We start from the raw sequence: 55,977 nt of genomic DNA on the forward strand, positions 1-55,977 counted from the left end.
GGCATCGGCCTCGACATCACCACGACGGCGACCTACGCGCAGGCGCAGGAAACCAAGCTGGTCGACGACTTCATGACCTGGAGCCTTTCCGACTACGAGAAGGAAACAGGCAAGACTGTTCCCGAATTCAAGCAATCGCCCCAGTTCGACGCTGATGTCGCCAGCGGCGCCCTGCCCCCTGTGGCGGACCGCCTGCCGGCGCGCGAGGACGTCATGGTCGAGCGCCCGCGTGAAGGCATCGGCACCTATGGCGGCACGATCCGCTACAACGCCACCAATCCTCAATCCTTCGGCAATGTCGGCTATACCGCCTGGGACGCTCACCTGGCCGGCGTCACTACGAACTGGGAAATCGTCTATCCCGATATCGCCAAGAGCATCGTCCTAGCCGACGACAATATGTCGGCCACCGTCACTCTGCGCCGCGGCATGAAGTGGAGCGACGGGGAGCCGGTAACGGCGGACGACATCCTCTTCTTCTTCAACGATATCGGCGGCCAGGGCGACCTGCCTCCGCTTCCGGGCAACTTTGTCGTGGGTGGCAAGCCGGTCACGGTCGAAAAGGTCGATGACGAAAACGTCGTCTTCCATTTCGCCGCCCCCAATCCGGCTTTCATCCTGACGGTGGCGCGAGCGGAGGCAGGTTTCCCGCTTGCCCCCAAGCATTACCTGCAGAAGTGGCACAAGGACTACAATCCCGATGCCGACGCCGTCGCCAAACAGGAAGGTTTCGCTTCCTGGGTGGACGCCTTCGTCTCGCACCAGAACGGGCAGACCGGCGACTTCCAGGTCGATCCCAACCTGCCGGTGCTCAAGCCCTGGCGCCTGACCCAGGTCGATCAGTTCGGCAACCAGTACTACAAGCGCAATCCCTTCTACTGGAAGGTCGACACCGAGGGTAACCAGCTCCCCTATATCGATGAGCAGGTGCGCATGCTCATTTCCGACCCGGAAGTGGTCAAGCTCAACGTGCAGTCGGGCCAGCTCGACTATGCCGACAAGTTCGCGCAGGCCGACCTGCCGGTGCTCAAGGCCGGCGAGCAGGCGGGCAACTACACCACCATGCTCTTCAGCGCCGACCAGGGCGCGATTGTCAAATACCAGTTCAACCTGACAGTCGACGATCCGGTACTGCGTCAGGTCTTCAACGACGTGCGCTTCCGCGAGGCCATGTCCCTGGCGCTCAACCGCCCCGAAATCAACGACACCATCTTCTTCGGCCTGGGCGTGCCGCGCCAGTGGGGCGTCTCCTCCAAGTCCCCGCTCTACGAGGACTGGATGGGCCCCTACTTCGCCGACTACGACGTGGATAAGGCCAACGCCCTGCTCGACGAGATGGGCCTGACCAAGGGACCCGATGGCGTGCGCCAGCGCCCGGACGGCCAGCCGCTGCGCATCATCCTTTCTGACGCCATCAACCGCGTGCAGCTTTCCGAACTCGTCGCCGAGTACTGGACGGCGCTGGGCGTACCGACCCAGGTCAACACCGTGACCCGCGAGACCTTTGCGCAGGCGGTGGCGGCCGGTCAGGTGCAGGCTTCGGTCTGGTTCGCGGACGTGGTGTCGGAAAAAGACATGTATACCCGTCCCATCTGGTTCCGCCCGCCCTATGGCCTGGACACCAACCCCGTGGGCGGCGGCCTCGCCTGGCGGCAATGGGACCTGACCGGCGGCAAGGAAGGCGAAGAGCCCCCGCCCGAGTTCAAGGCCCAGCAGGAACTGGTCAATCGCTGGCAGGCAACCAAGCTCGGCTCGGACGAATACTACGCCCTGGGCAAGGAAGTGGTCGGCAACACCGTCAAGCAGATGCTGCACATCGGCACGGTCGGCGAGGTTCCCTACATCTACACCCGCTCCAACAAGCTCAAGAACTTCCCAGGCGACCAGATGCTCTACATCGACCACCTGCGCGGCGGTCATGCCGAGCAGTGGTACCTCGCCCAGTAAACCAGCCACGGGGACCGGGCGGATGATCCGTCCGGTCCAAGCGCCCCATCAAGCTTTCCGGACCCGAAATGATCCCCCTTAGCCAAGTCAAGTATCAGCCCGAGCTCTCGCGCACGTACCTGGGGAGCCCCAGCGTCGTGCGGCTGCCCGACAATGCGCTCGTCGTCAGCCACGACTATTACGGCGTCGGCTGCCCCCGGAACCACGAATCCGAGGAAAGCCTCACCTCCATCTACCGCTCGGAGGATAACGGAGCGACGTGGGTCAACATCACCCACATCATGAACTGCTACTGGAGCACCCTGTTCTACCACAACGGTGCCCTCTACATCTTCGGCACCAGCCAGCAGTATGGCTCCATTGTCATCCGCCGGAGCGACGACGGCGGCTACACCTGGACACATCCGACCGCGCCCGAAAACGGCTGGCTCTTCGCCGGCGGCTACTACCACGATGGTCCGAACTATCATTGCGCGCCGGTAGCCGTGACCATCCATAATGGTCGTATCTACAAAGCCTTCGAAGATTGCACGCCCTGTGTCTGGGGCACTGGCTTCCAGGCTTGCGTGGTCTCGGCACCAGTCGACGCGGACCTGCTCAATGCCGCCAACTGGACGATGAGCAACAAGCTCCCCTTCGATCCGGCATGGATACCCAAGGAATGGGGCCGCACGCTCAAGCCGGGCTGGCGCGAAGGCAATGTCGTGGCCGATCCCGATGGCCAGCTCTGGGACATCATGACTTTCGAGGCCGGACCGCTCGAGGCCGAAAAATCCGCCCGCATCAAGATCGAGGACGACGGCAAGCGCATCACCTTCGATCCAACAACCGGCTATTTCGACCTGCCCGGCTGTAAGGCCAAGCTCACTATCCGCCGCGATCCGGTAAGCGGGGAATACCTCACCATCGGCAATGCGCTCGACGACCATGCGATCCTGCGCCAGTGGGCCCGCGAAGAAGACGACAGCTTCACCCGCTTCCACAAAGACCACTCGATGCGCCAGCGCAACAAGGTCTACGTGCTGGCCTCCAAGGACCTCTGGAACTGGCGCCGGGTAAAGCTCCTCATCAAGGACGAAACCGGCCTCAAGCCCGAGGATTCCATCCGCCTGAGCGGCTTCCAGTACACCGATTGGCAGTTCGACGGCCCCGACGACATCATCTTCGCGGTGCGGTCGGCCTATCGCGGTGCCGCCAATTTCCACGACGCCAATCGCATCTACTACGGAACCGTCCCGAACTTCCGCCAGCTGCTCTAGCAACTGGCCTCGCCACCCTCGCCTGCCGCCAAGGAGGTTCATCGATGCTAGCCTATATCGTGCGCCGCCTTGGCTACATGGTTGTCGTGCTGTTCCTGATTTCGGTCGTCTGCTTCCATATCATCAACCTGCCGCCCGGCAGCTTCATCGAGACGTTCGCGACCCAGCTCGAGGCGGCCGGCGCCCCGGCCAGCCAGGCGCAGCTCGACTACCTGACCCATCGCTATGGGCTCGATCAGCCCCTCTACATCCAGTACTGGAACTGGATTGTGCCGCTCGTGACCAGCGGCGACTTCGGCTATTCGTTCGAGTGGCAGCAGCCGGTCTGGAACCTTCTTTCCGACCGCCTCTGGCTGACGATCATCGTGTCGCTGGTTTCGATGGTCTTCGTCTACGCCGTTTCCATTCCGGTTGCGCTCTATTCGGCGACCCACCAGTATTCGGTCGGCGACTACGCCGTGAATTTCCTGGGCGTCATCGGCCTGGCAGTACCCAACTTCCTCCTGGCGCTACTGCTGCTCGTCGCCTCGGCAAATCTCTTCGGCGTGACGCCGACCGGCCTCTTTTCACCCGATTACATCAACGCACCCTGGAGTTGGGCAAAGGTCATGGACCTTCTGATCCACCTCCCCGTGCCTGTGATCGTAGTGGGTCTGGCAGGCACGGCCGCGACCATCCGCATCCTGCGCTCGCAATTGCTCGACGAATTCCAGAAACAATATGTCACCACCGCCCGCGCCAAAGGCGTTCCGGAACGGCGGCTGTTGCTCAAATACCCGTTCCGCGTCGCGCTCAATCCGATCATCTCGACGGCCGGACACCTGTTGCCGGAAATCGTCTCGGGCTCGACCATTGTCGCCATCGTCCTCGGCCTCCCCACCATCGGCCCGCTCCTGCTGCGCGCTATCATCGCCCAGGACACTTTTGTGGCGGCGAGTTCGCTGATGCTCCTTGGCACGCTCACGCTTGTCGGCGTCGTGATGTCAGACATCCTCCTCACCATCCTCGACCCGCGCGTCCGCATGACGCGGACCAACTAGGGGTACGGGCCAATGACACTCGCCATCGACACCGAAGCTCCATCCGGCCCGCAGGGCGGCCTCATCCTCAGCCGCCGCCAGATCTTCTGGGCCAAGTTCACGCGCCATAGGGTCGCGACGGTCTCGCTGTTCTTCATCGTGCTGCTTTATGCGGTGGTGCTCGTCGCCGAGTTCGTGTCGCCCTACGATCCGTTCGAGCGGCATACCGGCTATCTCCTCGCGCCCCCGACAGCGATCCAGTTCGTCGACACAGAGAGCAATTTCCACCTGCGCCCCTTCGTCTACGGCCTCAAGAACGAGCTCAACCGCCAGACCTTCCAGCGTGAATACGTGGTCGACACCAGCGTGCGCCACGATATCCATCTCTTCGTCCAGGGCGAACCCTACAAGCTCTTCGGCTTCATCCCCATGAGCGTGCGGCTCTTCGGGGTTGAGGGCGACGGCAAGATCTTTCTCGCCGGCACCGATACGCTAGGGCGCGATCTCTTTTCCCGCATGTTGTTCGGCGCCCGCACCTCGCTCTTCGTCGGCCTTCTCGGCCTCAGCATCGGGTTCGGGCTCGGCCTCTTCTTCGGCGGCATTTCGGGCTATTTCGGCGGCGGCATCGACAATTTCGTGCAGCGCCTGACCGAGTTCCTGCAATCCCTGCCGACGCTCCCGTTGTGGATGGCGCTAGCTGCGCTCGTGCCCGCCGACTGGTCGCCGACGCAGGTCTATTTCGGCATATCGACCGTGCTGGCCGTCGTCGGGTGGACGACACTTGCCCGCGTCGTGCGCGGCAAGCTTTTGAGCCTGCGTGAAGAAGACTACGTCATGGCCGCCAAGGTCTCGGGGGTGAGCGAAGCGCGCATCATCACCAGCCACCTGCTGCCCGGTTTCATGAGCTACCTTATCGTCCACCTGACCCTGGCGGTGCCGCAGATGATCCTGGGTGAGGTGGCGCTCAGCTTCCTCGGCCTGGGCCTGCGTCCCCCGGCCGTCAGCCTCGGCACGCTTCTCATCGATTCCCAGAACATCCAGACCGTCACCCTCAGCCCCTGGCTGCTGGTGCCCGGCGGGCTCGTGATCCTAATCGTCGTCGCCTTCAGCTTCCTCGGCGACGGCCTGCGCGATGCTCTCGACCCCTATAGGAGCTAGCCAGATGTCCACGACGGCTCAAACCCAAACCAAGATGCTCCCTGCCGGCGAACCGCTGCTCGAGGTCAAGGACCTGCGCGTCGTGCTGCCGCTCATGGAGGGCAACCTTGTCGCCGCCGATGGCGTAAATTTCACCATCCAGCAGGGCCGCACGCTTGGTCTCGTGGGGGAATCCGGGTGCGGCAAGACCATGACCGCTCAGTCGATTCTCAAGATCAGTCCGAAGATCGCCCGCACCACCGGCGAAATCCTGCTGCACTACCCCGACAAGCCCTCCACCGACATCGTCGGCCTGGGCAAGGAAGATCGCGAACTCCTGAGCATCCGCGGTGGGGAGTGCGCCATGATCTTCCAGGAACCGATGACTTCGTTCTCTCCAGTGCACACCATCGGCAATCAACTGATCGAGGCGGTGCTCCTGCATCGCACGCGCGACAAGCACCAGGCGCGCGAGATCGCCATCGGCATGCTGGCGAAGGTCGGCATCCCTGCGCCCGCCGAGACGCTCAGGAAATACCCGCACCACCTCTCGGGCGGCATGCGCCAGCGCGCCATGATCGCCATGGCGCTGGCCTCCCAGCCGCGCCTGCTGATAGCGGACGAACCCACTACTGCCCTCGACGTCACCGTCCAGGCGCAGGTCCTGCGCCTGATGCGCGACCTCCAGCGCGACCTCGGCATGGCCATTCTCTATATCTCGCACGATCTCGGCGTCATCGCCCGCATGGCCGACGACGTGGCCGTCATGTACATGGGCTCAATCGTCGAGCAGGCGCCCGTCCGCGACCTCTTCCGGGCGCCGAAACACCCTTATACGCGTGGCCTTATGGCCTCGGTGCCCCGCATCGGCAAGCGCTCGGGCGAGCCGCTGCAATCGATCGGCGGCAACGTGCCGATCCCCATCAACAAACCCAGGGCCTGCGGGTTCTTCCCGCGTTGCCCCGTCGCCATCAGTGGCATCTGCGATCGCGCCGTACCGCCGCTGGTCGATGTCGCTACCGGCCACAAGTCCGCCTGCTTCAAGTATCCGGAAGTCCTCGCGGCCGCCGGCCTTGCCCAGGAGGCGGCGCATGTCCACTAAACCGCTGCTCAAGGTCCAGAACCTCAAGAAATATTACCCGATCGAAAGCGGGCTCATGCGCAAGGTCACTGGCCATGTCAAAGCCGTGGACGATGTAAGCTTCGAACTCGCCCAGGGTGAGGTGCTCGGGCTCGTTGGAGAATCCGGGTGCGGCAAGACCACCCTGGGCCGCTGCATCATCCGCGCCATCGACCCCACCGCCGGCTCGGCCCAGTTCACGCCGGGCGACGATGTTTCCATCGATCTCGCCAGCGCCGACAAGAAGACGCTCCAGTCCGTGCGCCCGCACATGAACATGGTCTTCCAGGACCCGTTCTCCTCGCTATCCCCGCGCATGACCGTGCGCGAGATCATCGGCGAGCCGCTGCGAGCGCAGAGGGTACCGGAACGCGAGATCACCCAGCGCGTCGAGCGGATCGCCGAGATGTGCGGGCTCAACCCAGCGCACCTCTCTCGCTATCCCAATGCCTTTTCGGGCGGCCAGCGCCAGCGCGTCTGCATTGCCCGCGCGCTTGTCACCAACCCGGTTTTGCTGGTGGCCGACGAGCCGGTTTCAGCGCTCGACGTCTCCATCCAAGCGCAAATCCTCAACCTGCTGCAGCGCCTGCAGCGCGAGTTGAATCTAAGCTTTATCTTCGTGGCCCATGACTTGAGCGTAGTTGAACACATCGCCGACCGCGTCGCGGTCATGTATGTCGGCAAAATCATTGAATTGGCGTCAAATGAGGACTTGTATTCGCGTCCCCGGCACCCCTATACCGAGGCGCTTCTGTCGGCAGTACCGAAGCCGGATCCGGATCTCGCCGACGAAACCATAATATTGGGGGGCGAGGTCGCCAGCGCGGCAAACCCTCCTTCTGGCTGTTATTTTCATCCCCGCTGCCGCTATGCGGGCGATGTCTGCAAGAACGCCGCGCCGCCGCTCCGCGAGATCGAGCCAGGCCACTGGTCGGCATGCCACTTCGCCGAGAGCCTGGACCTCGCGGGCGTCGTGCCCGAGCAGGACGAGGGAGAGATCGTGACGTGACGACCACGGAACGCAAAACATCCACCAACAAGAGCCTCGCCAAGGCGGTTCGCATGCTCAAGCTGTTCAGCGCCCAGGAGCCTCGCCTGGCGCTGGCCGAAATCAGCGCGCGGCTGGAAATGCCCAAGAGCACCACCCACGCGATCCTGCGCTCGCTCGTCGCCGAAGGCCTTATCGAGAAGATCGGCGGCGAGGCCTATGCCCTCGGCACCGGCATCCTGGCGCTGTCGCAGTCGGTGCGGGTGAACGTGGAAATCCGCGACCGCGCTGCCCCGCACGTCCGCGCGCTGGCGGACAAGGCAGGCGAGTCGGTCTACCTCACGTTCCTTGAAGGCGATCACATCCTTTACATCTATGCCGTCGAATCCTCCCGCCGCCTGATCGCGCGCACCGCGGTCGGCGATCGAATGCCGATGCACTGCACGGGCGTCGGCAAGGCCATTCTCGCCCACCTGCCCGAAGACGAAGCCCGCGGCATCCTCGGGCGGGTCGGGATGCCCAGGATCACCCCCAACACCATCACCGATCTCGACGCACTGATGGCCGATCTTGCCGCCATCCGCGAGCGCGGTTTCTCCTTCGACAACGGCGAGAATGAAACCGGCAACTATTGCGTCGGGGCGCCGGTCTACGGCGCGCGCGGCCGGGTGATCGGCGGCTGCTCGATTTCAGGCACCGACCCCGAGATCATCGGCAGCCGTGCACCGGAAATCGCCCGACTGCTGATTTCTGCCTGCCTCGATATGTCACGCAACCTCGGTTACGTGCCGCCATCCTTTTCTCAACTGCACTCAACGGTTCGCTGACCGGGGACTATCATGAACGAGCACAACACTTCCTATTCGGCACTCGGCGGCATTATCACCGCCATCCTCACCCCGATCCGCGCTGACCTTTCTATCGACACCGACCGACTGGTCGATCACGCACGCGATCTTCTCGCCCGCGGCGGAAGCCGGATTTCGACCTTCGGCAGCACGGGCGAAGGCGTCGCGTTCTCGTCGCCCGAGAAGCGCGAGGCCGTCGCTGCGCTGCTGGCAGCGGGCATTCGGCCTGACCAGCTGCTTCCCGCGATCATGACCTCTTCGGTCGGGACCGCCGCCCAGGAACTCTCGGACCTGGCAGCCCTCGGCTGCCGGGACATCCTCGTCCTGCCACCCTACTATTACGGCAATCCGCAGCTTGATGGCCTGGTCTCCTTCTACGAGGCCGTCTACGAGCGCGCCGGTCGCCCGGACGTTCGGCTGGTGCTCTACAACATCCCTGCCCTGAGCGGTGTCACCGTGACCCACGAACTGGTTCGGGCATTGCAGGCCGGCAAGGGCGCTCCCATCGCCGGCGTTAAGGATTCGACCGGGAATATTCAGAGCGGGTTGGCCTATGTCCGGGCCTTCCCCGAGCTGGCCATCTTCACCGGCGACGACCGAGTGTTGCCGCACCTGCTCGTGGCAGGCGGGGCCGGAATGATCGGCGGCCTGCCCAACCTTTATGTCCAGGACATCGTCTCTCTCTACCGCGACCCGACCGGACCGGACGCCGCCGCGCTCGCGGCACTGGCAGCAGAGCGTATCGCCCAGATTGACGCAACCGGCGGAATCCTGGCCCTCAAGGCGGGGCTGGCCGAACAGCGCCGGGACGATTCCTGGCGCCGCTGCATGCCTCCCCTCGACGGTGCCTTCCGCGCGGGAGCCCGGTGATGACTGACATGAACGCAACGGCCGATCTGCTCGAAGATCTCTGGCGGCAGGGCAAGACGCTGCCTCGGTTGCCGGACGAACTGACGCCACGCGATGTCGAGGGCGCCTTGGGCGCCCAGGCGGCTTACCTCAAACGGCACCGTAGTTGCGGCTGGAAGATCGGTCCCGGTCCGGGCGGCGAAGGCCGGATGGCGGCGCCCCTGCGCGGCGACATACTGCATGCGCCGCAGCAACTTCCCGCCGCCGCTACCCCGGCCATTGAGGTCGAGGTCGGGCTCGTGCTCGGCTCGGACCTCCCGGCAGGCAGCACCGCCGAACAGGCCGCTGCGGCGATAGGTGGATGGCACCTTGCGCTCGAGCCGCTCCGCTCGCGCTATGACGATCCCAAGGCGCAACCTCTGCCTGCCCTGCTGGCGGACAACCTGAGCAATGCAGGACTGATCCTTGGCAGCGGTATGCCTGGACTATCGGGTTACGTCGTCGACATCGTCATGGAACTCCACAACGGCGCAGAGAAGGTCGGAGAGTACCGCGGCCAGATATCGGTTCCAGAAATCGCCCAATCACTGGCCTGGCTTGCCGACTACGCTGCCGCCAGGGGCAAGCCGCTGGCGGCGGGAGATGTCGTGATCACCGGCGCGCGCGTCGGTCCCGTCGCCCTTCAGCGCGGCGCAAGCTACCGCGCCATCTCGACAATTGGCGAGGCCGCGTTCGGCGTCGCGCAAGGGTGACGCTGGCCGTAGGCCAACGCGGGTGTTGATTTTTCGCCGAGGGGTTGCCCAAATGTGCAACCTACCGCCTAAGCATGGTCAGCAGCGTCGTGAACGAACACCAACCCGCCGACGGGCAGCTCTCGCCCGCCAAACGCCCGATCACGAAAGTGAGCCTTAAGTGGTCGATGGTCGAGGAGGACTCGCTATCGATTCTTGACAAGTTCCGGCTGCTAAAAGATCTCGGCTTTGACGGTATCGAGTTCGATGCTCCTGACGACCTCCCAACCGACGAGATTCTGGCGGCCCGCGACCAGACTGGTCTCCTCATTCCGGGCGTCATCAATTCGTGTCACTGGAAGACGCCCCTTACCCACCCGGACCCGACCGTTCGCGATGCCTGCGTTGCCGCGACGATAGCGGCAATCGAAGAGGCCAAGGTTTACGGCGGCGACACCGTGCTACTGGTACCCGGGGTCGTCAACGAGACGACGAGCTATGTTCAGGCCATGGAGCGGGCCATGGATGGCATCGCCAAGATTCTGCCCCATGCCGAAGCGGCAGGAATTTCCATCGCTCTTGAGAATGTCTGGAACGACTTCCTGCTCAGCCCGCTCGAAGCCGCCCGGCTGGTGGACAGCTTTAAGAGCCCGCGCCTCGGCTGGTATTTCGACGTAGGCAACGTGCTGCGCTATGGCCGGCCTGAGCACTGGATCGAGGCCCTTGGCCACCGCATCCTCAAGGTGGACCTCAAGGAATTCAGCCTTGCCAGGATGAACGCGGAAGGCCCCTGGAAGGGCTTCGGCGTCGAACTGGGGGATGGCGACTGCAACTGGCCGGTGGTCAATCGCGCGCTGGCGGCAGCGGGCTACTCGGGCTGGGCATCGGTCGAGGTTCCTGGCGGCGACCGTCACCGGCTCGCCGCCATCAAGGAGCGCGTCGACCGGCTGGTCGTCGCCTAAGATCGTCCTAGCGCTTCACCTCGGCAAGTATCCTGCGGATGTTGTTGAGGCCGGTTTCGCAACCGAACAAGGTCGGCTCGTTACCTTCGTATTCGAGGGAAACGAACCCGTCGTAACCCGAAGCCACGACCGCCTCGGCGATCGCGTGGGTCTCCAGATCGCCATAGCCGAAGACCGAGCCCCGGATGAACTGGCCGCCATAGGTTTTGAGCCATCCCGGTCCCGGCTCGTTGCGACGCACGTAAAAATCCTTGAAATGGACGAAGCTCGCATGAGCGATGCTCGCGCGCGTACCCATCAACGGGTCCTCGTCCACGCACAGGAAATTGCCGACGTCGACCGTCAGCTTGAAGCTGGGCAGGCCCACGGCGTGTAGGAGCCGCTTGATGCGTTCGCTGGAGTTCATGAAGAACCCATGATCCTCCACGCTCGTGGTGACGCCGCGCGAGTGGGCATGGCTGGCAATCTCATGGCAGGCCTCGGCGATCCCGGCGAACTCGCGCTCGAACTCGGGCGTATCGGCCGAGCGGTTGCCCCAATGCACCACGTCATGGCGCAGAAACCCTACCTCCATGTCGCTGCAGAGATCGACATAACCCTTGACCCTATCGATCTGCGCGCGCCGGTCCGCTGGATCGGTGCCGATGAAATTTGCGCCAATGCAGATGCCGGATACGGGAATGCCGGTCTTGCCTGACGCGGCGCGGATGCGCCCAAGCATCTCCGCGTCGTCGCGGAGCTCGTAGCTCATATCGGCGCCCGGCGGCGCCACCGACAAGGTCGCGATTTCGAGGTGCTCGGCCCCGTGCGCCTCGAGCCAGACGAACACGTCCTCGATCTGCATGGAGCCATTCTCCATGAGCGGACGGAAACTGTAAGAACTAAGGCCGAGCTTCATGGCAACCCCTATCAATCATGTGCGCATCATCAAAACCATGGGTAGGCGTGTCAACGTTGCAATTGACAGCTCCGTGGCCCCTATCCCTTAGTTACCAGCATCATGAGTTAAGGGAGCTCTTTGGACTATGCAGGACCTGTCAGCCGATGTCGTTATCGTTGGGAGCGGCCCGACCGGCTCTGCCTACGCCCGGATCATCCGGCGCGACTGGCCAGAAGCGCGCATTCTGATGCTGGAGGCGGGTCCCTACCTGCGCGCCGAGAAGGGCGCGCATCTGGACAACATCGCCGACCTCGAGGCACGGACGGCGGCCGAGATCGGCGCCCAGGGCCCTACCCGTTCCGCCTATGCCCCGATCACCGAGGCCGAGTGGAACGAGCGCCGCGCTGGCCGCTTCGACGGCTCGCTGCTGCGGCGCCAGGGGCTCTTCCTCGCCAACGAGGCCGATCCCCATGACGAGACGCTATTCGCCGGTTTCGCCGCGGCCAATGTCGGCGGCATGGGCACAAAGTGGACGACTGGGTGTCCGCGTCCGTCGCAGTCGGAACGCATCCCCTTCATCGCTGCCGAGCAGATGGACGAGGCGCTGGGCCTCGCCGAAGACCTGCTCAAGGTCAACAAGGATCTCCACCCCAACGATCCGGGCGCCTCGAGGCTGCGCGAGCAGCTTGGCGCCATGTTCAACCAGGGTCGCGCGCCGGACCGACAGGTCCAGCCCATGCCGCTCGCCTGCACGCCGACCGCGAGTGGCTTCCTGCGCCACGGCATCGATGTGATCCTCGGGCAGATGCTCGAGGAGAGCGAGGAAACGTTCCGCATCCTGCCCGATACCGGCTGCCGCAGGATCATCCACGAGAACGGCAGGGCGACGGGCGTGGAAATCGCCACGCCGGGCTCGAACGACACCCGGCGCGTCGCAGCCGGCACGGTGATCGTAGCGGCGGACTCGCTGCACTCGCCGCAACTGCTCTACGCCTCGGGCATCCGCCCAGCGGCCTTGGGGCGAACCATCAACGACCATTATCAGGTGACCAAGCTCATCGAGGTGGAAACGGACCAGCCCATGCAATCCATGAGCTGGATCCCGCGTGTGGACGACTGGCCGTTCTCGGTCACCATCGGCCCCACCAGCGCCAACACCATGCCCTTCCCCGCCGACTTCAAGGGCCAGCCGGTGTTCATCGGCCTTTTCTGCGCCTCGGACGTCGACCCGGGCAATCGCATGGAGTTCGACGAGACCCGGACCGATTGGCTCGGCCTCCCCACGATCTCGATCAGGGCCCGCAAGACCCCCGGCGACCTGGCTCGGCTCGAAGAGGGCAAAGCGCTCGTCGCCCGCATCACCGACGCCCTCGGGCGCTCCGCACCAGGATTCGAAACGGTCGTGCTACCCGTGGGCAGTTCGCTTCACTACCAGGGCACCATGCGCATGGGTGAGCGCAATGATGGCGAGAGCGTCTGCGACGCCAACAGCCGCGTCTGGGGGTTCGAGAACCTCTATGTCGCCGGCAACGGCATCATCCCAACCGTAACCGCGACGAACCCCACCCTGTTTTCGGTGGCACTGGCCACCATCGGCGCGCGCCAGATCGCGCGCGAACGCCGCCAGACCTGAGCGCAAAACAACCCATGCCCGGCCAGGGCCGGACATGGGCCAATCCCTCTATCTCCCGTCACAATCCTCTTCTAGCCTTGGCCATCCATTCCTGAGGAGGATGCCTCATGCCCAATCGTCTCAATCCCTATCTGAGCTTTCGCGACAACGCCCGCGAGGCGATGACGTTCTACCAGACAGTGTTCGGCGGAAAGCTGGACGTCATGACGTTCGACCAGATGGCGCACGATCCGTCCGAGAAGGACAACGTCATGCACGCCATGCTCGAGGCCCCCAACGGCATGGTGCTGATGGGCTCGGACACGCCCAAATCCATGCCGCATTCCTCCGGCAGCGCCATTTCGGTGTCCCTGAGCGGCGATGACGAAGCACTCTTGCACGGCTATTGGGACAAGCTCAGTCAGGGCGCCCAGATCGCGGTGCCGCTCGAGAAGGCTCCCTGGGGCGATTCCTTCGGCATGCTGACCGACCGTTTTGGCACGCCCTGGATGGTCAACATCGCCGCCGCGCGCCAGTAGCCCGGGCCGTGACTCATCCGTTCGAACTGCGTCCGGCCACAACCGAGGACCGCGACGCGCTGGCGGAGCTATGGCACGCCAGCGCGAGCCTTCCCACCGTTGGGCCGCCGCAGATGCCCAGCCGCATTGAACTACGCGAACGCGTGGACCAGGAGTTTGCGCAAGGCTGGGTCACCACTCTTGCAGTGACCGGCAACGGGCTGGTCGGCTTCGTCGCCATCAAGCCTGCCGTCTCCGTACTGGACCAGTTGTTCGTCAGCCCCGACCACCTTGGCGGCGGCGTCGGCAGGGCCCTGCTCGGCCACGCCATGGCTGAAATGCCGGCCGGCTTCAAGCTGTTCACGGCCTCGGCGAACATCCGGGCCAGGCGCTTCTACGAAGCGGCCGGCCTCGTGTTCGTTTCTGAGGAACCCCACCCACGTTCCGGCCACCCGGTCAGCCACTATCGCTGGCATCCCTGAGGCGATGCTCGGCCCTCAGTGGCCGAGTACGCGCTCCAGCGCTCCGGGCTGATCGTGGACCGCGAGCTTGTCCATGATTGTGGCGCTCGCCTCGTTCATGCCAACGAGCTCGACCGAGACTCCCTCGCGGCGGAATTTCAGCACTGCCGTGTCGATGGCGCCGACGCCGGTCAGGTCCCAGATATGCGCCTTGCTGACATCGATGCGAACGCGCTCGATGGGCTCCTTGAAGTCCAGGGCGTTGAGGAAAGTCTCGGACGACGCGAAGAAGACCTGCCCCTCCACGAAATAGTCGCGCTCGCGCCCGTCCGCGCTCAGGGCCGAGGTCACGCGGAAGAACTGGGCCACCTTCCAGGCAAAGAAGATGCCTGAGAGCAGCACCCCCACGCCCACACCGAGCGCCAGGTTGTGCGTGCCGACCACCACGATGACCGTTGCCAGCATGACCAGGCTCGACCGGCGCGGATGCTTACGCAGGTCATTGAGCGAAGACCAGTTGAAGGTGCCGATGGAGACCATGATCATGATGGCGACCAGCGCCGGCATCGGAATGATGCCCACCCAGTCTCCAAGAACCATGAGCAGGAAGAACAGCACCGCGCCAGCCGTGAACGTCGACAAGCGGCCGCGGCCACCCGATCGCACGTTTATCACCGACTGCCCGATCATGGCGCAACCAGCCATGCCGCCGAGGAAGCCGGTGATGAAGTTGGCGATGCCCTGCCCCACGGCCTCGCGGTTCTTGTCGCTTTTCGTGTCGGTCATCTGGTCGACGATGGAGGCCGTCAGCAGGCTTTCGAGCAGCCCGACCGCGGCGACGCCGATCGAATAAGGCAGGATGATCATCAACGTCTCGAACGTGAAGGGCACATTCGGCAGAAGGAACACCGGCAGCGTCGAGGGCAGCTCGCCCAGGTCGGCCACCGTACGCACGTCGACCTTGATGATCATGGTGAGAATGGTCAGCACGATGATGCAGACAAGCGGCGACGGGACCGCCTTGGTCACGCGCGGAAACAGGTAGATGATCGCTAGTCCCAGCCCGATCATGGCGTAAGTCTGCCAGGGCATGCCGACCAGTTCGGGTAGCTGCGCCATGAAGATGAGAATGGCCAGGGCATTGACGAAGCCCGTGAGCACCGAGCGCGAGACGAAGCGCATGACATAGCCGATCCGCGCGAGACCCGCGCCGACCTGGATGACGCCGGCGAGGATCGTCGCGGCAAGGAGGTATTGCAGCCCATGGTCGCGCACCAGCGTCACCATGAGCACGGCGGTAGCGGCGGTTGCCGCCGAGATCATCGCTGGCCTGCCCCCGGTAACGGAGATGATCATGGCGATGCAGAACGAGGCGTATAGCCCCACCTTGGGATCTACGCCCGCGATCGCAGAAAAGCCGATGGCTTCGGGGATCAGGGCAAGCGCCACCACGATACCGGCAAGCACGTCGCCACGAATATTGGAAAGCCAGTCACGGCGGAAAGTCTCAAGAAAGGTCATGTTGAAAATCCAGGCGTTCGGACAAGACGGGAGCGCCAGGGCGGCCGGTCCGACAAAGCAAATTAACTGGAGTGTCCGGCGGATTGGCGGCCGGAAGAGCCACCCGGAGTTGCACCGGGTCCGATGACTGCGCCGTTTCTGCACGGGTGAAGCGACAAAATCAACCTCTCCGATGCCAGACGAGCAACGGCACGGGCGGAAGGTCATCTTCAGTTCGTCGCCCCCGAGTGACGATCTCTTAATTGCCGGCATCCTAAAACGGAGTTGCTAACTGGGATCGCTGCCATGAGTTACAGATCCGCGCTTGCACAACAGGTCGAGCCCCTTGCATTGGAAGCCAATGCCCTGGCCTTGCAGGCCCGAGTGCGCGAACAGGAAGCGATCATCGAGAGCCTGCGCCGGCAGATCAGCGACGACCGCCTGGTTTTTGAACGTTCCTCGGCGGCAGCCCGCATCGGCCTTTGGGAGTGCGACCTGAGCAGCGAGAAGCTGATCTGGAGTGACGTCGTCTACGACATCTTCGGCCTGCCCCGGGGGTCGCGGCTCGACCGCCAGGCAACGCTCGAGCGCTATGTGGGCAATTCCGCCAGGGAACTCGTATCGCGACGCACGGCGGCAATTCGTGATCGCACGGGCTTCACCCTCGATGCCGAGATCATCGCCTTTACCGGCCAGACGCGGTGGATACGGATTACGGCCAGCGTGGATTGCCGCGACGGGCAGCCGTTCCGTGTATTCGGCATGAAGCAGGATATCACTGAGGAGAAACTGCTTGCCGACCGGACGCGCTACCTCGCCGAGAACGATGTCCTGACCGGCCTGGCCAACCGCGCCAAGTTCCAGTCGACGCTGTCCCGTGTCTGCGCAAACGCTGAAAGCGGCGAGTCCAGGGCCCTGCTGATCGTCGACCTCGATGGCTTCAAGCTCGTCAACGATACCCACGGTCACATGGCCGGGGACGAATGCCTGCGCGAGGCCGCGCGCCGCCTGCGCTCGATCTGCGGGGACACGGAACTGGTGGCACGCCTCGGCGGAGACGAATTCGGTATCGTCTGCAGTGGCGACGTCGACCTGCCCGCCCTCAATACGCTTTCCCAAGCAATCATCGAAGAAATGCAGCGCCCGGTGTTCTATGGCGGGCAGGCCTTGCATTTCGGGGCATCCGTGGGGATAGCACTCCTCGATCGCTGTACGCCTTCCCAGCTCTACAAGGCCGCCGATACGGCCCTCTACGAAGCCAAGTCGGCCGGGCGCAATGCCTTTCGGGCGACGACAGGACTGCGGGTCGGCTCTAGGTCCCAGGTTTAGACTGCCCGCCACGTCTCCCATTCCCGTCTCGCGTCGGCGATGGCGCGATGTGCAGCCGGCGCTTGCCCGATAAGGGCACGCGCTGCCGCGACGCGCGCGGTGGCAAGGGTCTCGCTGGCACCATCCTGCCGAGCCTTGGCCATGAAGGCCTCTTCGCTCGACCTGAGGCGCAGGAGATGACGCGGCTGCCCCGCCGCTCGCAGGAGCATGCTCAGCCAATGCCCATCCCACGATGGTGCGCTGGCGTAGACATCGTTGCCCTCGAAAGCCGCAATCACGCGGTCGCAAACGCGGTCGTGGGGCTCGCCATCACGCGCCAGCAGTCCGCGGGAAATTCCATGGATGGCTTGGGCAGAGTCATCCCACTCCACCCAGCCCGGTGCGGGACGGATCAGATGCCCCTCCTCGCGACCATCCTCCCATACCCAGCCGACTTCGATCGGATAGCTTTGCTTGCTGAGCGAAGACGCTTCGAAATCGACGAATAGCAGCAACGGATGGCCTCCTGTGCATTCCTTTCACTATGTCAGGAATGCGCAGGCGACGTCTTGGTTACTTAAGCGCGCCGGCGGCAAGGCCACCCAGGAAGTAGCGCTGACAGAAAATGTAGATGACCACCGCCGGCAGCGTGAACATCACGCAGGCCGCCATCAACGGTCCCCACTGCACGCCATGCTCGCCGAAGAACGAGTAGAGGCCGATCGATAGCGTGTATTTGCTCGAGTCGTTGAGATAGATGAGTGGGTTGAGAAAATCCGTCCATGCCCAGATGAACTGGAACACCGCCGAGGTGACCAGCGCCGGTCGTGCGATGGGCAGCACGATGCCCCAGTAGACTTGGAATTCGCTGGCGCCATCCATCTTCGCCGCCTCCAGCAGCTCGTCGGGAACCGAGAGCAGAAACTGACGGATGAGGAAGATGAAGAACGGCGTCCCCAGGAAGGCCGGCAACACCAGCGGCAGGTAGGAATTGGTGGCGCCCAATCCGTTCCACATCATGTAGATCGGGATCAGCGTCACCTGCGGCGGCAGCATCATCGTGGCAAGGATCACCACGAACAGCACGTTGCGCCCGGGCCATTCCAGCTTCGCCAATGCGTAAGCGACCAGCGGACAGGCAATCAGGGTGCCGAGCACGCTCAACCCCGAGACCAGGAGCGTGTTGCCCAGATATTGCCAGAACGGGATTTGCTCGAAGACGGCGGCGAAATGCTCGAGCGTCCAGGTGCGCGGCCAAAGTTCGGGAGGTGCCGTGAAGATGTCGTCCGTCGGCTTGAATGCCGTCGTCACCATCACGAGGAACGGGAAGCAGAACAGCAGCACCAGGGCAATGATCAGCAGGCGCTGGATGGTCCAGCCTGCCATCCTGCGGGCGGGATCAGCGGCTGCCATAATGCACCCATTTCTTTGACGACCAGAGGATGAGCAGCGTCACCGCCAGGGTGATAACCAGCAGCAGCCAGGCCATGGCCGAGGCGTAGCCCATCTTGAGGAAGATGAAGGCGTTCTGGAACAGGTAGACGCTGTAGGTGAGCATGGAGTCGCCCGGACCGGCGGCCTGAGACGTCCCGACTGCCGGGTCCTTGGCCAGCACGAACGGCTGGGTGAAGATCTGCAGGTACGCAATGATGAGCACGACCAGTTGGAAAAGCGTCACCGGCGAGATCATCGGCCAAGTAATGTCGGTGAACCGGCGCCAGGGCCCCGCCCCATCGAGCTGCGCGGCCTCGTAGAGATCGCTGGGCACATCCTTGAGCGCGGCAAGGTAAATGATCATCGTCCCCCCGACCGTCCAGAGCGAGACGATCAGCACCGCCCAGCTTCCCCAGGCCGGCTCCTGGAGCCAGTTGGGCTGAGGGATGTGGAACCAGCGCAGGATCTCGTTGACGAACCCGTATTGCGCGTTGAGCAGCCAGCGCCAGAGGAAGCCGCCGGCCACGACCGGGATGATCGTCGGCAGGTAGATGAGCGCGCGATAGAGCGGTTGCCCCTTGACGTTCAGGTTGAGGATGTGGGCCCCAGCGAGCGCCAGGATCAGGCTGATCGGCACGCCGGTGATCGTCAGGAACAGGGTGTTGTAGAGGCTCTTCCAGAACTTGGCGTCATGGATCATGCGCGCATAGTTCGAAAGCCCCACGAATTTGGGCGGCTGGAACAGGCTGAAGTCGGTGAAACTGTAAAAACCCGAAGCCGCAATCGGGTACGCGAAGAAGATCGCGAACCCGATAAGGAATGGCGAGGCGAAAGCCAGGCCCTTAAGAAGGGCCCGGCCTCTACCCGGTTCCGGCCGCGAACGGCCGGCCTGTGCTTGCCTACTGGGCATAAGAACCCGACCGGTCGGCAACGCCCTTCATGGCGTCTTCTGCGGTCTGGGAGCCCTGGGCGATCGCCTCGAATGCCGAGCCCAGGTCGGCCGAGTATTCGGCGCTGTAGGGCGCGGAGCTGAAGGACTTCGCATTCGGGCTCTTGAGCGAGCTGAGCCAGGCGTCGTAGTTCGGCAGGTCGGCGTAGATATCGTTGCCGAGCAGGGACGTGCGGGCCGGCAGGTTGCCGAGCGCGCGGGTGAACTTGGCCATGACGTCCGGGCTGCCCAGGTACTTGAGGAACTCGCCGGCCTCGGCCTTGTGCTTGGAATTGGCAGGAATGAAGAGGGTCGAGACTTCGACCAGCGTCGTATCCGCCAGTTCGGGCGTCGCCGCCGGGATGGAGACGGCGCCCCACTCGAACCCTTCGGCCGAGCCCAGCGAAGCGGACCGCCATTCGCCATCGATCACCATGGCCATCTTGCCCTGCACGAAGGGATCCTGCGGCGACATATAGGGACCGAAACCAGCGATGAACTTGTTCACTGCCGACGCGCCATAGGGCTTCACCACGTTGTCGACGTAGAAATTGATGCCCTTGATGTTGTTGGCGTCGGCCGGGGACGGCTGCCCGCCGGCGTTCCACTCGCCGCCGAAGGCATAGCCCAGTACCACCATCGTGGTCGGCATGTAGGCGCTGCCGAGGCCAAGCTGGGTGATGTTGCCGTCGCCATCGACTTTGGTCAGCGCCTTGATGGCAGCCGCGAGTTCGTCCATCGTCTTGGGAGGCTCGACACCGGCGTCCGCAAGCAGCTTCTTGTTATAGAGCAACTGATAGTCGTGCACCGCGATCGGCAGCGAATAGAGCTTGCCGTCATAGGTCACCTGGCTGACGGCTGCCGGCACGAAATCGGCCACGTCGATCCCCAGGTCGTCGAGCGGAGCCAGGATGCCCTTGGAGGCCCACGAGCCCACTGCCGAACCGAAATGATCGGAAATGTCGAAGGCCCCGTTGCTGCTCGACATCGAGGCAAGCTGCTTGGTGGTATCCGGGCTCGAGACGCCCTTCACCACGATCTTGTCCTGGCTGGCATTGTAGTCGGCGATGAGCTCTTCAAGAGCTTTGGCTTCCGCCCCGCCCCAGAGATAGGAGAAGGTGATTTCCGTTTTTTCCTGAGCGTAGGCGCTCAGCGTAGCGCCAAAACCCATCAGGACGCCGAGCGCGGTGGCCACCACTGCCCCGCCAGCCCTGCTGCGAGCGATTCCCATCATTTCAAACTCCCTTTGCGGCACTTTTCGTTTGCCACAATTGGTGTAGCCCAATTATTTTCAGAACGTCAACGGCGAGACACAATTTAGCCAGATTGACTTGCCGACGCACATATTGGTCTATACCAATCACAAATCGCCTCGGACAGGCGGTGCTCGGAGGACCTCGTCACATGGGAGAAAGTGCTGGACCGCAACGCGCCGGGACCAAGTCCGCGCAATTGCGCGCCTATCTCCTCGGCCTGATCGAGGAGCAACTGCGCCCTCACGATAAGATGCCGACCGAACGCGAACTCGCCGAAACCTTCGGCGTTACGCGCCTTACAGTCCGGCGCGCGCTCGATCAGCTCGGCTACGAAGGGCGGGTCTATCGCACCCAGGGTGCCGGTACGTTCGTGAGCGAACCACGAATTGCAAAGTCCGTCGAGCTAACGTCCTTTACCGACGACATGCGCGCCCGTGGCCTGATGCCCGGCTCCCAGTCGACGAGGATCGTGGAAGTAACGGCCGGCGCCGAGGTTGGCGCCCAGCTCGGCATCAGCCCGCGCGACGCTGTCGCCCACATCTATCGCGTCCGCACGGCCGACGGCGAACCGATGTGCCTCGAAAACACCTACATTCCCGCCAGCCTGGCGCCCGATCTCGCCCGCCGGCCGCTGGAGGGATCGCTCTACCAGACGCTCGTCGAAAACTACGGCCTGCGCATCGACAAGGCCGAGCAATCGATCCATGCCACCGTGCTGGACGGCGAGATGGCCCAGGCCCTCGGCGTTCCGGAATTCTCGCCCGCCTTCAAGGTCTCCCGCGTCGCATACGACGCCCGGAGCCGGCGGATCGAATACGCCGAAAGCGTCTACCGCGCCGATCGGTATTCGTACGATTTCGTCATCTATCGCACGCCCAAAGGGACCAAATAAGTGACCGCCACTCCTCGCAATGCCGGCCGCCCGGGCGGCATGGCCATTGCCTTCGTGCCGCTCGATGAGCGGCCGGTGAACACCAGCCTTCCCTCGGCCGTAGCCGCCATCGCCGGCGCCGGCCTCATGCTGCCGCCAGCCGAGCTGCTGCCGCAACTGCGCGAGCCCGGAAAGGCGGACGACATTGGCGCCTGGTTCCGCCAGGCGACAGCGACCGCCGACGCAGCCGTCGCCTCCCTCGACATGCTCTGCTACGGCGGCCTGATCGCAGCGAGAACCAGCGGCGACACGACCCTTGCGGCCCTCGAGCGGCTGGAAACCCTGCGCGCGATCCGCGAGGATCACCCAGACCTGCCAATCGCGGCAGTATCCCTCGTCATGCGGGCATCCGATTCCTACAACCCGCAGGAGGAGCCCGACTATTGGGCTCAGTACGGCCGTGAACTGCACCGCCTCGGCGCCCTGCACCATCGCGATTTTCTCGTGAACCTGGGGGCGCTCGACACACCCGGGAACGCCGACGAACTAGCGACGCTGCGCGCCAAGCTGCCCACCGCGATCCTCGCCGATTTCGAGCGCCGCCGGTTGCGCAACCACCACGTCAACCTCGAGGCGCTGGCCTTGGCCGCCGACGGCACCGTGGACCCGCTAATGATCACCGCCGACGATACCGCCGAACATTCCGGCGGGTCGGTAGAGCAGATTTGGCTCGACCAATGGGCCCGCGTCTTGCCAATCTCGGCCGAGGTCCTGATGTATCCGGGCGCCGACGAAGTCGCCGCCGTGCTCGTTGCACGCCAGCTCGCCACGCAAATGGATGCCAGGGCGCGCTTTACCGTCGATACTGCCGACCCCGAGGGCCTGGCCCGCATCGCCAACTACGAGAACAGCCCCATGCGCGTCGCCATCGAGCGGCAGGTCAAGGCCAGCGGCGCCGAACTGACCGAGGATGCGGAGGCGATGGCGTTGGTGATCCACACTTCCGATCCGCGCCGCCGCGACCTCTGCGGACAGGTCCCGACCTTCGATACCGACGATGAAAAGGATGCGCAGGCGACCCTCGACCTCATCGCACGGTTGATCGAGCAAGGGCGAGAAGTCGCGCTGGCGGACCTGCGCTATTCGAACGGCGCCGACCCGATCCTTGTCGAAGGGCTCGCCGAACGTGGCCTGCTGCTCAAGCTCCTCGCCTATGGCGGCTGGAACACGGCCGGGAATGCACTCGGATCGGTGGTGGCCGCCGCCGCTGCCATCCAGATCGGGCGTGCCGCAGGCACCTACGATGCCGGAGAAGCACGGCGTCTGCTGCTGCACCGCGTCATTGAGGACTATGCCTACCAGGCTGTTGCCCGCAGGCCGCTCAACGCCGGCATTCTGACCTTCCAGACGCCCAACGAGGAACGGGCGGCAGAAGCGAGCGTCGGCGCAGAACTCAACGCCATCCTTGGCAGACTGACAGGTCGCAGCGACCTCAAGGTCAGCAATATCAACTTCCCATGGCACCGAAGCTTCGAGATCGACTTCGTGATCGAAGGAGATCTGGTCCGATGATCCCTGCTCTGGAGCGCCTCAAGGGCACGCTCATCGTCTCCTCCCAGGCCATGAACCCCCGCAGCCCCCTCGCCCGCCCCGATATCCTCGCCATGATGGCCGAGGCCGCCGGATTGGGTGGCGCCGGTGGCTACCGCGTGGACGGCCCCGAGGTCGTTCGCGAACTGCGCGCCCGCACCGCCCTTCCCATCATCGGCATCGCCAAGGATCGCCGCACCGGCTTCGATGTCTACATCACCACCACCGTCGCCGACGTCGAAGCCCTCTGCAACGCCGGAGCGGACATCGTCGCCTGCCAGGCCACCAGGGGGTCGAGGCCTGGCGAGAGCTTCGGGGAACTAGCCGCCGCCGCTCATGCGCGCGGCGCCGCGGTGATGGCCGATATTTCGACGCTCGAAGAGGCAACCATCGCCGCAGAACAGGGCGCCGACGTCATAGCCACGACGATGGTTGGCTACACGCCTGCCACGAAGGGGGCTGTCCGGCCGCCTTTTGATTTCGTGCGCAGGCTCGTCGCCGCACTCAAGGTGCCGGTAATCGTCGAGGGCGGTATCTGGACGCCCGAGCACGTTGCGCAGTCCTTCGCCACCGGCGCATTCGCCGTCGTCAGCGGTTCGGCCGTCACCGCGCCCGACCTCATCACCAGTCATCTGCTCTCGGCGCTCTGAAGCAAGTGCAGGCGGGAGCCAGTCCTTGCCTACATGCCTTCCACGAACCCAAGGATATTGCCCTCGGAATCCTTGACCCAGGCATTCTTGACCGGCCCGAACTCGGCCAGGCCATCCACCGTCTTGAGGCCGGGCAGATCGTAGTCCTCGAACACGACGCCTCTCGCTCGAAGTGCCTTCATGTCCGCGACGAGATCTTCGCTCGTGAACGATAGAATGGTGTGCTGCGCCGTCCCTGCGTAGTCGGTCACGTAGAGGAACACGTCCAATCCTCCGATCGTGTAGGAGGCGCCGTAGTCTTCCTTTCGCTCGGGCCTGAGCCCCAGCTTTTCCTCATACCAGGCCATGGCCCGGCCGAGGTCGGATGCTGGAATCATGGCAACTGCGTGTTTGATGGAGAACATCTCTCCCTCCTCTCCTGTCATGCCAAAATAACTGAGACGCGCTCCAAGCGGTTCAAATTGAACCAAAATCGCCGTCGCGCGTTATTTGTCCCGACTACCTCACTTAGGGTCGCAAACTTGCGAAAGGGGCAAGAAAATGGATTTGACTTCACTTCTTATCGTGCTGGTCGTGGGTGGCATCGCCGGCTGGGTAGCCGGTCTGATCGTCAAGGGTTCCGGGTTCGGCATCATCGGTGACATCGTGATCGGTATCGTGGGCGGTATCCTTGCCGGTTGGCTGCTTCCGTTGCTGGGCATCAGTTTCGGCGGGATCGTGGGCTCGATCATCGCCTCGATTATTGGCGCGGTCATCCTCCTGCTGATCATCCGCGTCATCCGTCGCGCCACCTGACGACACAGGCAATTCGCTTCCGCTAAGCGGAAGCAATGAGGAAGGGCCGGAGCATCGCTCCGGCCCTTTCTGTTTGCCTAGACCCCGTAGACCTCCCTGGCCCGCTCGGGGGTGATAAACCCGTTCTTGAGATCCTCTGCCACTGCCGACTTGTCGCGCAGCCTGGGATCGCCGAGGCCGCCGCCGGTGCCGGTGACGATGCGAATCACGTCGTCCTTGTTGACCGTCAGGTTCGAGACGAACGCATAGCGCTCCGAGCTGCCATCCTTGCGGAAGACGCGGACATAGTTGGGCGAGCCCTCGTTGCCGCCGTCCAGCGCCCACGGAAGGATCCTGGAGCGCGTGTAGCCGGCGGTCAGGAACGAGCCGTCCGCGCGCACGCGGTAATCCATGACGATGCCATGGCCGCCGACCCACTGCCCCTCGCCGCCGGGCTCGGTATTGAGCTCCATGCGGTCGACGAAAAGTCCGTTGCGGGCCTCCGAGATTTCCGCCGGGCAATTGTAGGTCTCGCCGTGGAAACCCGAGAAGATGGCCGAGTTGCCGTCCTTGCCGCGGCTGGCGCCCCAGCCGCCGAGTTCCGGCTCGACGATGGTGTAATGCCGGCCGGTATCCGGATGCGGGCCACCGATGAAGGTGCCGCAGATGGACGAGAAATGCCCTGCCGGCAGCCGCTCTGGGATGACGTTGGCCAGACACCGCCAGATGAGGTCGTAGACCCGAACCTCGGTCTCGAAATAGAACCCGATCGGCGACGGCTCCTTGGCGTGGAACACCGAGCCTTCGCGGGTCAGCACCTTGATCGGGCGGAACGAGCCTTCATTGGCCGGGGATTCCGGGTCCGTCAGCGACTTGAAGATGATCTGCGCGCAGATGATCGCGCCGTCGCGGCTGGTATTGGTCGGGCCGACATCCTGGTCGGGGTTGTCGCGCAGGTCGACGATGAACTCGGTATCCGAGATCGTGACCTTGACGTTGTAGAAGCGCCCGTCGTCCTGCTCTTCGGTGAGTTCGAACGTACCGTGCGGGAGCTTGGCCAGCTCGCGCAGCGACACCTTCTCGCCGAAATCCATGAACGAGCCCATCGCCTTCTCGAAGGTGGCGACGCCGTACTTGTTGGCGAGATCGGTAAGGCGCCTGGCGCCGATACGCACCGAGGCGATGGCCGCCCAGATGTCGCCCTCGAGGAAATCGGGTGTGCGCGAATTGACGGTGATGATGTCGAATACCGCCGCGATGGGCTCGCCCTTCGACACCAGCTTGATGGCCGGCAGGCGCAGGCCCTCCTGGAAAATTTCCGTCGCGTCCGCCGAGAGCGAACCCGGCGACTTGCCGCCGATATCAGCGTTGTGCGCGATATTGGCGGTCCAGGCGATGAGCTTGCCGTCGGCAAACACGGGCATGGCCACGACGATGTCGTTGAGGTGGGTCACGCCGCCGTAATAGGGATCGTTGGTGGTGAACACGTCGCCCGGCTGGATATCGCCCGGCTTGTTGAACTTGGCCACGATCACCTGCACGGCCTTGTCGAGCACGCCCACGAACGAGGGAATGCCCGCGCCCGAGGAAGCCAGCCGGCCCTCGGCGTCGACAATGCCCGTGCCCATATCGAGCACTTCGTAGATGACCGAGCTCATCGCCGTCTTGCGCATGGCCGCGAACATTTCGTCGGCCGTCGCCTGCAGCGAGTTCTGGATGATTTCCAGGGTGATCGGATCGTTGATGGTGTCAGTCATGTCGATGCCTCACGCCGCAAGCTTGATCTGGATATTGCCGAAGCCGTCGACTTCCACCTGGTTGCCCGGATGGATGACGACAGTGGTGCCGGGGTCCTCGATGATGGCGGGGCCGGTGAAGGTCATGCCCGGCTCGAGCCTGGTGCCGTCATAGATGGCGGCCTTGTGAACGCCTTCGAGGGCATAGTCGACATCGCGCTCGCCCTTGAGGGCCGCCGACGCCGGCGTGCCCGTCGCCGGGCGCTTCTCCATGGTGAGCTTGCCGACTTCCGCCGATGCCACCAGGTGGATGCCAACGATCTCGACCGGAGCCTTGAGGCGATAGGTGTATTCGCGCTCATAGGTCTGGTGGAAATCCGCCTCGATTGCGGCCAGCCGCTCCTCGGTCACCGGACCGTCGATCAGGACTTCGGTCGTGTGCTCCTGGTTCTGGTAGCGGAACTTGCCGAAACGGAGCACCTTGACCTTGGACGGGTCGATGCCTTCCGCCGCGAACTGCGCGCGCGCATGGGCTTCGCCTTCGGCAAAGGTCTTCTCGATGCCGTCCGCGGCGCCGGGGCGCAGGTCGCCGAGGCGGGTGACGAAATAGTCGCGACGCAGGTCGCTCATCATCATGCCCCAGGCCGAGAACACCGAAGCGCCGGTGGGGATCACCACCTTCTTGACGCCCAGTTCCATGCCCAGCGCCAGCGCGTGCATGGCGCCGCCGCCGCCAAAGGCGACGAGCGTGAAGTCGCGCGGGTCGTGGCCGCGATTGAGCGAGACGAGCTTGAGCGCGTTGACCATGTTGTTGTTGGCGATGCGGATGATGCCGCGCGCGGCTTCGTCCGGGCCGATGCCGAGCTTGTCGCCGACGGCGGTCAGCGCCTTCTCGGTCGCCGCCATGTCGGCCACCACTTCGCCACCGCAGAAATAGTCGCGGTTGATGCGGCCGAGCCAGAGGTTGGCGTCAGTCGTCGTCGCCTTGTCGCCGCCACGTCCATACGCCGCCGGACCCGGGCTGGCGCCGGCCGATTGCGGGCCGACATGGAGCTTTTCGTGCTCATCGACCCAGGCGATGGAACCGCCGCCATTGCCGATTTCGACAAGGTCCACTACCGGCACCATGATCGGGTAGCCGGCCGACTTGCGGTCGCGCTCGATCCAGTAATCGGTCATGATCTTCACGTGCCCGCCCTCGATCAGGGAGCACTTGGCCGTGGTGCCGCCGATGTCGAGCGCCAGCACGTTGTTCTCGCCGATCAGCTTGCCGAGCTCGGCCGCGCCCCAGAAGCCCGAGGCCGGGCCGGATTCGACCATGGTGATCGGAATGCGCGACACCGCTTCGATGGAGTCCACGCCGCAGTTCGACTGCATGATGTAGGCGTCGCCATCGAAGCCCGACTGCTTGAGGCCGTCGGCGAGGCGCCCGAGATAGCGCTCGGCCGCCGGCTGCACGTAAGCCGACAGCACCGCGGTATTGGTGCGCTCGTATTCGCGCCATTCGCGGGTGATCTGGTGGGAGGCCACGGCCGACACTTCCGGCCAGAGCTTCTGCACCTCAGCCAGGGCCGCCTGCTCATGGCTGGGATTGGCATAGGAGTGGAGGAAGCTGATCGCCACCGCTTCGACGCCCTCGGCCTTGAAGATATCGAGGATCGCCGGCAGGCCCGAGAGGTCGAGCTTGACCATTTCCTCGCCCTTGTAGCTCATGCGTCCGGCAACCTCGCGGCGCAGGAAGCGCGGCACGAAGGGCTCGGGCTTGGCGTAGTGCAGGTTGAAGAAATCCGGGCGATTGCCGCGCGCGATTTCGAGCGTATCGCGAAAACCTTCCGTGGTGATGAGGCCGACCTTGACGCCCTTGCGCTCGGTGAGCGCATTGATGACGACTGTGGTGCCGTGAGCGAGGAAATCGATCTCGGACACATCGACGCCGCCCTTGGCGAGGACGTTGAGCACGCCCTTCTCGAAGTTCGGGGGCGTGGTGTCGGACTTGGCGGTCTTGACCACCGACTTGCCGGTTTCCTGGTCCGTCTCGAAGACGACGAGGTCGGTGAAGGTGCCACCGACGTCGGTGGCAACGCGGATTGTCTTAGCCATTGGCATTCTCTTTCGACATCAGCAGGCACGTGGCGGCGGCAGCCGTCAGGGCATAGGCCTCGGCCACGCGTTCGGCAGTGAAGTGGCCTTCAACGTTGAGCATGTTGAGCGTGCCGATCGAGGTCCCGAAGACGACGATGGGCAGGTTGAGCATGGACTTGCAGCCCAAAGCTTCGAGCTTGGGATATTCGGGCAGAACGGCGGCCAGCTCGGCGGCCGAGTTGAGCACCAGCGGCTCGCGCTTGCCGATGATGGTCTGCTCCCAGATCGTATCGCCGATGGGGTCTGCGCCCGGCACCGGGTAGAGATCGAGATTGTCCGAGTACTGGCGACGCATCACGCCGGCGTCGTAGTCTAGGCCGAGGATGGTGAAGAGCCTGGTTCCGATCACCCGGTTGGTAAGCTCGTGCAGGGCCTTGTAGGCGACCTGCGGCTGGCCGCTGACCTTTGCCAGTTCGGCGGCGAAAGCGGCGTGCGGATTGGTCGGATTAGTCATGGATCAGTCTGTCTCTCAGTTCGAGCTCGTCGGTGGTGACCACGGGGACAGCCCCGATGAGCTTGCGGGTATAGGGGTGCTCCGGCGCGCTGAAGATCCGGGCGGTGTCGCCCAGCTCCACCAGCCGGCCCCGTTCGAACACGGCCATGCGGTCTGCAATGTTGCGGACGACCGAAAGGTCATGCGTGATGAAGATGTAGGTGAGCCCCCTCGCCTTCCTCAGATCGTCGAGGAGTTTCAGGACGCGCGCCTGCACCAGGACGTCGAGCGCCGAGGTCGGCTCGTCGAGCACGACCAGCCGCGATTGGCAGGCCAGCGCCCGGGCGATGGCCACGCGCTGCCGTTGCCCGCCCGAAAGGCTGGCCGGACGCCGCTTGGCGAAATCGGCCGGCAGGCCGACCTCCTCGAGCAGCTCGCCGACGCGCCTGCTGCGCCCGGAGCGCTCGCCGATATTGTGGACATCGAGCGCCAGCCGCAGCGAGGCGCCGACGGTCCGGCGCGGGTTGAGCGCCGAGAGCGGGTTCTGCTGCACGAGCTGGATCGCCCGCCGATGCGGCAGGTCGCGCTTCGCGGGAAGCTCAGTGCCCTCGAATATCATCGAGCCGGCAGTCGGCCCGTAGATGCCGAGCACCATGTTGGCTATTGTGGACTTGCCCGAACCGGACTCGCCCACCACCGCCAGGCACTCGCCCGGCATGACGTCGAACGACACATCGGCGACGGCCTTCACCTCTTGGCCGTTGACGTCGAAGGTCTTGGTCAGGTTCCGGATGGAAAGGATGGGCTCGCTCATGAGTGCACCACCATCGGCGCGAAGAAGTCGCCCGTGTCTTCTGAAATGTCGGGAATGCCGCCGCCGGTGATGCGAGGCACCGCCCGCAGCAGCGCCCTGGTGTAGGGATGTTCCGGATTGTCGAAGAGGGCCGCGGTCGGCCCGGTCTCGACGATCCGGCCCTTGTAGATCACATAGACACGGTCGGCGAATTCGCGAACGACGCCGAGATTGTGCGAGATGAACAGCACCGAGGTGCCATGCCGTTCGACAAGGTCCGCCATCAGTTTGAGCGTCTGCGCCTGGACTGTCACGTCGAGCGCAGTGCCGGGCTCGTCGGCGAGCAGGAGCTTGGGCTCGTTGGCCAGGGCCATTGCAATCATCACGCGCTGGTTCATGCCGCCCGAGAGCTGGAAGCTGTAGCTTTGCAGCACGCGCTCGGGCTCGGTGATCGCCACCTCCTCCAGCGCCGCCCGCGCCTTGACCCGCGCCTCGTGCGCCGAGATCGAAGGATCGCGGCGCTTGAGCACCTCGTGGAACAGCACGTCGATGGTGAAGACCGGATTGAGCGCCGATGTCGGGTCCTGGAAGATCATCGACATGGCGGTGCCGCGCAGCGCGTAGCGCTCGGCTTCGCTGAGCTTTTCGAGATCGCGGCCATCGAACATGACCTGTCCCGAGATCCGGGCGTTCGGCAGCCGCTGCAGGAGACCAAGGATGATGCGGGCCGTCACCGACTTGCCCGAACCGGACTCGCCCACCAGCGCCACGGTCTCGCCCGGCGCGATGTCGAGCGAAATGCCGTGCAGCACTTCGGAGAGCCCGGAATAGGACTTGAAGGCCAGCTTGAGGTCGGAGATCGCGAGCGTCTTGTCCATCAGGATTCGCTCCCCAGGATGTCGCGCAGGGCATCGCCGAGCAGGTTGAAGCCGAACACCGCGATGAGGATGGCCAGCCCCGGGAATACCGTCAGCCACCAGCTATCCGGCAGGTAATTGGCGCCTTCGGCGACCATCGAACCCAGGTCCGGGGTCGGCGGCTGCACGCCGAGGCCGAGGAAGGACAGCGATGACGCGATGAGTATGACGAAGCCGCAATCGAGCGTCATCTTGGTGATGATCGCCGGCACGCAGTTCGGCAGGATTTCGCGGAACATGATGTGCCAGCGCGAGGCACCGACGACTTCGGCGGCGAGCACATAGCCCTCTTCACGCTCGGACCGCACGATGTTGTAGACGAGGCGCGTGTACCACGGCCACCACATGGCCGTGACCGCCAGCATGCCGTTGGTCAGCGACGGCTCGAGCAGGCCCATGATCGACATGGCCAGCACCAGCGGCGGGATCGAGAGGAAAACGTCGGTGATGCGCATCAGGACGTAGTCGACCCAGCCGCCCGTGTAGCCGGCGATGAGCCCGATCACGACGCCGATCGGCACCGCGATCGTCAGCACCACCACCGCCAGCAGCAGCGAGGTGCGGAAGGCGAAGATCACGCGCGTGAAGAGATCGCGCCCGACCAGGTCAGTGCCGAAAATGTTCGGCCAATGCGGAGGCTGGTTGAAATTGGTGAAGTCCACCACCGCCCCGACATGCTCGGGGAACGGCGTGATGAAATCGGCGAAGATTGCGGCAAAGACCACCAGGCCAATGAGCACGATGCCCACCAGCGAAAGCGGATTGCGCATGAGAATGTAAAGCGTGCGGCTCACTGCGACCTCTGCGACAGGCGGATGCGCGGATTGATGAACGCGATCAGCAGGTCCACGATGATGTTGACGATGAGGAACACGAGCGAGATCACCAGCACCGTTCCCACGATGGCGTTGAGGTCCTTCCGCAGGATCACCTGTACGCCGTAGCGCGACAGGCCCGGCCAGGCGAACACCGCCTCGACGAGGAAAGCGCTGCCCAGCATCGAGGCGAAATCGAGCCCGATGATCGTCAGCGACGGAATGAGCGAGGGCTTGAACGCATACCTCTTGGCGATCCTCGCGCTCGGGAAGCCGAAGGCCTCGGCCATCTCGATATAGGGCTTGTCGTAGGTCTCGATCATGTTGGCGCGCGTCAGCCGCGCCGCCTGCCCGATGCCGCTCAGGGCGAGCGCGAAGGCCGGCAGGATGATGTGGCGCAGGGCGTCGAGGAATGCCGGGATGTTCCCGGCCAGCAGCGTATCGACCAGCATGAAGCCGGTGACCTGCGGAATGACGAAGGCATCATTGAGCCGCCCGGCGATCGGGAACAGCGGCAGGAAATAGGCGAAGAGCAGCATGAGCACCACGGCCCACACGAAGCTCGGCGCCGAGACGCCCAGCAGCGAAACCACCCGCAGCAACCCGTCAACGAACGTATTGCGGTAGCGCGCGCCCAGGATGCCCAGCGGCAGGCCGAGGCCGATCATCATGATGCCCGCCACGATGATGAGCTCGAACGTCGCCGGCAGGAACTGCGCGAGATCGGTGGTCACCGGACGGTTGGTGTAAAGAGAAATGCCCAGATTGCCGCGCAGGAGATCGGCGAGGAAATAGCCGTACTGCACCACGATGTTGTCATTGAGGTGCAATTGCTCGCGCAGGTTCGCGACCGCTTCGGCAGTCGCATTGGGGCCGAGCGCGATACGCGCCGGATCGCCGGGAATGACCCGCGCGATGGCAAAGATCAGGATCGACACTCCGAACAACACCAGGATCGATGTCCCGATGCGCTGGAGCAGAACACGGATGACGGGTGACATGCTGCGCTTTCAAAGACCCGGACCGGCCCCGCCGGGGCCGATCCGAAGAGGTTGGAACCGTTACGGCTGCATTTCCATCAGGCGGAACTGGAAGCCGGCGCTGTCGAGCGAGATGCGCTTGCTGTCATCGCTCAGGGCCGGAACCTTGACCTTGTTGGATGCAGCGAACACGGCCTGCGAGTCATAGGCGTAGATCGAGGGCGCGATCTCCATCAGGCGCTTGTTGAGCGCCGTGTAGGCGGCCGCACGCTCTTCTTCGCTCGTGGCCGCGCGGCCCTGGTCGAGGAGCTTGTCGACTTCTTCGTCCTTGAGATATTCCGGCGACTGCCAGGTGCCTGCGGCCGAGGAGTGGTACATCCCGTAAAGCAGGGTGTCCGGATCACCGGTCACCGAGGCCACGTTGACCTGCGACACGTTCGGAGTGGTCTCCGGCTTGGTCACGGCGTCCACGAACAGCGCCCACGGCATCTTGGTGATCTTGGACTTGAAGCCAAGCTGCTGCATGTTGGCCTGCAGCAGGAGGGCGAAGCGCTCCTCGATCGGCACTTCGGCGATCCAGGAGATTTCGACCTCGGTGTCGGCCGGGTTGTACTTGCACTGCGACAGGAATTCCTTGGCCTTGGCCAGATCCTGCTTGAGCGGCTCGCCATTGGGGTTGCCGCCGAGCATCTGGGCCGGAATGGCGCCGGTCGGCACCTTGCCCTGCGACACTTCCGGGGTCACCGCAATCAGCTTGAGCGCCGACTGGTAGTCAAAGGCGTTGGACACGGCCAGACGGCAATTGACGTCGTCGAACGGAGCCTTGGCCGTGTTCAGCTTGATGTAGAACGCGCCGTTGCCGTGCTCGGTGAGGAGCTGGTTGCCGTCCTTGGCCAGCGAGGCCAGCACTTCCGGCGGCAGCCACTGCGAGGTAATGTCGTGTTCGCCCTGCGAAACCAGCGTACGCACGGTGGCCGCTTCGAGGCCATAGCGCAGGCGCACGGTATCGGGAGCGGCCGCATCCATCTCCTGGAAGTAGGATGGGTTCTTGGCCATCACGGTTTCGGACTGCGGATTGTGCGAGGTCACCGAATAGGCGCCGGTGCCGGCCGAGTGGGTCGAGAGATACGCCTGGCCCCAGTCGTCGCCGGTGGTGTTTTCCTCGACCAGCTTCTTGTCCACGATCGGCAGGCGCACGAGCGCTGCCAGGAACGGAGCATAGGGCTTGGCAAGGGTGAACTTGACCGTGTGCTCATCGACGGCCTCTGCCGAGGTCACGTCGGTGAAGAGGTAGGAAAGGCCCTGCCCCAGCGCCTTCATGCGCTCGAAGGAATACACCACGTCTGCCGAGGTGAACGGGTTGCCGCTCTGGAACTTGACGTCGTCGCGCAGCTTGAACGTGAAAGTCGAGCCGTCTGTCTCCCAGCTGGCGGCAAGATCCGGCACCATGCCGGGCGCGCCCTGGCCGGCGAAAACCAGCGTGTCGTAGACGTTGAACATCAGGATGGAGTCGGCATAGTCCGACGCCTTGGCCGGATCCAGCTCGCCCACCGGCACTTCGTCCAGACGCAGCACAGTCTCGGCATGGGCAACCGATGCCAACGCTGTCAGTCCGGTTGCGGCAAGGGCCGCCGCGGCAATCGCCCGATTGATCTTCTTCATGGTTTCCTTCCTTGAGACGCTTCCTGTCCGCCTTGCCTCTCCGGGCCGGCGGTTTCGTTATTCGTCCGGCGATTCCTCGCCGAACAATTCCTGGGTCCCGACCCACAGCGCGATCGCCATAGATTGCGTGTGGTTCCAGACCGAATGGGGATGTGTTGAGGGGAAATGCTCGGCATCCCCTGCCTGCAGAATGGCGTGGTTGTCGTTGACGATGCTCGTGACTTCGCCGGAGAGCACGTAGAGCATCTCCTCCCCGTCATGGGCGATCACCTCGGACTTGTAGCCGGCCGGAATGTTCATGAGCACCGAGTGCATGTGCCGGCCGGGAAAGTTGCTCGACACCCGCTCATAGGTGATCGGCTGCGCGCCGTTGCGCGAAGGCGCCCCCACCAACGAATAGACTTGGCGCTCGCCATGCCGCGACAGCCGGTTGGTATTGCGCGGCTGCTGGAGATAGGTGCCCACGTCGGTCTTGAGCACCTTGCAGATCGAAACGAGCGAAGAGAGCGAGGGCATGGTGATGCCGCGCTCAATCTGGGAGATGAAGCCGACCGACAATCCGGCCCCGTCCGCGACCTGCTTGAGCGTCAGCCCGATGGCGATGCGCCGCTCCCGCAGACGATGGCCCATCGGGTAGGTTTCGCTCTCGACCTGGCTGGCGAATTCGTCGCTCATACCGCCCTCTGTTTAGTGTGACTAAACTTTGAAGCCCGCCAATCGAAGCTGTCAAGTCGATTTTAGTGGGACTAAAGTTTGAGCAGAACCCTGCCGAAATCAGCGGCTTTCCGGCCAAGATACGAGCAGGATTGTCCCCCTCCCTGCCGCCGCCGAACTCTGCCATAGTGCCGCAAGGACGTTGAGGGACGCCCATGAAGCGGCTGGCAATCTTCTGCGACGGCACCTGGAACCGCCTATCGGCCAAGCATCCGACGAACGTGGTGCTGGCGGCGCGCTCGGTGCTGCCCTACGGGACCGACGGCGTGCCGCAGGTGACCTATTACGACGAAGGGGTCGGCACGACCTTCCTCATCAACGAGACCATCGAGCGCATGCTCGCCGGCGCCTTCGGGCTGGGGCTCTTCGACAAGATCGCGGCGGCCTATCGTTTTCTCGTTTTCAACTATGATCCGGGCGACGAGATCTACATCTTCGGCTTTTCACGCGGCGCCTTCACCGCCCGCTCGCTGGCCGGCCTCATCCGCAAATGCGGCATCGTCACGCGCGACCGCCTCGACAAGGTCGAGGAGGCCTTCAGGTTCTACAAGGACAACTCGCCCGAGGCGCATCCGGACAAGGAGCGCGCCCAGCAGTTCCGCCTGGAAAACGCGCAGGACACCATCATGAAGCCCGAGGATCGGTCATTCCGCCAGTCGCTCGGTATCCCCGCCGAGTTGACCAGCCAACCTCTCTTCACGCTGCGCTACCTGGGGGTCTGGGATACGGTCGGGGCGCTGGGCATGCCCAAATACCTTCTGCTCGAAAAGCTCTTCCGGACCGCCCAGAAATACCAGTTCCACGACGCCTCGCTTTCGAGCATCGTCGCGGCAGCGCGCCACGCGGTCGCCATCGACGAGGACCGTTTGAGCTTCGAGCCTGCGCTTTGGGACAACGTGCCCGACCTCAACCGCATCGAGGGGCGTTCGGGCAAATATCGCCAGCTCTGGTTCCCCGGCGATCACGGCTCGGTGGGCGGCGGCGGAGACATCACCGGCCTCTCGTCTTCCCCACTGGCCTGGATTATGGACGGCGCCCGGAGCCAGGGCCTGGCCTTCGACCGCGAGGCCCTCAGGGCCTTTGCCGACCAGCGCGACGACTTCGCCCCCTTGCACAACATGACCGCGCCGCGCAGCTGGACCGAATTCATCTATCGGCGAGGGCCCCGCAAGGGGCCGCACACCCGGGCCGAACTGGGGGCAAGCAGCAAGGCCCGCATCGGGCGGGCGGAGGCCGCCGACTGGCCACTCTATCGCCCGGCGGCCCTAAAGGACCTGTTCGACCGCCAGTCGTCGACCCGCAGGCGACGCAACGACGAACGCCCCTAAGGAACCAAGCTCGGTTCCCCGAGTTAGTCGGGTGCCTAGACCTAGGAGGGTTGAACCATGGCCACGTCCAACATCAAGCCGATCCGCCAGGCCGAGCATGTCGTCGAAGACATGTCCGAGCACATGAGCGGCCAGATCGCGGCGCTGCGCCGCCAGCTCGCCGCCGTTTCCTCCTCACTAGAGGAAATGCGCGAATCCATGAACACCCACGAAATCCGCGACGAGGTCGCCCATCGCGCCCGCGCCGCCGCGCGCTATGTCGGCCATCAGGCCAACTCGGCAGGCCATATCGTGCGGGAAAATCCGCTGCAGACCGCCGCGGCGCTGACCGCCGTCGCCCTGCTCGCGGCCCTGGTCTTCCGGCGCGACTGACCTCGCGCCGGGAGGGGTCGCCGGCCTCAGTTCGGCTCGTCGCCGATGGCGAGGATGTTCCCGTCCGCATCGCGGAACCAGGCGGCGTGGAACCGGCCCATGCTCGCGATCGAATTCACGGTCTTGAGGCCCGGCATGTCGTACTCCTCGAAGACGACGCCGTGCTTCTTGAGATCCTTGACGTCGGCAACCACATCGGTCGAGCCGAACGACATGAGCGTATTGGGCGCCTTGCCCGCGTTGGGCGTCGGATAGAGCAGGAAGCCGGTCCCGCCCCCCACATGATAGATGGCGCCGTTCTCGTCTTCGCTTACCGGCGAAAGCCCCAGCTTTTCCTTGTACCAGGTCTTGGCCTTGGACAGGTTGGCCGAGGGAATGGTGGCATAGGCACGATGGTCGGTCAGCATGACAACCTCCTGCTGGACAATCCGCCCCCAGAGCCGCGATTGTACCCCCGCGCCTCCCGGACGCCAATCGAAACCCCTCACGACAAGCTGAAGCAGGCTCGACCAACCGCCTAGGGACAGGCCGGGGCGTTTCCGCTAGTATGGTTGGTGCAGGCACGCGGTATCGTGTGACCAGCCGCTCCGGTGTGCTCTTCGCACGACCCGTTGTTCCTGTCTTCGAGAGGAGACGAGCAATGGCAGACTTTCATGTGATCGGAGGCGCCACCAAGACCCTGGCGCATCCGCAAATCCGCAAGATCCAGGTATCGGACCTGTCGGACGTCCTGCGCGCAGGCTTTTCCGACTTCTGGGACAAGCCTTCCCACTACGCCTTCCTGGGCCTGATCTATGCCGTCGTCGGTATCGCGCTGGCGGTCTGGTCTTCGGGCGCCAACGCCCTGCCGATCATCTTCCCACTGGCCTCCGGCTTCGCCCTGCTCGGGCCGCTCGCGGCCGTGGGGCTCTATGAGATCAGCCGACGCAAGGAACAGGGAGCAGACACCTCCTGGCAGCACGCCGTCGAGGTCATCCGCTCGCCCGCCCTGCCCTCGATCATCGCGGTGGGCATCTTCATCTTCGCCATCTTCTATCTCTGGCTGACGGCAGCCGAGAGCATCTATCAATCCATCTTCGGCCTCGCCCCGCCGACCTCGATCACCGCATTCGTCCAGGAGGTGCTGACCACCGACCGCGGCTGGCACCTGATCATGTGGGGGTGCGGCATCGGCTTCCTCTTCGCACTCTTCACCCTCGCCACCACCTTCATCGCCTTCCCGCTGATGGTGGACCGCGACGTCGGAGCCTTCGCGGCGGTCGAAACCTCGATGCGGGCCTTCTTCGCCAATCCGATCCCGGTCCTGGCCTGGGGCCTGATCGTCGCGGCCCTGCTCGTCATCGGCTCGATCCCCTTCTTCGTGGGCCTGGCAATCGTCGTGCCGGTGCTCGGCCACGCGACCTGGCACCTCTATCGCAAGCTGGTCGTCTGACCCTTCGCCGGAGCCCATAGCGGCTCCGGCTTCCGTCCCCTCTTCACCCTCGCAGCGAAACGTGCTGAAAGGCGCTCAAGGCGCTTGACTTTCGTCGCCTCTCCCATCTTATGTACCGGTCCCGACGATATAAATCAGAAGATCGGGATTACTAAAGGGAGGAGGCCCCCATGAAGGCGACGGTAACCGCGCACAAGGACTACGCAATTTCCAGGATCGACGACCGCGTCTACGGCGCGTTCCTCGAGCACCTTGGGCGCGCGATCTATACCGGCATCTACGAGCCTGACCACCCCACCGCCGACAAGAACGGCATGCGTGGTGACGTCGCCAAGCTGGTCAAGGACCTCAATGTACCCATGGTCCGCTACCCCGGGGGTAACTTCGTCTCGGCCTATAACTGGGAAGACGGCATCGGCCCGCGCGAAGAGCGCCCGGTTCGCCTGGACCTGGCCTGGCATACCTCCGAGTCCAATGCCGTGGGCATCCACGAATTCGCCGACTGGTGCGACACCGTCGGCACCCAGATGATGCTGGCCGTCAACCTCGGCTCGCGCGGCCTCGACGCCGCCCGCAACTTCGTCGAATACGTCAATCACCCCGGCGGTTCCTACTGGAGCGACCAGCGCATCAAGAACGGCCGCAAGGACCCGTGGGACGTGAAACTCTGGTGCCTGGGCAACGAGATGGACGGCCCCTGGCAGGTCGGCCACAAGAGCGCCGACGAGTATGGGCACCTGGCCAACGAAACCGCCAAGGCCCTGCGCGCCTTCGACAAATCGCTCGAACTGATCGTGTGCGGCTCGTCCAACGCCAAGATGCCGTCCTACCCGCAATGGGAAGCGACGGTGCTCGATCACACCTATGATGCGATCGACTACATCTCGCTGCACATGTATTTCGCCAACCGCGAGAAGAACACGCCCAACTACCTGGCGCTCTCGGTCGAGCTGGAGAACTACATCAACTCCGTCGCCGGCGTGATCCAGTTCATCAAGGCCAAGAAGCGCTCCAAGAAGGACGTCTATATCTCCTTTGACGAATGGAACGTCTGGTATCACTCCAACCAGCAGGACCGTAAGATCCTGGAAGGCAATGACGGCTGGCCTCATGCCCCGGCGCTGCTCGAAGACGTCTACAACTTCGAGGACGTGCTGCAGGTCGGCCTTATCCTCAACGCGTTCATCCGCCGCGCCGACGTCGTCAAGATCGCCTGCATCGCCCAGCTCGTGAACGTGATCGCCCCGATCATGACCGATCCCAAGGGCGCAGCCTGGCGGCAGACGATCTACTACCCCTACTACTTCGCCTCGATCTACGGGCGCGGCACCGCCCTGAATCTGGTTGTGAATTCCCCGACCTACGACGCTGATAACGTTAAGGGAGTTCCCTTCGCCGACGTGACCGGCGTCCATAACGAAGACGAGGGCACGCTCACCTTCTTCGCGGTCAACCGCAACGGCAAGGAAGCCCTCGACCTCGAGATCGCGCTCGAAGGGTTCGGCGACGCCACCATCATCGACCACCAGGTGATGACCCACGCCAACCTGGAGGCGGTCAACACTGCCAAGAACCCGGACGAAGTCGTCCCGGCAAAGGGCACTGGAGCCTCGATCAAGAGCGGAAAGCTCAGCGTTTCGCTGCCTCCCCACTCCTACCAGATGATCCGCGCCAAGCTCTGAATCGGTAAAATTTGAATCGAAAAAGGCCGCTTCCACACCCGTGGGAGCGGCCTCTTCTCATGCCGAAGTCCCCAGAATACGAATCAGAACATCGGGTCCGGATCACGACCCGCGCTATTCACCCACCTGGGCGACAACCGCCGCCGCGCCGTTTTCGTAGAGCGCCGCCAAAAGGCGCGTCACCTCGCTCCTGAACCGGTCGTCGCCAGCAAGGTCGCTTCCGAAGATCTCGCGGATGGCCAGCAAGCCTTCGGCGAGCTTTTTCGGATCCTGGCCCGACGCCGCGGCGACAGCGCGGAAGCGCTCGACCATGGGGTCGCGCACGTCGATGGTATTGCCCTGCTCATCGACGCCCGCGGCATAGCGCATCCAGCCGGCTACTCCCAGCGCCAGGCGCTGGTAGCCTTGCCCGGCGGCGATCCTATCGCGGATGGTGCCCAGGAAACGCTGCGGCAGCTTCTGGCTCCCGTCCATGGCGATCTGCCAGGTGCGGTGCTTGAGCGCCGGATTGGCGAAGCGCTCCAGCAGGTCGTCGCGATAACCGTGCAGATCGGCCTCCGGCATATCGAGGGTGGGAATGACCTCTTCGGTCATCAGCCCGAAGATCAGCTTGCGGAAGGCCGGATCGCCGATGGCGTCGGCGACGTATTGATGGCCCGCCAGATAGCCCAGATAGGCCAGGGTCGAGTGCGAGCCGTTGAGCATGCGCAACTTCATGCGCTCGAACGGCTCGACGTCGCGCACCATCTGCGCCCCGACCGTCTCGAAAGCCGGCCGGCCGGCGCTGAAGCGATCCTCGATGACCCATTGGGTGAAGGGCTCGGTGACGACCGGCCAGGCGTCTTCAAGCCCCAGCGCCTCGCCCACCGCCTGCCGGTCGGCATCGGTGGTGGCGGGCACGATGCGATCGACCATCGTGCTGGGAAAGGCGGCGGTCGCGACATAGGCCGCCAGTTCGCTGCCGCGCGCGGCGGCGAATTCCGAGATGATCCGGCTGGCCGTATGACCGTTGCTGGGCAGGTTGTCGCAACTCATGACCGTAAAGGGCGCAAGCCCTGCCCGGCGGCGGCGATCCAGCGCCTCGACGATGAAACCGGGGGCGCTGCGCGGATTGGCGGGATTTGCGAGGTCGTGGACGATATCGGGGTGAGACCTATCCAGCCGCCCGGTCGCCGGATCGTGGCAATAGCCCTTCTCGGTCACCGTCAGCGAGACGATGCGGATGGCAGGGCTCGCCATGAGATCGAGCAGGCGCTCGCCCTCGCGGGTGGCATCGATGATTTCGAGGACCGAGCCGATGACGCGGCAGGTGCTGCCGCCGGCATCGCGGACGAGAACGGAGTAGAGCCCCGACTGGGGATCGAGAGCGTCCTTGGTGTCGGGCCGGCGCAGGCTGGCGCCAACGATTCCCCAATCGGGAAATTGCGACAGCAGATCATCGACATAGACAGCCTGGTGCGCGCGATGGAACGCGCCGATCCCCAGATGCACGATGCCCGGCGTTACTGCGCTGCGGTCATAGGAGAAGGGGCGGACGCCCGGACGGGCCTCGGCAAGGGATTGGGGCGTAAGGCGGTGCATGGACAACTCCAGGATTCCACCATTCTGGTATGGTAGATAGACCTGAGCGTCAATGCCCCGCCGTTTCCTCGGGCGCTACTGCAGGGTCGAAGCGAACCACTCGGCGGTCTTGGTGATCACCTTGTCCGCGTTGGTCTGATCCTGGCTAAGGACGCCGAAGATGTGGTCCGCACCCTCCACGATCATGGCTTCCTTGGGCATGCCCGGCGCGGCATCGACGAAGGCCTGCGCGTACTTGGCCGAAAAGTCCTCGCTGCCCGCGATGGCGAGATAGGCGCCGTCATAGGCCGCCAGCGCATCCTTGAGCGGGTGCATAGAGAGGCTGTCGAAGAACGCTTTCTTGAGCGCGATGGTGCGGAAGCCCAGGTCCAACCCGACAATGCCGTCGGCGGCCGCCTTGTCGAAGGCCACCTGCCCCACCGAGCCCTTCATGTCCTCGGCGAAATCGCCCACCGAAGACCAGGTCACGCGGGACTTGAAGAAATCCGGCCGCTCGGCCGTGGCCAGGATCGCGATACCGCCGCCCAGGCTGAAGCCGAGGATGCCAAGCTTGTTGCGGTCGATCTGGGGAATGCTGGCCAGGTAATCGGCGGCGATGAGCGCGTCGGCCAGCTGCTGGTCGACCGTGGTCTCCCCCGTATCGCCATCGCTCTTGCCGAAACCCTCGAACGAGATGCGCAGGGAGGCGACGCCCTTTTCCGCCAGCGCCGCGGCCTCGCGCGCATACATGTTCCCCACCTCGTCCTTGGAGCTGCCGAAGCCGTGGAGCATGAGCACCGCCGGCGCGCCGACCGCACCATCGGGAACGTTGAGGGTCGCGTCGATCCCGCGCTCGAGCGTCATCCGGGTTTCATCCGCAAACCCCGCTCCCGTCGAGAGAATTCCCGCCAGGGCGACTACCCCCAAAGCCAACAGACGCATTCGCGCACCCCCATCCGCAGATTCCCCGAAGGCTGGCACGGTGAATTGGGGTCGTCAATGTGTGCGACGGCCTCAGGCGGTGCCGCGGACCACCAGCCGGGCGCGGATGGTCTCCACCATCGAGCGCGCCTGCGAATCGGCGGCGCGTGCCGCCACGATCCGGCGCAGCGCCTGCACCCGCTCCTGCAGGTCGACCCCGATGGTGGTGAGGTTATAGGCCTGCCAGGCCGCTTCGCGGATGTTGTCGAACCCGATCACCGCGCATTGCTGGGGCACCGAAACGCCCAGGTCGAAGCGCAGGGCATCGATGGCGCCAAAAGCGCTGGTATCGTTGGCGGCAAAGATCGCGTCGGGCTGGCGCTCGCGCCGCCAGTAATTGTTCACGGCGGCCCGCGTGGTGGCGTAGTCGAAATTGCCCTCGATCGCGCCCTCGAAATCGATGCGGTATTCGGCCAGCGCCTCCTCGAGCGCCATCATCCGGTCGATATCGGAGGCGGCGCCCTCTCCGCGCACGTAGAGCAGGCGCTTGCGCCCGGTGCCGGCCAGGAGCCGCACGGCATTGGCGATGCCCTCGTGCTGCTCGACATGGAGGCGATCCACCATGTGTTCGTCATGCTCGTGGGGCGGGTGGATGCCGTAGACCGGGTAGATGGCCGGGGAATTGCCGAACGCGCGCCGCAACTGCTGGGGCTTGAGATCATCCATGTAGGCGATGACCGCCGCCGGGCGGTAGGCGCGGATATGGGCGAAATTGAACTGGAACCGGCTCTTGTGCTCCATGCGGAACACCAGCACCGCTAGGCCATCCTCCTGGAGCACGGCGGTGAGCGCATCGATCTCCTGCGCTTCCCACGGGTTGGCGAGCGTGCTGACCACCACGGCGACCAGATTTGAACGGCGCGTGACCATGGCGCGCGCCGCCATGTCCGGGTGGTAACCCAGACCCGCCGCAACATCGAGAATGTGCTGGCGCTTGTCGGCACGCACGGATGCTTCGGGGTTGAAGGCGCGCGAGACCATGATGCGCGAAACCCTTGCAGCGCGGGCCACATCCAGCGCCGTTGGCCCCGCCCCCTGCTCGCGTGTCCGTTCGGCCTCGACGCCGTCCTCGCTCAATTTTTTCTCCGCTCTGCCAGCGTGTTCAATCGGCCTCTATCCTCGCCCGCCTTCATATCGAGGTTGTGACAGTCCGCCAATCTCCCCTTGACCAACACACATGATCACGTGTTCATTCAATTGTCACATGGCTGATATGCAAGCGTCACATGAGTGTCATGGGACGGTTTCAATCACCCCGTATGCCTCGCGTTGCCTAAAGCGTCCGCGGCCCAGCCGCACACGAACATCTAGTCGTCACAAGAGGAGAAACACCCATGAAACGCCGCGAACTGCTCCTGGCAGGTGCTGCCGCCGCCGGCGCGACCCTGCTGCCGCGCGTCGCCTTCGCCGAGGCCAATCGGATCGACGTCTACACCAGCTCGGATGCCAACATCACCGACTTCTGGGCCAACACCATCATCCCCGGTTTCCAGAAGGCCAATCCCGGCCTGACGGTCAACTGGGTGGACGCCGGCGACGGCGCAGGCCTGAACGCCATCGGCGACCGCACGCTCGCCGCCTTCCAGACCAAGAAGGACCCGCAGGCCGACTATTTCGAATCGTATGACCCGAACCTGCCCAAGGGCGGCCTCGAGGCTGGCCTGTGGACCGACATCAGCAAGGCCGGGCTCTCGAACTATTCCAGGGTCAACCCGCTGGCCATCCAGACCGGCTTCGACCTTCCCTATCGCGGCTCCCAGGTGCTGCTGGCCTTCGACACCACCAAGCTCCCCGCCGACCAGGCTCCCAAGACCTGGGAAGACCTCGTCGCCTGGATCAAGGCCAACCCGGGCCAGTTCATCTACAACCGTCCCGACAAGGGCGGTTCGGGCGGCAACTTCGTCCGCCGCGTCATCCACCAGGCGAACGGCAAGGATCCGTCCAAGTTCACCACCTCGAACTACACGCCCGAATTCGGCGAGCAGACCCTGACCCCGGCCTGGGCGATCCTGAACGACCTGGCCCCTCGCTCTATGAAAAGGGCGCCTACACCTCGGGCAACACCCAGTCGATCCAGCTTCTGGCCCAGAGCGTGGTCACCATGGTTCCGGTCTGGTCCGACCAGATCCTGCAGGCCATCGACCAGGCCGTGCTGCCGGAGACCACCGGTCTCGTCCAGCTCACCGACCTAGCGCTGTGCGGCGGCTTCTCGCGCTCGACCATCCCGGTCAACGCCGCCAACCACGACGCGGCCCTCAAGCTCGCCGACTACCTCCTCACCGAGGAAGTGCAGTCCGCGATCCTGACCGAACTCGGCGGCTTCCCCGGCGTTTCCTGGGATTACATCTCCGAGGATCTGCGCAACAAGTTCGCCGATATCGTTCCCAAGACCATCCCGACCTTCCCGGGCGGCGACTGGGAAAAGGCCATCAACGATGGCTGGTACCGCAACGTCGCTCCCAATATCGATCGCAACGCGTGACCACCGTCGTCGAAAGGACGGAGGCGCCGTCCACAACGCGCAACGGGAGGGGGCTCTTGGGCCTCCTCCTCGTCGCCGCGCCGGTTCTGCTGATGGTCTGGCTGATCATGTGGCCGATCATTTCGGCCATCATTGGCACTTTCTGGATCGAGGGCGCCGACGGCAGCCATCGCCTGTCGATCGAAAGCTACGCCTTCTTCTTCACCGACCAGTATAGCCTGGACAATCTCTACATCACGCTCTGGACGACCGTGGTCACGGCCGTGCTGCTGCTCGCCATCTGCCTGCCCATCGCCATCTATCTGCGCTTCGCCAAGGGAGCGCTGCCGGCCTATGTGCAGGGCCTTGCCATTTTCCCGATGTTCGTGCCCTCGATCATCCTGGCCTATGCGTTCATCCGCACCATCGGCCCCAACGGCACCGTCGACATCATGCTCAACGCTGTGGGCCTGCCCAAGATCCGCTCGCCCTACCTCACGCCCTGGGGGCCGGTGATCGGCCTCGTCTGGGACCACATTCCACTGACCGTGCTGATCCTGCTTTCGGGCCTGGGGAGCGTTTCCACCCAATCGGTCGACGCCGCCCGCGACGTCGGCGCCGGCCGGCTCGAGGTGTTCTGGTACATCCTCCTGCCGCGCATCGGCAATTCGATCCTGGTGGCCCTCTCCTTTGCCGTGCTCGGCATCTTCTCGGCCTTCACCCTGCCCTATGTGCTCGGCCCGGCCGCGCCTGAAATGATGGGCCCGTTCATGCAGCGCACCTTCCGCGACGTGGGCGATCCCCTGGCTGCGACCACCCAGGCGGTCATCGCCTTCGGCTTCTGTATCGTCTTCGGCATCTTCTACGTGCGCTCCGTCGCCAAGAACCGCGGAGGCGCCCGCTGATGGCTACCCTCAGCCTTTCCCGTACCCGCATCGACTGGGCAGGCATCTTCATGGCGGTGGTTCTGACCCTCGTCATCGTATTGCCGCTCGTGGTGGTGGGCACCTGGGCCTTCACCGAAGTTTGGCGCTATCCGGCGGTCGTCCCGCAGAAGTTCGGCCTGCGCTTCTGGAACGCCACCCTCAGCCGCACCGACGTCTGGGATTCGCTCTGGCTCAGCATCCGCCTGACCACGATGGTGACGTTCCTCTCCGCCGTGATCTGCCTGCCGGCGGCCTATGCCTTCGCCCGCATGAAGTTCCCGGCGCGCAACGTGCTGTTCTTCTCGTTCCTGGCCGGCCACGCCTTCCCCAAGTTCGGCCTGCTCGTCGCCATCGCCGCGATCTTCCTCACCATGAACCTCATCGGCAATTTCTGGGGCGTGGTGCTGATCCAGCTCGTGGGCACGCTGATGTTCATGATCTGGATCCCCGTCGCCGCCTTCCAAGGCGTCGACCGGCGCATGGAGGAAGCGGCGCGCGACGTGGGCGCCTCCCCGGCCCGCGTCTTCTGGTCGATCACCCTGCCGCAGGCGGCGCCGACGATCTTCGCGGCCGTGCTGCTCTCGTTCGTGGGCACCTTCTACGAAACGGAAGGCGCCTGGCTCATCGGCGCACCGGCCATCCGCACGATGCCCGTGCTCATGATCTCGTTCATCAACAACCAGATGGTCGTGCAGTACGGCGCGGTGCTCTCGGTGCTCCTGTGGGTGCCCTCGTTCATCGCCCTGCTCTTCGTGCGCCGCATCATCGGCCAGGGGGCTTTCGCCCGCGGCCTGGGTGCGTGACAATGACACTTACGGATTGGAGCTGATCCATGGCTCGCTTGGAAATCAACGGCGTCACCAAGAAATTCGGGACGACCACGGCTGTCGACACCTTTTCGCTCGATGTCGGTGACGGGGAACTGGTCTGCCTGCTGGGCCCCTCGGGCTCGGGCAAGTCGACCGTCCTGCGCATGATCGGCGGCTTCGAGACGCCCACGGGCGGCTCGATCCGCATCGACGGCGAAGAGGTGGCGCGCCTGCCGCCCGAAAAGCGCCCGACCACCATGGTGTTCCAGAGCCACGCGCTCTGGAGCCACATGACTGTGGCCGGCAATATCGGCTTCGGCCTCAAGCTGCGCCGCCTGCCCAAGAAACAGATCGCCGAGAAGGTCGACCAGGTGCTCGAACTGGTGGGCCTGGCCGGTTACGGCAAACGGCAGACCAACCAGCTTTCGGGCGGCCAGCAGCAGCGCGTGGCCCTGGCCCGCTCGCTGGTGCTCGAACCCAAGATCCTGCTGCTCGACGAACCCTTCGCCAGCCTCGACCAGCATTTGCGCGAGCGCCTGCGCGAGGAAGTGCGCGACATCCAGCAGCGCCTCAAGATCACCGCGCTCTTCGTGACCCACGGACAGGACGAAGCCCTGGCGCTTGCCGACCGGATCGTGGTGATGCGCGACGGCCATATCGAGCAGATCGACCGGCCCGACGTGCTCTACCGCGAGCCGCAGACCCCGTTCGTGGCCGGCTTCATCGGCACCATGAATTTCGTGGAAGGCCAGGTGCGGAACGGCATGTTCACCGGTGGCGGCATGACCATGGGCGCGCCGGTCGCCGAGGGCCCGGCTACCCTCGCCGTGCGCCCCGAAGCGCTTTCGCTCTCGGGTGCCCTGGCCCCGGACGCGGCCACGGTGCATCGCGTCGTCGATTTCGGCACCCACGCCATCATCGACCTCGACCTGCCGGACGAGGTGCGGGCCAAGGCCATGGTCTCGCCCGACCACGAATGGAAGGGCGCCGACCGCGTCTTGCTCAAGCCGGAGCGCTTCGCGCTCTTCCGCGACAACGCAGTGCTCTACCGTTCCCAGCCGTCAGCGATCCAGACCGCCCGCCATGCCCAGTGACATTTTCTGCCTGCGCGACGGGCATCGCACCTTCTTCAAGTGGCACCGCGGGCGGCGCACGATCACCGACCCGGTGTTCACCGGCCAGCGGATCATCGAAGGCATGCGGCTGGGCGCGAGCGTGGAGGTGGACCTCGTCCGCCATGCCTCGAACGGCTTCGCCGTGCTCCACGACGAAACGCTCGATCGCGAAACCACCGGACACGGCCCGGTTGCCGAGGCCTCGGCCGACGTCATCCGGCAATTGCGGCTGCGCGACAATGACGGCCAGCCGACCGCGCACCCGGTGATGATCCTCGAGGACCTGACGGCCCTGCTGGCCAAGGGCGGCCTGCACCCGGACGCCCTGCTCCAGCTCGATTTCAAGCAAACCCTGGCCGACCTCACCCCGGACAACCTCGCCGGCTTCACCCAGGCGGTGGCACCGGTGCAGGAACACATGATCCTCTCCTCGGGCGACGCCGAGGCCGTCGACGCACTCGCCCGGGCTCTTCCGCGGCTCCATGTCGGCTACGACCCCTGCCACGATGGCAAGCTCGAAGAGCTGATGGAAAGCAAGGACTTCGCCGACTTCGTTGAATCAGCCCTGGAGGACTCGCCGCGCGCCGAGATGATCTATCTCAACTACGCGCTGGTGCTGTTCGCCGACGACAACGGCTTCGATATCGTCAAGGCCTTCCACGACGGCGGCCGCCGGATCGACGCCTATACGATCCAGTCGGCAGGCGAGGAATCCGCCGACACCGTCGAACGGCTGCTCGACCTCAAGGTCGACCAGATCACCACCGACGATCCCGTAGGCCTGGGCCGGCTGATCACGAAGATCGACGCGGACGAAGCCGAGATCTAGAGCGAGGGGCGGCGGGTTCCGCACACCTCTATCCTCGCCTCCAATCCATCCCCTCCACCGCCTTTCCGCGGCCGATCCGGCAACTGTCATTCAAGGGGGAGGGAGGCGGTGCTGCACCTCCCCACTGCTCTCCCCCCACGGCACTTCCCCGGGCGAAGATCCGGGTGGCGCAACGTCGTGGGATACTGCCCCCCTCGAAAGGTGCTGGGCCCCTGGCCCGCCTTAGTACCGGAAGCCTTCGACCAGCCAGGGGTGGATGGCGGCGCCGCCGGCGAGGATCGCGCCGCTCTCGGGGATCGGGGCGCCGTTGAAGCCCGTGACGATACCGCCCGCTTCGCGCACGATCAGCACCGAGGCGCCGTAGTCGAGCGGCGACAATCCGTCCTCGAAGAAACCGTCAAGGCGCCCGCAGGCGACATAGGCCAGCGACATGGCGGCCGAGCCCAGGCGCCGCACGCCCGAGGTCGTATCCATCAGCCGGCGCAAGGCATGGTGATAGGTCTCGACCGGCACCGATTTGACCTGGCCCGGCACCGGCAGGCCAGCGCCAACCACGGCATTGACCGGATCGCTGTTGCCCGTGGCCCTGATGGCGCGGCCGTTGAGGAAGGCGCCCTGCCCCTCCTCGGCCGAAAACAGTTCGTCCTGCATGCAGTCGTAGACGACGCCCTTGTCGATCACGCCGCCGGTTTCGCGCGAGATCACGATGCCGAAATGCGGAATGCCCCAGGCGAAATTGGTGGTGCCGTCGATGGGGTCGATGAGGAAGCGCGGCGCGCCGGCGGCATCCTCGGTATTGCCCACCTGCTCTTCGCCCCAGATGCCGTGGTCGGGAAACGCCTTCTTGAGCTCGCCCACGATGAACCCTTCGACGGCCACGTCCGCCTCGGTCTGGAAGTCGCGCGGCTTCTTGTGGACCATCTCGCCGGCCGCGTAGCGCCGCAGCGAATTGCGGGCGATGCCGCCCGCTGCCATGGCGATACGCGCCATTTCCGCGAGCATGGGTGAAGCATTGGGTCCGAGGCGGTCGGCAGGCATGGGCATAATCCAGGTTTTTGAGGGCCGAAAAGGATCAGAACGAGATGACAACCGCATGTCGCGGCCGGAATCGACGGTACGTCTTGTGCCCTGAATCGCAAGCCTTTTAGGGCGTTTGCGCGTATTTCCCGCGCCGGCGCAGCCAGCTTGCCACAACCAGGCAGAATGCCGCCCAGGCCGAGCCCATCGCCCAGCCCGCCAGAACGTCCGTGGGGTAATGAACGCCAAGGTAGATGCGGCTGATGCCCACCAGTACCGTGAGCACCACCGCCACCCCGATGAAGTAGCCCTTGAGCCGCCTTCCGGCCACCGCTTCGGCCAGCAGCGCGCCCAGCGTGAGGTAGGTCACCGCCGAAAGCATCGAGTGCCCCGAGGGAAAACTGGGGGTGAAGACCCGGGCGACCTCGGTCAGTTGCGGGCGCGGACGGTCATAGCTCATCTTGAGCACGGTCGAGATCGCCGTGCCGCCGAGTACGCAGACCATCACGAAGAGCGCCGTGCCCCGCCGGCGATCGAGCAGCAGGTAGAGCACCACGCCCGCCACCAGCAGGCCCAGCACCGCAAAGCTGCCCAGCGAGGTCACGTCGCGCGCCATCTCCTCGACCCAGGCCGGGCCGATGGGATCGGCGGGGTTGCCCGGCACGCGAAAGGCCAGCAGCACCGCGTTGTCGAACGCCTTGGTCGCGCCTTCGGCGACTTCGTCGGCGAGCTGCAGGAAGAGCACGACGAGCACCGCCACCCCGGCAAGGCCCGCCAGCATCCAACGTTCGGCCGCATCCAGGCTGCGCCACCAGGACATGGCGCTCACCAGGTGGTCGCGATGTACTTGATCTCGCAGAATTCCATGATGCCGTGGTGTCCGCCCTCGCGCCCGAGCCCGCTTTGCTTGACCCCGCCGAACGGTGCCGCCGGATCGGAAACGAGCCCCCGATTGAGCCCGACCATGCCGGCCTCGATCCGTTCGGAGACCTGCAAGCCCTTCTTCAAGTCTTCGGTGTAAACATATGCAATGAGTCCATATTCGGTGCGGTTGGCCATGGCCACGGCCTCGTCCACCGTCTCGAACACCGCGATGGGCGCCACCGGCCCGAAGATCTCGTCGTTGAGTAGCCGCGCCGTCTCGCGCACGCCCGAAATGACGGTGGGCGCATAGTAGAAGCCGGACGACAGGTCTGCCTCCCCGCCCGTCAGGATCTGGGCGCCCTCGGCCGCCGCTTCCTTGACCCAGCCATCGAGCCGCTCGACGGCCGCCTTGTTGATCATCGGTCCCACCTGGGAGCGATCGTCATAGCCCGGCCCCATGGCCAGCGCCCGCATGCGGCTGGCGAGGCCCTTGGCGAAATCGTCGGCAATGCCCTTCTGGACGAGGAAGCGGTTGGCCGCGGTGCACGCCTCCCCGCCATTGCGCATCTTGGCGACCATGGCGCCATCCAGCGCCTTTTCGAGATCGGCATCGTCGAACACCACGAACGGGGCGTTGCCGCCCAGTTCCATCGAGCAGGACACCACGCAGTCCGCCGCCTCCTTGAGCAGCGTGCGCCCCACCTGGGTCGAGCCGGTGAACGAGAGTTTTCGCACCCGCGGGTCATGCAGCATGGCGCTGACCACAGGGCCGGACCGCGAGGTGGTGAGAACGTTGACGACGCCAGGCGGCACCCCCGCCTCTTCCATGAGCGCGGCCATGGCATAGGCGGTGAGCGGCGTTTCGGAGGCCGGCTTGAGGATGCAGGCGCAGCCCGCGGCAAGCGCCGGGGCGAGCTTGCGCGTCGCCATCGCCGCCGGAAAGTTCCAGGGCGTCACCAGCACGGAGACGCCGATGGGCTGATGCTCGACCAGAATGCGATAGGCCCCGCCCGGCGCCACGCTCATCTCGCCCACCAGCCGCACCGCCTCCTCGGAGAACCAGCGGAAGAACTCGGCCGCATAGGCGACTTCGCCGCGCGCGTCGGGCATGGCCTTGCCGTTCTCGAGGCTGATGAGGCGCGCGAAAAGTTCGGCCCGCTCGGTCATGAGGGTGAAGCAACGGCGCAGGATTTCCCCGCGCTGGCGCGGCGGCACCGCCGCCCACTTCGCGCCCGCCTCGTGAGCCGCCGCGACAGCGGCCAGACCGTCATCGACCGTGGCATCGGCCACGGTGGTGATGACCTTGCCCGTGGAGGGATCGAGAACGTCGATCCGCTTCCCCCCGGCTCCCGGCCGCCAGTCCCCGCCGATCAGAAGGTCCGTCTTGACGGCCGCAGCCAACCCGTTGTCGGGAAACGCCTTTGGAAGGTCGAGCATCTCTTACGCCTCTTGTGCAACCTGGCGCCGCAGCGCCAGCCGGTCGCCCGAAAAGGCGGCCGAAACGATAGTCTGCATCGCGGCCAGGTCGAGCGGCCGCGGGTTGTTCTTGACGAGCCTGGCTGCACCCAGGGACTGCTCGGCGGTCCAGTCGACCTTGTCCTCATGCAGGCCCAGGATGCGCAGGTTCTTGGGGATTCCGATGGAGCCGAAGAGGCGCGCCACCGCATCGATTGCCGCATAGGCGCGCTCGCGATCGCCACCCTCGGTGGGCGGCAGCCCCATGGCGTCGCCCACCCGCGCCATCTCGTGGACGGCCGCGGGCAGGTTGAACTCCATCGCATAGGGCAGAACGCAGGCCACCCCGGCGCCGTGTGCGGTGTGGGTCGCGGCCCCGACCGGATACTGGATGGCATGGGCGGCAGACGTCCCCGCCGTGCCGAAAGCCATGCCCGCGACCAGCGCCCCGAACATGACGCCATCACGGGCATCGTGGTCGCTACCGTCCTTGACCGCCCGCTCGAGGCTCTGGCCGAGATGGGCGATGGCCAGGAGCGCATAGCTGTCGCTCATGGCGTTCTTGCCCAGAAACACGTGTTCCTGGCTCAGCCCCGGCGCGGGATCGCGCCGCGCCGCCGTATAGGCCTCGATGGCGTGGACCAGCGCGTCGGCGCCCGCGACCGCCGTCAGGCCCGGCGGGGCGGAATAGGTCAACTCGGGATCGCAGATTGCAGCGTGGGGAATGAGATAGGGGCTGGCGATGCCTACCTTGAGCGTGCGCTCGCTGTCGGCCACCACCGCCACCGGCGTCGCCTCCGAGCCCGTTCCTGCGGTCGTGGGAATGGCGATGACGGGCAGCGCGGGCCCGGGCACCTTGAACTCGCCGAAATAGTCGCGGATGGAGCCGCCATGGGTAAGCATGAGCGCGGTGACCTTGGCCATGTCGAGGCACGAGCCGCCCCCGAGCCCGATCACCATGTCCGGCCCGAAAGGCTTGCCCAGGGCAACGCTGCGCTCGATCGAGGCCAGCGGCACCTCGGGCATGGTGCGATCGAAGACGATGGCGTCCACACCCGCCACAGCAAGGGCATCGACGAGTTCCGCAAGCTCCCGGCTGCCGCCGAGACGTTCGTCCGTGCAGATGAAGGCGCGATTGCCCAGCTCGCGCGCATAGCCGGCGGCGGTGGCCCGCTGCCCTCGCCCGAAGACCACGTGGCGCGGCGTCCTGGCCGCGGCGAACAGATTCATCTCTTGCCCTCCTCGCTCAAGCGCAACACCTTGTCCCACACCGCCTCGGCCAGAGGCAGGCCCGCCTCGAGCCGTTCCTCGCGCAGAGCCCGTGCCCGCTCGTTGGGAATGAGCACACGGTCGAACCCGGCCTCGGGCGGCGTATCGCGGACAAGATCGAGATAGCGCGACAGCGCCTCGCCCTGCCCGCTATTGCCTTCGATGACGATGAAGAGGTCGCCCTTGTTGCAATAGGCGGTGTCATCGAGCGTCCCCCTCACGTCGCGCCCCAAGGCCGCCCCCGCCAGCGAGGATACCATCAATTCGAAAGCCAGACCCAGCGCATAGCCCTTTGCCCCGCCGAATGGCGCGATGGCGCCGGCCTTGGCCTTCTCGGGATCGGTCGTGGCTTCGCCGTGGGCATCGAGCGCCCAGCCAGGCGGAATCGGCTGCCCGCGATGGGCGCGGTCATGGATCTCGCCCATCGAGACGAGGCTGGTCGCCAGGTCGATGACGAAGGGGTCGTTCGCGGTCGGAACGCCGATGGCGATGGGGTTGGTGCCCAGCAGCGCCGTGCGCCCGCCGAACGGATGGACGAGCGCCTCGCTGGTCGTGAGCGCGATGGCCACCTGGCCGCGCCCGGCGACCGCCTCGGCGTAGTAGGACAACATGCCGATGTGATTGCTGGCCGAAATGGCGGCAACGCTCACCCCCAGCCGCTGCGCCCGCTCGCAGATCGCCGCGAGGGCCGCGTCTGCCACGACAGGGCCAAGCCCGTTCTGCCCGTCGACGTGGAGGAAGCCTTCACCGCGCCATTCGTGACGGCCGGTGGCCCTGGGGTCGATGACGCCGTTGCCGATGCGGACGATCAGCCGCTCTAGTCGCAGCAGGCCGTGCGAGGGAATGCCCCGCAACTCCGCTTCGATGAGCAGGTCCGCCTGAAGCGCCGCGTTGGCGGGCGTCGCACCCGCGCACAGCAGCGCCGCCTCTGCCCTGCTCCTCGCTTCGTGCACCGCGACCAACGCCATATGACTACCTCCAGCCCTGACGCGAGCGAACGCGCATAGAGCCGTTGAGTCAACTGGCGCTTTGGGTTGGGGCTAGAAGTCCCCGCCGGTGTCGAAGTCGCCGCCGCCGAACATGTCGTCGTCGTCCTGGCCACCGGCGTCCTGATCCTGATCGGATCCCGAATCCTGGCCAGAATCGCTTTCACCGGCATGTGCCGAACCCGCCGAGAACAGCCCGCCGATCATGTTTCCGAGCATGACGCCGCCGGCGACGCCCAAAGCGGTCTGGAGCGCACCGGCCATGAATCCGCCGCCACCGGCGCCGCCCCAGCCCTGCTGCTGGGGACGCTGGCGGTCATAGGCCGGCTCGTCGCCGCGATCCCAGGGGCTGCGGCGCTGCGGCTGCTGCTGGCTCGGCAAACGCGCCTCGAGTTCGGCTATGCGCCGCTCGGCCTGCGTGAGCGCCTGCTCCTGAACCACGATCGTCTGGGCCATGTAATAGGTCGAATGGGGCGCGCGGGCGATCTCCTCGGCGATGAGCGCCTCGGCTTCCGGGTCGCGGTGCGCCCCGTCGCGCTCGACGCGCGCCAGCCGGTCGAAAAGGCCCTCGATAGCGTTTCGGTCTTCCCTGCTCAGCATTGGGTTCCTCCTTGAGAACTGACCCACACATGGGAACGGCACAAAGCGCGGGCAATAGTGGCTGCGCCGATTGTTCGCGGTGTTAGGGGGCGACAGCGGCCACAAAATCGGACAAATTTGCCGCTTAGGGGAAACCCTTGCCTTTGCGCCACGGCGCGGGCGCGACCAACGGGGGCAAATGAGTGAAGAGGACTTTGGCCCTTCTGGCGCTGGTTCCGATTTTGACTGCCACGGGCGGTGCGGCGCAGGCCCAGCCGGTCGCGACGGGGCAGAGCTGCGCGCGCATCGACGACGAGGCCAAGCGCCTGTTGTGCTACGATCTGGTGTTCCGCACCGGCGTGCCCGGCGTCGATCCTTCCGCGCCGCCGCCTCAGAAGGCGGCGACCCTGGACGATACGCTCGTGGAAGGCTGGCCGCTCACCACCGCCCCCTCGCCCACCGGCAAGGGCACTTTCATGACCTTGACCAACATCTCACCCGAGCCGATGACGGACAGCGACCAGTCCGCCAAGCTGACCATCAGTTGCGCCGGCACCAATTCGAGCCTGAGCTTCTGGTTCCCCGGCCGCTACATGAGCAGCGACAACCGCGTGCTCGAAGCGAGCTACGACGGCGGCAAGACGGAAAAGTACGATGTGGGCGGCTATGACAGCCAGATGAGCCTGAGCGGCCCGAAATCCATTCCGGTGATCAAGCAGCTGATGGCGGCGAACAAGGTCAAGGTGTCGGCAACGCCGAGCTCCGGCCCGAAATTCTCCGCCGAGTTCGACCTGGCCGGGCTCACCAAGGCGGTCACGCCGATCCGCGAGGCCTGCGGCTGGTAGGATCAGTGCGGACGGATGTCCGTGTAATCCTTGGTCTTGGGACGCCCGACGAAGGTGACCCAGAAGAAATTGAGCACATAGGTGGCCCCGGTGCGGAAGACGCCTTCCTTCTCCAGGCGCCGGCCCGAGGTGAGCATGGGCAGCCCGAAAGTCCATTTGACCGGCCCGACCTTGCTCATGCGCACGGCCACGTCCGTATCCTCGCCATAGAACGAGATGGTGGTGTCGTACCCGCCCGCCTTGATCCACGCATCGCGCTTGAGCACGAAATTGCCGCCCTGGATCATCGCGCCGACGCGGAAGAGCTTGGCGACAAGGTAGACGAAGTAGGAGACGTAGTAGAAGAGCCGCACCAGGAACCGGTTCCAGGTCGAGAGGTCGTAGTAGATATAGGGGCCGCTCAGAGCGACGAGCTTGGGGTTCTTCGCGAACTCGTCGAGAACCGTGGTGACCCAGCCCTCGGGAACCATGGTGTCGGAATCGATGTTGGCGACGAGTTCGGCCGTGGTGGCCTCAAAGCCTGCCGCCCGTGCATGGACCAGGCCCTTCTTGGTCTCATCGACCACGACGACACCTTCATAGCTCTGCGCGATTTCCCTGGTGCGGTCGGTCGAGGCGTTGTTCACGACCACG

Annotated in this window: 54 protein-coding genes, 1 pseudogene and 1 other annotated feature (2 of these 56 only partly in view); of the genes and pseudogenes, 28 read left to right on the plus strand and 27 right to left on the minus strand. The window is 64.6% G+C overall.

Annotated features, from left to right (window positions below; genetic code table 11):
• The 10 genes from FNA67_RS12485 to FNA67_RS12530 all read left to right on the plus strand — a co-directional run.
• Positions 1–1,947, plus strand: partial view of an ABC transporter substrate-binding protein gene (locus FNA67_RS12485; protein WP_147656253.1) — the 3' portion only. It extends 54 nt beyond the left edge of the window; only the last 1,947 of its 2,001 coding nucleotides appear in the window; the start codon falls outside the window, past its left edge; its stop codon occupies positions 1,945–1,947.
• Positions 1,948–2,015: 68 nt separating this feature from the next.
• Positions 2,016–3,206 (plus strand): exo-alpha-sialidase, encoded by a 1,191-nt coding sequence (locus FNA67_RS12490; protein WP_210246383.1) that lies wholly within the window; start codon positions 2,016–2,018, stop codon positions 3,204–3,206.
• A 44-nt stretch (positions 3,207–3,250) separates the two neighbouring features.
• Positions 3,251–4,246 (plus strand): ABC transporter permease, encoded by a 996-nt coding sequence (locus tag FNA67_RS12495; RefSeq protein ID WP_147656254.1) that lies wholly within the window; start codon positions 3,251–3,253, stop codon positions 4,244–4,246.
• 12 nt (positions 4,247–4,258) lie between these two features.
• Complete coding sequence (locus FNA67_RS12500; RefSeq protein WP_147656255.1) at positions 4,259–5,383, plus strand: ABC transporter permease; 1,125 nt, start codon at positions 4,259–4,261, stop codon at positions 5,381–5,383.
• A 4-nt stretch (positions 5,384–5,387) separates the two neighbouring features.
• On the plus strand, positions 5,388–6,464 hold the full coding sequence (locus FNA67_RS12505) for an ABC transporter ATP-binding protein (RefSeq protein ID WP_244616341.1): 1,077 nt from the start codon (positions 5,388–5,390) through the stop codon (positions 6,462–6,464).
• Positions 6,454–7,491: an ABC transporter ATP-binding protein gene (locus FNA67_RS12510; protein WP_147656256.1), complete on the plus strand. Its 1,038-nt coding sequence runs from the start codon at positions 6,454–6,456 to the stop codon at positions 7,489–7,491. The genes FNA67_RS12505 and FNA67_RS12510 overlap by 11 nt, the downstream gene beginning before the upstream one ends.
• Positions 7,419–8,297, plus strand: a complete 879-nt coding sequence (locus FNA67_RS12515) for an IclR family transcriptional regulator (protein WP_145976746.1) — start codon at positions 7,419–7,421, stop codon at positions 8,295–8,297. The genes FNA67_RS12510 and FNA67_RS12515 overlap by 73 nt, the downstream gene beginning before the upstream one ends.
• A 12-nt stretch (positions 8,298–8,309) precedes the next feature.
• Positions 8,310–9,188: a dihydrodipicolinate synthase family protein gene (locus tag FNA67_RS12520; protein WP_147656257.1), complete on the plus strand. Its 879-nt coding sequence runs from the start codon at positions 8,310–8,312 to the stop codon at positions 9,186–9,188.
• Positions 9,188–9,919, plus strand: coding sequence for a fumarylacetoacetate hydrolase family protein (locus FNA67_RS12525; RefSeq protein ID WP_147656258.1), 732 nt, complete (start codon positions 9,188–9,190; stop codon positions 9,917–9,919). The genes FNA67_RS12520 and FNA67_RS12525 overlap by 1 nt, the downstream gene beginning before the upstream one ends.
• An 89-nt stretch (positions 9,920–10,008) precedes the next feature.
• Positions 10,009–10,860 (plus strand): sugar phosphate isomerase/epimerase family protein, encoded by an 852-nt coding sequence (locus FNA67_RS12530; RefSeq protein WP_244616343.1) that lies wholly within the window; start codon positions 10,009–10,011, stop codon positions 10,858–10,860.
• 7 nt (positions 10,861–10,867) lie between these two features.
• Here the strand turns inward: FNA67_RS12530 and FNA67_RS12535 are convergent, their stop codons facing one another.
• Positions 10,868–11,758, minus strand: a complete 891-nt coding sequence (locus FNA67_RS12535) for a sugar phosphate isomerase/epimerase family protein (RefSeq protein ID WP_147656259.1) — start codon at positions 11,756–11,758, stop codon at positions 10,868–10,870.
• Positions 11,759–11,885: 127 nt separating this feature from the next.
• Between FNA67_RS12535 and FNA67_RS12540 the strand changes: the two genes are divergently transcribed.
• The 3 genes from FNA67_RS12540 (at position 11,886) to FNA67_RS12550 (ending at position 14,352) form a co-directional block, all read left to right on the plus strand.
• The gene (locus FNA67_RS12540; protein WP_147656260.1) at positions 11,886–13,373 is read left to right on the plus strand and encodes a GMC oxidoreductase; all 1,488 of its coding nucleotides are present in this window, start codon (positions 11,886–11,888) and stop codon (positions 13,371–13,373) included.
• Between the two features lie 107 nt (positions 13,374–13,480).
• Entirely contained in the window at positions 13,481–13,891 is a 411-nt protein-coding gene (locus FNA67_RS12545; protein WP_049705493.1) for a VOC family protein, read from the plus strand.
• Between the two features lie 8 nt (positions 13,892–13,899).
• The gene (locus FNA67_RS12550) at positions 13,900–14,352 is read left to right on the plus strand and encodes a GNAT family N-acetyltransferase (protein WP_147656261.1); all 453 of its coding nucleotides are present in this window, start codon (positions 13,900–13,902) and stop codon (positions 14,350–14,352) included.
• Positions 14,353–14,367: 15 nt separating this feature from the next.
• Here FNA67_RS12550 and FNA67_RS12555 read toward each other — a convergent pair whose 3' ends face one another.
• Complete coding sequence (locus FNA67_RS12555; protein ID WP_147656262.1) at positions 14,368–15,852, minus strand: SulP family inorganic anion transporter; 1,485 nt, start codon at positions 15,850–15,852, stop codon at positions 14,368–14,370.
• Positions 15,853–15,921: 69 nt separating this feature from the next.
• Positions 15,922–15,977: a sequence feature (sul1 is cis-regulatory element that is thought to sense ions involved in sulfur or methionine metabolism; They are found in Alphaproteobacteria), on the minus strand.
• Positions 15,978–16,137: 160 nt separating this feature from the next.
• Between FNA67_RS12555 and FNA67_RS12560 the strand changes: the two genes are divergently transcribed.
• Positions 16,138–17,160, plus strand: coding sequence for a sensor domain-containing diguanylate cyclase (locus tag FNA67_RS12560; RefSeq protein WP_147656263.1), 1,023 nt, complete (start codon positions 16,138–16,140; stop codon positions 17,158–17,160).
• On the opposite strand, the gene FNA67_RS12565 is transcribed toward FNA67_RS12560, so the two are convergent.
• The 4 genes from FNA67_RS12565 to FNA67_RS12580 are packed head-to-tail and all read right to left on the minus strand — an operon-like array spanning position 17,157 to position 20,735.
• Entirely contained in the window at positions 17,157–17,654 is a 498-nt protein-coding gene (locus FNA67_RS12565; RefSeq protein ID WP_147656264.1) for a 3'-5' exonuclease family protein, read from the minus strand. The two genes, FNA67_RS12560 and FNA67_RS12565, sit on opposite strands and share 4 nt — an antisense overlap.
• A gap of 58 nt (positions 17,655–17,712) precedes the next feature.
• Positions 17,713–18,552 (minus strand): carbohydrate ABC transporter permease, encoded by an 840-nt coding sequence (locus FNA67_RS12570; protein ID WP_082202136.1) that lies wholly within the window; start codon positions 18,550–18,552, stop codon positions 17,713–17,715.
• The gene (locus tag FNA67_RS12575; RefSeq protein WP_049705498.1) at positions 18,539–19,483 is read right to left on the minus strand and encodes a carbohydrate ABC transporter permease; all 945 of its coding nucleotides are present in this window, start codon (positions 19,481–19,483) and stop codon (positions 18,539–18,541) included. Before FNA67_RS12575 ends, FNA67_RS12570 begins: the two co-directional genes overlap by 14 nt.
• Positions 19,473–20,735, minus strand: coding sequence for an ABC transporter substrate-binding protein (locus tag FNA67_RS12580; protein WP_147656265.1), 1,263 nt, complete (start codon positions 20,733–20,735; stop codon positions 19,473–19,475). The genes FNA67_RS12575 and FNA67_RS12580 overlap by 11 nt, the downstream gene beginning before the upstream one ends.
• 170 nt (positions 20,736–20,905) lie before the next feature.
• Here FNA67_RS12580 and FNA67_RS12585 point away from each other — a divergent pair, with 170 nt between their 5' ends.
• The 3 genes from FNA67_RS12585 to FNA67_RS12595 are packed head-to-tail and all read left to right on the plus strand — an operon-like array spanning position 20,906 to position 23,868.
• On the plus strand, positions 20,906–21,649 hold the full coding sequence (locus FNA67_RS12585; protein ID WP_147656266.1) for a GntR family transcriptional regulator: 744 nt from the start codon (positions 20,906–20,908) through the stop codon (positions 21,647–21,649).
• Entirely contained in the window at positions 21,650–23,200 is a 1,551-nt protein-coding gene (locus tag FNA67_RS12590; protein ID WP_147656267.1) for a DUF4127 family protein, read from the plus strand.
• A complete protein-coding gene (locus FNA67_RS12595; RefSeq protein ID WP_147656268.1) occupies positions 23,197–23,868 on the plus strand; it encodes an N-acetylmannosamine-6-phosphate 2-epimerase in 672 nt (223 codons plus the stop codon). The genes FNA67_RS12590 and FNA67_RS12595 overlap by 4 nt, the downstream gene beginning before the upstream one ends.
• Before the next feature lie 29 nt (positions 23,869–23,897).
• On the opposite strand, the gene FNA67_RS12600 is transcribed toward FNA67_RS12595, so the two are convergent.
• Positions 23,898–24,272, minus strand: coding sequence for a VOC family protein (locus FNA67_RS12600; RefSeq protein WP_049705503.1), 375 nt, complete (start codon positions 24,270–24,272; stop codon positions 23,898–23,900).
• Between the two features lie 136 nt (positions 24,273–24,408).
• Here FNA67_RS12600 and FNA67_RS12605 point away from each other — a divergent pair, with 136 nt between their 5' ends.
• Positions 24,409–24,663 (plus strand): GlsB/YeaQ/YmgE family stress response membrane protein, encoded by a 255-nt coding sequence (locus FNA67_RS12605; protein ID WP_049705504.1) that lies wholly within the window; start codon positions 24,409–24,411, stop codon positions 24,661–24,663.
• 77 nt (positions 24,664–24,740) lie between these two features.
• On the opposite strand, the gene FNA67_RS12610 is transcribed toward FNA67_RS12605, so the two are convergent.
• From FNA67_RS12610 to FNA67_RS12650, 9 genes are read right to left on the minus strand one after another with little or no spacing between them, the layout of a single operon-like run.
• Entirely contained in the window at positions 24,741–26,399 is a 1,659-nt protein-coding gene (locus FNA67_RS12610) for a hydantoinase B/oxoprolinase family protein (RefSeq protein ID WP_147656269.1), read from the minus strand.
• 9 nt (positions 26,400–26,408) lie between these two features.
• Entirely contained in the window at positions 26,409–28,478 is a 2,070-nt protein-coding gene (locus tag FNA67_RS12615) for a hydantoinase/oxoprolinase family protein (RefSeq protein ID WP_147656270.1), read from the minus strand.
• Complete coding sequence (locus FNA67_RS12620; RefSeq protein WP_147656271.1) at positions 28,471–28,974, minus strand: GAF domain-containing protein; 504 nt, start codon at positions 28,972–28,974, stop codon at positions 28,471–28,473. The genes FNA67_RS12615 and FNA67_RS12620 overlap by 8 nt, the downstream gene beginning before the upstream one ends.
• Complete coding sequence (locus FNA67_RS12625) at positions 28,967–29,767, minus strand: ATP-binding cassette domain-containing protein (RefSeq protein WP_147656272.1); 801 nt, start codon at positions 29,765–29,767, stop codon at positions 28,967–28,969. The genes FNA67_RS12620 and FNA67_RS12625 overlap by 8 nt, the downstream gene beginning before the upstream one ends.
• Positions 29,764–30,624: an ABC transporter ATP-binding protein gene (locus tag FNA67_RS12630; RefSeq protein WP_147656273.1), complete on the minus strand. Its 861-nt coding sequence runs from the start codon at positions 30,622–30,624 to the stop codon at positions 29,764–29,766. The genes FNA67_RS12625 and FNA67_RS12630 overlap by 4 nt, the downstream gene beginning before the upstream one ends.
• The gene (locus FNA67_RS12635; RefSeq protein WP_147656274.1) at positions 30,624–31,457 is read right to left on the minus strand and encodes an ABC transporter permease; all 834 of its coding nucleotides are present in this window, start codon (positions 31,455–31,457) and stop codon (positions 30,624–30,626) included. The genes FNA67_RS12630 and FNA67_RS12635 overlap by 1 nt, the downstream gene beginning before the upstream one ends.
• Positions 31,454–32,479 (minus strand): ABC transporter permease, encoded by a 1,026-nt coding sequence (locus FNA67_RS12640; RefSeq protein WP_147656275.1) that lies wholly within the window; start codon positions 32,477–32,479, stop codon positions 31,454–31,456. Before FNA67_RS12640 ends, FNA67_RS12635 begins: the two co-directional genes overlap by 4 nt.
• 60 nt (positions 32,480–32,539) lie before the next feature.
• Positions 32,540–34,120 (minus strand): ABC transporter substrate-binding protein, encoded by a 1,581-nt coding sequence (locus tag FNA67_RS12645; RefSeq protein WP_147656276.1) that lies wholly within the window; start codon positions 34,118–34,120, stop codon positions 32,540–32,542.
• Between the two features lie 57 nt (positions 34,121–34,177).
• Entirely contained in the window at positions 34,178–34,795 is a 618-nt protein-coding gene (locus FNA67_RS12650; RefSeq protein ID WP_049705513.1) for a helix-turn-helix domain-containing protein, read from the minus strand.
• A gap of 194 nt (positions 34,796–34,989) precedes the next feature.
• Here FNA67_RS12650 and FNA67_RS12655 point away from each other — a divergent pair, with 194 nt between their 5' ends.
• Positions 34,990–36,162, plus strand: coding sequence for a DUF2235 domain-containing protein (locus FNA67_RS12655; protein ID WP_147656277.1), 1,173 nt, complete (start codon positions 34,990–34,992; stop codon positions 36,160–36,162).
• 57 nt (positions 36,163–36,219) lie between these two features.
• Entirely contained in the window at positions 36,220–36,534 is a 315-nt protein-coding gene (locus FNA67_RS12660; RefSeq protein WP_049705515.1) for a hypothetical protein, read from the plus strand.
• A gap of 26 nt (positions 36,535–36,560) precedes the next feature.
• On the opposite strand, the gene FNA67_RS12665 is transcribed toward FNA67_RS12660, so the two are convergent.
• The gene (locus tag FNA67_RS12665; RefSeq protein WP_147656278.1) at positions 36,561–36,941 is read right to left on the minus strand and encodes a VOC family protein; all 381 of its coding nucleotides are present in this window, start codon (positions 36,939–36,941) and stop codon (positions 36,561–36,563) included.
• 233 nt (positions 36,942–37,174) lie between these two features.
• Here FNA67_RS12665 and FNA67_RS12670 point away from each other — a divergent pair, with 233 nt between their 5' ends.
• Together FNA67_RS12670 and arfA are read left to right on the plus strand one after the other, a co-directional pair.
• A complete protein-coding gene (locus tag FNA67_RS12670; protein WP_147656279.1) occupies positions 37,175–37,966 on the plus strand; it encodes a DUF2189 domain-containing protein in 792 nt (263 codons plus the stop codon).
• Positions 37,967–38,136: 170 nt separating this feature from the next.
• A complete protein-coding gene (gene arfA / locus FNA67_RS12675; protein ID WP_147656280.1) occupies positions 38,137–39,648 on the plus strand; it encodes an arabinosylfuranosidase ArfA in 1,512 nt (503 codons plus the stop codon).
• Between the two features lie 114 nt (positions 39,649–39,762).
• Here arfA and FNA67_RS12680 read toward each other — a convergent pair whose 3' ends face one another.
• From FNA67_RS12680 to FNA67_RS12690, 3 genes are all read right to left on the minus strand, one after another.
• The gene (locus tag FNA67_RS12680; RefSeq protein ID WP_147656281.1) at positions 39,763–41,229 is read right to left on the minus strand and encodes a mannitol dehydrogenase family protein; all 1,467 of its coding nucleotides are present in this window, start codon (positions 41,227–41,229) and stop codon (positions 39,763–39,765) included.
• 75 nt (positions 41,230–41,304) lie between these two features.
• Positions 41,305–42,150, minus strand: coding sequence for an alpha/beta hydrolase family protein (locus FNA67_RS12685; RefSeq protein ID WP_147656282.1), 846 nt, complete (start codon positions 42,148–42,150; stop codon positions 41,305–41,307).
• A 72-nt stretch (positions 42,151–42,222) separates the two neighbouring features.
• Entirely contained in the window at positions 42,223–43,266 is a 1,044-nt protein-coding gene (locus FNA67_RS12690; protein WP_147656283.1) for a LacI family DNA-binding transcriptional regulator, read from the minus strand.
• A gap of 257 nt (positions 43,267–43,523) precedes the next feature.
• Between FNA67_RS12690 and FNA67_RS12695 the strand changes: the two are divergent.
• From FNA67_RS12695 to FNA67_RS12715, 5 genes and pseudogenes are all read left to right on the plus strand, one after another.
• A pseudogene (locus tag FNA67_RS12695) lies at positions 43,524–44,671 on the plus strand (extracellular solute-binding protein).
• 92 nt (positions 44,672–44,763) lie between these two features.
• Positions 44,764–45,555: an ABC transporter permease gene (locus tag FNA67_RS12700; protein WP_082202450.1), complete on the plus strand. Its 792-nt coding sequence runs from the start codon at positions 44,764–44,766 to the stop codon at positions 45,553–45,555.
• Complete coding sequence (locus tag FNA67_RS12705) at positions 45,555–46,379, plus strand: ABC transporter permease (protein WP_049705524.1); 825 nt, start codon at positions 45,555–45,557, stop codon at positions 46,377–46,379. The genes FNA67_RS12700 and FNA67_RS12705 overlap by 1 nt, the downstream gene beginning before the upstream one ends.
• Positions 46,380–46,408: 29 nt before the next feature.
• Positions 46,409–47,479 (plus strand): ABC transporter ATP-binding protein, encoded by a 1,071-nt coding sequence (locus tag FNA67_RS12710; RefSeq protein WP_049705525.1) that lies wholly within the window; start codon positions 46,409–46,411, stop codon positions 47,477–47,479.
• Entirely contained in the window at positions 47,469–48,329 is an 861-nt protein-coding gene (locus tag FNA67_RS12715; protein ID WP_049705526.1) for a glycerophosphodiester phosphodiesterase, read from the plus strand. Before FNA67_RS12710 ends, FNA67_RS12715 begins: the two co-directional genes overlap by 11 nt.
• 222 nt (positions 48,330–48,551) lie before the next feature.
• On the opposite strand, the gene FNA67_RS12720 is transcribed toward FNA67_RS12715, so the two are convergent.
• From FNA67_RS12720 to FNA67_RS12745, 6 genes are all read right to left on the minus strand, one after another.
• Complete coding sequence (locus FNA67_RS12720) at positions 48,552–49,373, minus strand: inositol monophosphatase family protein (RefSeq protein WP_147656284.1); 822 nt, start codon at positions 49,371–49,373, stop codon at positions 48,552–48,554.
• Positions 49,374–49,473: 100 nt separating this feature from the next.
• The gene (locus tag FNA67_RS12725) at positions 49,474–50,166 is read right to left on the minus strand and encodes a phosphatase PAP2 family protein (protein ID WP_147658197.1); all 693 of its coding nucleotides are present in this window, start codon (positions 50,164–50,166) and stop codon (positions 49,474–49,476) included.
• A 5-nt stretch (positions 50,167–50,171) separates the two neighbouring features.
• Positions 50,172–51,647 carry an NAD-dependent succinate-semialdehyde dehydrogenase gene (locus tag FNA67_RS12730; RefSeq protein WP_147656285.1) on the minus strand — a complete coding sequence of 492 codons (1,476 nt, stop codon included), beginning with the start codon at positions 51,645–51,647 and terminating at the stop codon, positions 50,172–50,174.
• Positions 51,648–51,650: 3 nt separating this feature from the next.
• Positions 51,651–52,895: an iron-containing alcohol dehydrogenase gene (locus FNA67_RS12735; protein WP_147656286.1), complete on the minus strand. Its 1,245-nt coding sequence runs from the start codon at positions 52,893–52,895 to the stop codon at positions 51,651–51,653.
• Positions 52,892–53,902 (minus strand): Ldh family oxidoreductase, encoded by a 1,011-nt coding sequence (locus FNA67_RS12740; RefSeq protein ID WP_147656287.1) that lies wholly within the window; start codon positions 53,900–53,902, stop codon positions 52,892–52,894. The genes FNA67_RS12735 and FNA67_RS12740 overlap by 4 nt, the downstream gene beginning before the upstream one ends.
• Before the next feature lie 72 nt (positions 53,903–53,974).
• Complete coding sequence (locus FNA67_RS12745) at positions 53,975–54,520, minus strand: DUF2076 domain-containing protein (RefSeq protein WP_244616344.1); 546 nt, start codon at positions 54,518–54,520, stop codon at positions 53,975–53,977.
• 182 nt (positions 54,521–54,702) lie between these two features.
• Between FNA67_RS12745 and FNA67_RS12750 the strand changes: the two genes are divergently transcribed.
• The gene (locus FNA67_RS12750) at positions 54,703–55,344 is read left to right on the plus strand and encodes a type VI secretion system-associated protein TagO (RefSeq protein ID WP_147656288.1); all 642 of its coding nucleotides are present in this window, start codon (positions 54,703–54,705) and stop codon (positions 55,342–55,344) included.
• Between the two features lie 2 nt (positions 55,345–55,346).
• On the opposite strand, the gene FNA67_RS12755 is transcribed toward FNA67_RS12750, so the two are convergent.
• Positions 55,347–55,977, minus strand: the 3' portion of a protein-coding gene (locus tag FNA67_RS12755) for a glycosyltransferase family 2 protein (protein WP_147656289.1). The gene runs 110 nt beyond the window's last position; the window shows 631 of its 741 coding nt (coding positions 111–741); its start codon lies off the right edge, out of view; it ends in the stop codon at positions 55,347–55,349.

The sequence above is a fragment of the Youhaiella tibetensis genome, from assembly GCF_008000755.1.
GTDB classification, from domain to species: domain Bacteria; phylum Pseudomonadota; class Alphaproteobacteria; order Rhizobiales; family Devosiaceae; genus Paradevosia; species Paradevosia tibetensis.

What these genes read in the sequence shown, in the direction of transcription:
- FNA67_RS12490 (WP_210246383.1), top strand. Translation starts at nt 2,016, where the DNA reads ATGATCCCCCTTAGCCAAGTCAAGTATCAGCCCGAGCTCTCGCGCACG.
- FNA67_RS12495 (WP_147656254.1), top strand. Translation starts at nt 3,251, where the DNA reads ATGCTAGCCTATATCGTGCGCCGCCTTGGCTACATGGTTGTCGTGCTG.
- FNA67_RS12500 (WP_147656255.1), top strand. Translation starts at nt 4,259, where the DNA reads ATGACACTCGCCATCGACACCGAAGCTCCATCCGGCCCGCAGGGCGGC.
- FNA67_RS12505 (WP_244616341.1), top strand. Translation starts at nt 5,388, where the DNA reads ATGTCCACGACGGCTCAAACCCAAACCAAGATGCTCCCTGCCGGCGAA.
- FNA67_RS12510 (WP_147656256.1), top strand. Translation starts at nt 6,454, where the DNA reads ATGTCCACTAAACCGCTGCTCAAGGTCCAGAACCTCAAGAAATATTAC.
- FNA67_RS12515 (WP_145976746.1), top strand. Translation starts at nt 7,419, where the DNA reads ATGCCACTTCGCCGAGAGCCTGGACCTCGCGGGCGTCGTGCCCGAGCA.
- FNA67_RS12520 (WP_147656257.1), top strand. Translation starts at nt 8,310, where the DNA reads ATGAACGAGCACAACACTTCCTATTCGGCACTCGGCGGCATTATCACC.
- FNA67_RS12525 (WP_147656258.1), top strand. Translation starts at nt 9,188, where the DNA reads ATGACTGACATGAACGCAACGGCCGATCTGCTCGAAGATCTCTGGCGG.
- FNA67_RS12535 (WP_147656259.1), bottom strand. Translation starts at nt 11,758, where the DNA reads ATGAAGCTCGGCCTTAGTTCTTACAGTTTCCGTCCGCTCATGGAGAAT.
- FNA67_RS12540 (WP_147656260.1), top strand. Translation starts at nt 11,886, where the DNA reads ATGCAGGACCTGTCAGCCGATGTCGTTATCGTTGGGAGCGGCCCGACC.
- FNA67_RS12545 (WP_049705493.1), top strand. Translation starts at nt 13,481, where the DNA reads ATGCCCAATCGTCTCAATCCCTATCTGAGCTTTCGCGACAACGCCCGC.
- FNA67_RS12555 (WP_147656262.1), bottom strand. Translation starts at nt 15,852, where the DNA reads ATGACCTTTCTTGAGACTTTCCGCCGTGACTGGCTTTCCAATATTCGT.
- FNA67_RS12560 (WP_147656263.1), top strand. Translation starts at nt 16,138, where the DNA reads ATGAGTTACAGATCCGCGCTTGCACAACAGGTCGAGCCCCTTGCATTG.
- FNA67_RS12570 (WP_082202136.1), bottom strand. Translation starts at nt 18,552, where the DNA reads ATGGCAGCCGCTGATCCCGCCCGCAGGATGGCAGGCTGGACCATCCAG.
- FNA67_RS12575 (WP_049705498.1), bottom strand. Translation starts at nt 19,483, where the DNA reads ATGCCCAGTAGGCAAGCACAGGCCGGCCGTTCGCGGCCGGAACCGGGT.
- FNA67_RS12580 (WP_147656265.1), bottom strand. Translation starts at nt 20,735, where the DNA reads ATGATGGGAATCGCTCGCAGCAGGGCTGGCGGGGCAGTGGTGGCCACC.
- FNA67_RS12585 (WP_147656266.1), top strand. Translation starts at nt 20,906, where the DNA reads ATGGGAGAAAGTGCTGGACCGCAACGCGCCGGGACCAAGTCCGCGCAA.
- FNA67_RS12595 (WP_147656268.1), top strand. Translation starts at nt 23,197, where the DNA reads ATGATCCCTGCTCTGGAGCGCCTCAAGGGCACGCTCATCGTCTCCTCC.
- FNA67_RS12600 (WP_049705503.1), bottom strand. Translation starts at nt 24,272, where the DNA reads ATGTTCTCCATCAAACACGCAGTTGCCATGATTCCAGCATCCGACCTC.
- FNA67_RS12605 (WP_049705504.1), top strand. Translation starts at nt 24,409, where the DNA reads ATGGATTTGACTTCACTTCTTATCGTGCTGGTCGTGGGTGGCATCGCC.
- FNA67_RS12610 (WP_147656269.1), bottom strand. Translation starts at nt 26,399, where the DNA reads ATGACTGACACCATCAACGATCCGATCACCCTGGAAATCATCCAGAAC.
- FNA67_RS12615 (WP_147656270.1), bottom strand. Translation starts at nt 28,478, where the DNA reads ATGGCTAAGACAATCCGCGTTGCCACCGACGTCGGTGGCACCTTCACC.
- FNA67_RS12620 (WP_147656271.1), bottom strand. Translation starts at nt 28,974, where the DNA reads ATGACTAATCCGACCAATCCGCACGCCGCTTTCGCCGCCGAACTGGCA.
- FNA67_RS12625 (WP_147656272.1), bottom strand. Translation starts at nt 29,767, where the DNA reads ATGAGCGAGCCCATCCTTTCCATCCGGAACCTGACCAAGACCTTCGAC.
- FNA67_RS12630 (WP_147656273.1), bottom strand. Translation starts at nt 30,624, where the DNA reads ATGGACAAGACGCTCGCGATCTCCGACCTCAAGCTGGCCTTCAAGTCC.
- FNA67_RS12640 (WP_147656275.1), bottom strand. Translation starts at nt 32,479, where the DNA reads ATGTCACCCGTCATCCGTGTTCTGCTCCAGCGCATCGGGACATCGATC.
- FNA67_RS12645 (WP_147656276.1), bottom strand. Translation starts at nt 34,120, where the DNA reads ATGAAGAAGATCAATCGGGCGATTGCCGCGGCGGCCCTTGCCGCAACC.
- FNA67_RS12650 (WP_049705513.1), bottom strand. Translation starts at nt 34,795, where the DNA reads ATGAGCGACGAATTCGCCAGCCAGGTCGAGAGCGAAACCTACCCGATG.
- FNA67_RS12655 (WP_147656277.1), top strand. Translation starts at nt 34,990, where the DNA reads ATGAAGCGGCTGGCAATCTTCTGCGACGGCACCTGGAACCGCCTATCG.
- FNA67_RS12660 (WP_049705515.1), top strand. Translation starts at nt 36,220, where the DNA reads ATGGCCACGTCCAACATCAAGCCGATCCGCCAGGCCGAGCATGTCGTC.
- FNA67_RS12665 (WP_147656278.1), bottom strand. Translation starts at nt 36,941, where the DNA reads ATGCTGACCGACCATCGTGCCTATGCCACCATTCCCTCGGCCAACCTG.
- FNA67_RS12670 (WP_147656279.1), top strand. Translation starts at nt 37,175, where the DNA reads ATGGCAGACTTTCATGTGATCGGAGGCGCCACCAAGACCCTGGCGCAT.
- arfA (WP_147656280.1), top strand. Translation starts at nt 38,137, where the DNA reads ATGAAGGCGACGGTAACCGCGCACAAGGACTACGCAATTTCCAGGATC.
- FNA67_RS12680 (WP_147656281.1), bottom strand. Translation starts at nt 41,229, where the DNA reads ATGCACCGCCTTACGCCCCAATCCCTTGCCGAGGCCCGTCCGGGCGTC.
- FNA67_RS12685 (WP_147656282.1), bottom strand. Translation starts at nt 42,150, where the DNA reads ATGCGTCTGTTGGCTTTGGGGGTAGTCGCCCTGGCGGGAATTCTCTCG.
- FNA67_RS12700 (WP_082202450.1), top strand. Translation starts at nt 44,764, where the DNA reads ATGGTCTGGCTGATCATGTGGCCGATCATTTCGGCCATCATTGGCACT.
- FNA67_RS12705 (WP_049705524.1), top strand. Translation starts at nt 45,555, where the DNA reads ATGGCTACCCTCAGCCTTTCCCGTACCCGCATCGACTGGGCAGGCATC.
- FNA67_RS12710 (WP_049705525.1), top strand. Translation starts at nt 46,409, where the DNA reads ATGGCTCGCTTGGAAATCAACGGCGTCACCAAGAAATTCGGGACGACC.
- FNA67_RS12715 (WP_049705526.1), top strand. Translation starts at nt 47,469, where the DNA reads ATGCCCAGTGACATTTTCTGCCTGCGCGACGGGCATCGCACCTTCTTC.
- FNA67_RS12720 (WP_147656284.1), bottom strand. Translation starts at nt 49,373, where the DNA reads ATGCCCATGCCTGCCGACCGCCTCGGACCCAATGCTTCACCCATGCTC.
- FNA67_RS12725 (WP_147658197.1), bottom strand. Translation starts at nt 50,166, where the DNA reads ATGTCCTGGTGGCGCAGCCTGGATGCGGCCGAACGTTGGATGCTGGCG.
- FNA67_RS12730 (WP_147656285.1), bottom strand. Translation starts at nt 51,647, where the DNA reads ATGCTCGACCTTCCAAAGGCGTTTCCCGACAACGGGTTGGCTGCGGCC.
- FNA67_RS12735 (WP_147656286.1), bottom strand. Translation starts at nt 52,895, where the DNA reads ATGAATCTGTTCGCCGCGGCCAGGACGCCGCGCCACGTGGTCTTCGGG.
- FNA67_RS12740 (WP_147656287.1), bottom strand. Translation starts at nt 53,902, where the DNA reads ATGGCGTTGGTCGCGGTGCACGAAGCGAGGAGCAGGGCAGAGGCGGCG.
- FNA67_RS12745 (WP_244616344.1), bottom strand. Translation starts at nt 54,520, where the DNA reads ATGCTGAGCAGGGAAGACCGAAACGCTATCGAGGGCCTTTTCGACCGG.